Below are 57,355 nucleotides of genomic sequence, written 5' to 3' on the forward strand. Positions count from 1 at the left end.
ACTCAGCGCACGACGAGACGGTCACGCACCCAACGCAAGACGACCCCGGCACCCGCCGGGGACTCGGGACAGGACAGGACAGTCACGCGTCGGGCGCGGAACGGTCACGCCGGACACCGGCACCCGCCGAAGGGCGCGGCGGGCGGCAGACACCCGCCGTGGAACGGCCCCGGCAGACACCCGGTGCTGGGACACCCCCGCCGGACACCGGCACCCACCGAACGGCCCGGTACGTGGCGGGCGCCCGGCGCGCTGGAGTCAGCGTGCGTGCCCGCGCTCGGCGCTCAGCGTGCTCCCCGGCGTGTCTCCCGCAGCGCGTAGTGGACCGCCCAGGCGTCCGCCACCGGGCCCAGGTGGCCGAGCTTGTCGGGGTTGACCACGATGCGGATGGCCTGGATCCGCCCGTCGAGGACATCGAGCGCCACGGCGTTGAGGACCCTGCCCTCCGGGTCCCGGAAGACCGCGCCGGGCTGCCCGTTGACCTGGTGCGGCTCGCAGGTGACACCGAGCCCGGTGAGCTGGGGGAAGACGGTGGTGAGCAGCCGGGCCACGTTCTCGGCGCCCAGGACGCTCCGGGCCAGCTGGGGCGCCTTGCCGCCGCCGTCGCCGGCCAGCGACACATCGGCGGCGAGCAGGTCCCGCAACCCGATGACATCGCCTTCGCGCAGCGCGTCGAAGAAGCGGGAGGCCAGTTCCTCGCGTTCGGTGCGGTCCGCCTCGAAGCGGGGCCGTCCCTCGGTCATGTGGCGCCGGGCCCGCACCAGGAGCTGGCGGCAGGCCGCCTCCGAGCGGTCGACCGCCTGGGCGATCTCGGGGAAGCCGAAGTCGAACACCTCCCGGAGCACGAACACCGCGCGCTCCAGCGGGCTGAGCCGCTCCAGGAGCAGCAGGGCGGCCATCGACACCGAGTCGGCCAGCTCCGCCGACCGCTGCGGGTCCTGGTAGGGGTCGGCGAGCAGCGGCTCGGGGAACCAGGGGCCGACGTAGGCCTCCCGGCGGACCCGGGCCGAGCGCAGGACGTCGATGGAGAGCCGGGTCACCGTGGCCGACAGGAACGCCTTGGCCGACCGGGGCCGGACCGGGGAGGCGGTGAAGCGCAGCCAGGTCTCCTGGACGGCGTCCTCGGCCTCGCTGACGCTGCCCAGGATCCGGTAGGCGATGGAGAACAGCAGCGGCCGCAGCTCCTCGAACTCCTCGGTTCCGTTCACGTTCACGCTCATGCCGGACGCCCCCCGTCGTAGCCGATCACCGCACCACATCATCCACTCCTGGGCGCCGGAAAGCACCCGCCCCCACCCGTGGCCCTCAGAGCAGCGGGATCCGGCGGAACTCCAGGGCCTCGTACGGGCCGGTGATGCCGGTCTCGTAGAGGACGCCGATGTCGTGGCGGCCGAGCTGGACGAGGTCGGAGTACGCGGACGGGCGGTCGGTGAGGGTGAGCAGCGGGATGAAGACGCGGCCGGCGTCCGCACTGGCCCACAGGGCGAGGGCGCGGCGGGCGGTGGGCACGGAGGGCGCGGAGAACAGCAGGGGCGCGTCCGGGGTGTCGGGCTGCAGGACGCTGCCCTGGACCACGGGGACGGTGTTCAGGGTGGGCTGGGCGGCGTAGGGGCGGTCCAGGGACCGGCCGCCGTCGCTGGAGTGGGCGTCGAGCCGGTTGCCGGGGGCGGTGCCGTTCTGGTCGCGGGCGGAGAGGTAGACGCGGCCGTCGGGGAGCTGGGCGGCGCTGGTCTCGTTGACGTTGGTCACGCCGTCGTGGACCGCGTCCACGAAGCCCAGGTGCCAGGTGTGGCCGCCGTCGTCGCTGTAGAGGGCGTGGCCGCCGTAGTACTTGGCTTCCTGGCCGGTGTCGGGGGAGCCGGCGGGCGGGGCCGCGGAGTGGTTGGCGGGGATCAGCAGACGTCCGGTGTGGGGGCCGTGGGTGAGGGCGAGGGCATGGCCGGGGCCGGTGGCGTACCAGCGCCAGCCGGGCCGCTTCACCGTGCCGGTGATGTCCCGGGGGGCGGTGAAGTGCAGGCCGTCGTCCGCGCTGCGCTGGACGTAGACCCGGCGGCCCTGCTCGGGGGTGACCTCGCCGCGCATGATCCGCGCCTCGGTGGCGCTGCCGCTGTTGCCGCAGGTCACCAGGACGATGGCGCCGGTGCGCGGGTCGACGACGGGTGCCGGGTTGCCCCGGGTGTCCCCGTGGCCGGCGGCGACCACGGCCGGCGGGCCCCAGGTGCAGCCGTCGTCGGCGGAGCGGCGCAGCACGACGTCGATGTCCCCGCTGTCGCCGGCGCCGCCGCGGCGGCCCTCGGCGAAGGCGAGGAGGGTGCCGGACCGGGTCCTGACCACGGCGGGGATGCGGTAGACGGCGTAGCCGCCCTGTCCGGAGACGTACGGGAGGGAGGAGGCGCAGGCGCCGGGTGCGGCGTGCGCCGGCTGCCGGGCGGTGAGCGCGGAGAGGGTGCCGAGTGCGGTGAGGAGGGCGAGGACGGTCGCGAGGGTGCGGCGGCGCGGGGTCACGCCTTGATGCTGCCCGCGCCGGCGGCGCCGTCCTTACTCCGCCGGGGTGATCAGGAGGGGGTGCGGGCGGCGGCCAGCAGCCGGCCCACGTCGTCGGCGCGGAGGGTGAGGGCCGCGCCGACGGTGGCCAGGGCGTCGCGTTCGGCGGGGGTGTAGGGGCCGTCGGCGAGGGCGATGCGGGCGCCCTGGAGGAGCAGCGCCTCGCGGCCGGCCGGGGCGAGGTGCGGGGCGAGCGGGTCCAGGGCCTCGTGCAGCTCTATGGTCAGCCCAGCCCCGGACGGCTGTTCGAAGTACCGGCCGGTGTCGGCGGCGAGGGCGTCGACCAGGGCGGCGAGCTGCTCCTCGGTGCAATCGGCGAAGCCGGCCGCGCGGACGGTGGCGGCGGCCGTCTCCAGGGCCGTGCGGGAGGCGGTGCCGCCCGCGGCGAGGACCGCGAGGGCGACGGTGTGCACGGCGTCGCGGAGCATCGCGGAGAAGCGGCGGGTGGTCGGGTGGCCCAGGACGTCGGTGCCGAAGTGGTGCCGGCACGCGGCGCACTCCACCACCGGCCCGGTCTCGCCGCGCGGCAGCAGGGGCACGCCGAACAGGGTGAGCCTGCGGCGGCCGGTGAGCCGCTGGTAGTTGCGGTCGCCGCCGCAGCCGGGACAGAAGAACTCTCCGTCGCCGACGGGCGTCCACGCGGTGCGGGTGCCCAGGATGCGCAGGGCCCCGGTGGCACGGCCGTCTCGTCCCCGTACTGGCAGCACGTCGCACCTCCGTAACGGCGCGGCAACATCGCCGCGCTGGCGTGATGTTAGCCACATCCGGGAGGCGCAGTCAGTACCCCGGAGGAGACCTTTCCGTGACCTGGGGGGCGCGATGGCCGAAAACCGGGTCCCGCGCGCCGGTGCGCGGCGGGCGGGAACCCGGTGCGCGGGTCGTCAGCGGGTGGCGCGGTTGACCGCGGAGACGACGGCCTTCAGCGAGGCGCGGGTCGTGTTCGCGTCGATGCCGATCCCCCACAGGACCTTGCCGTCGATGGCGCATTCGATGTAGGAGGCGGCCTGCGCGGAGGCGCCCTCGCTCATCGTGTGCTCCTGGTAGTCCAGCAGGCGTACGTCGACGCCGAGGGCGTGCAGGGCGTCGAAGAAGGCCGAGATCGGACCGTTGCCGGAACCGGTCAGGACGGTGTCGCGGCCGTCGACGGTGGCCTCGACGGTGAGGGTGTCCACGCCGTCGGTGTCCGTGGTGGACTGGCCGGTCCTGACCTGGATGCGGCCCCAGGGGTTGTCCGGGTTGGGCAGGTACTCGTCCTGGAAGACGGCCCAGATGTCCTTCGGCGTGATCTCGCCGCCCTCGGCGTCGGTCTTCGCCTGGATGATCCTGGAGAACTCGATCTGCATCCGGCGCGGCAGGTCCAGCTTGTGGTCGTTCTTCAGGACGTAGGCGATGCCGCCCTTGCCGGACTGGGAGTTGACGCGGATAACGGCCTCGTAGGAGCGGCCGACGTCCTTGGGGTCGATGGGCAGGTACGGCACCGCCCACTCGATGTCGTCGACCGTGACGCCCTTGGCCCTCGCCTCGGCCTCCATGGCGTCGAAGCCCTTCTTGATGGCGTCCTGGTGGGAGCCGGAGAAGGACGTGTAGACCAGGTCGCCCACGTACGGGTGGCGCGGGTGGACCTCCATCTGGTTGCAGTACTCCCACGTACGGCGGATCTCGTCGATGTCGGAGAAGTCGATCTGCGGGTCGACGCCCTGGGAGAACAGGTTCATGCCCAGGGTGACCAGGTCGACGTTGCCGGTGCGCTCGCCCTGCCCGAACAGGCAGCCCTCGACGCGGTCGGCGCCGGCCATCAGGGCCAGCTCGGCGGCGGCCACGGCGGTGCCGCGGTCGTTGTGCGGGTGCACGGACAGGCAGACGTACTCGCGGCGGGTCAGGTTGCGGTGCATCCACTCGAAGCGGTCCGCGTGCGTGGAGGGGGTCGAACGCTCCACGGTGGCGGGCAGGTTGAGGATGATCTCGCGGTCCGGGCCGGGCTGCCAGACGTCCATGACCGCCTCGCAGACCTCCAGGGCGAAGTCCAGCTCAGTGTCGGTGAAGATCTCCGGCGAGTACTGGTAGCCGAACTCGGTCTCCGGGCCCAGCAGCTTCTCGGCGTACTCCATGACCAGGCGGGTGCCGTCGACGGCGATCTGCTTGATGTCGTCCTTGGAGCCGCGGAAGACGACCCGGCGGAAGACCGGCGCGGTGGCGTTGTACAGGTGGACGGTGGCGCGCCTGGCGCCCTTGAGGGACTCCACCGTGCGCTCGATCAGGTCCTCGCGGGCCTGGGTCAGCACCGAGATGGTGACGTCGTCCGGGATCGCGCCCTCTTCCTCGATGATCGAGCGCACGAAGTCGAAGTCGGTCTGGCCGGAGGCGGGGAAGCCGACCTCGATCTCCTTGTAGCCCATCTTCACCAGCTGGTCGAACATCCGGCGCTTGCGCTCGGGCGACATCGGGTCGATCAGGGACTGGTTGCCGTCGCGCAGGTCGGTGGAGAGCCAGCGGGGCGCGGCGGTGATCCGCCGGTCCGGCCAGGTGCGGTCCGGGATGTCGACCTGCTCGTAGCGGCCGTACTTGTGGATCGGCATGGGGCTGGGCTGCTGGCGGTTGGCCATGATGCGTGGGCTCCTCAGGGTGTCCCGGATATCCGAGTGGACGGCCGACGACGCAACGCCAGAGCTCCGCGGGGAGGGAGTCGGCCTCGGCTACAGACCCTCGCCGCGGCAGCTAAGAAGAAGCAGCCAGGAACGCATGATGCTCCGCAGCCTAGCCGAGCCGTCCCGGGCGCGCGGGCCTGTCCCAGTATGCGGGACCCCACGGCAAAGTCGGACAAAAAGTGCGCGGCACCACATCGCCCTACCACAACGTCACGCAGCGTGGCCACAGTTGTCCGAGTATTTCACCAATCATGGTGGCAGGTAGTGACAGTGGAGTCACACAATGCGATGGTTCCCATATGACCTGCAACGGGGGCTTCGAGCCCGTCTTCTGCACGATCGTGCCGCCGCACGTCCTCGACAAGCTCGCCCGGAACGACGACCCCGCCCTGTCCGGCCCGGCCCGCCGCTCCCTGGAGCACGACGCCTACCAGCGCACCAAGCGCCGCCTGACCACGGTCATCGGCGCGAGCGCCGTCGCCGCGCCCGAGGGCGCCGCCGCCGACCAGCCGCACCGCACGATCTACGACGCCGAGCACACCCAGGACCTGCCCGGCACCAAGGTCCGCGAGGAGGGCTCCGAGCCGGGCTCCGACGCCTCCGTCAACCGGGCCTACGCGGGCCTGGGCGCCACCTTCGACCTGTATCTGAAGGTGTACGGCCGGCACTCCATCGACGGCAACGGCATGCCGTTGGACGCCACCGTGCACTTCGGCGAGGGCTACGACAACGCCTTCTGGAACGGCGAGCAGATGGTCTTCGGCGACGGGGACAACGAGGTCTTCCTCGACTTCACCATCCCGGTCGACGTCATCGGCCACGAGCTGACCCACGGCGTCACCCAGCACACCGCCAACCTGGACTACCACGGCCAGTCCGGCGCGCTGAACGAATCGCTCTCCGACGTCTTCGGCTCGCTGATCAAGCAGCGCACCCTCGGCCAGACCGCCGCCGAGGCCGACTGGCTGATCGGCGCCGGGCTGCTCGCCCCGCGCGTCACCGGGGTGGCCCTGCGCTCGATGAAGGCCCCGGGCACGGCGTACGACGACGACGTCCTCGGCAAGGACCCGCAGCCGGCGCGGATGGAGGACTACGTCCGCACCGGCCGCGACAACGGCGGCGTGCACATCAACTCCGGCATCCCCAACCACGCCTTCTACCTGGCCGCCACCGCCCTCGGCGGCTACGCCTGGGAGAAGGCCGGGCAGATCTGGTACGACGTGCTGACCGGCGGGGACCTCAAGGAGAACGCCCAGTTCACCGACTTCGCCACGCTGACGGTGAAGGCGACCCGCGAGCGGTACGGCGCCGGGGACGAGCTGCGGGCCGTGCAGAAGGCATGGGAACAGGTGGGGGTGCGCACGCTCTGATTCCGTACTAGACACGGACCCATGCGAATTCGAGTACTGCGTACGGGCGGTTTCGCGGGCATCGAGCGCCGGGCCGAGGTGGACACCTCCGACCGGCCCGACGCCGAGGAGTGGCAGGCCCTGGCCGGGCGGGTCCTCGCATCCGGCCAGGCCGCCCCCCCGGCGGGCGTCCCGGACGGCTTCAGCTACGAGATCACGGTCGACGGCCGCACGGTGTGCACGGCCGATCCCCGGCTCACGGACGACGAGAGGGAGTTGGTGACACGGGTACTGAAGGAAGGCGCGTGACGGGGCGTTGACTTCCGTCGCCGGGGCTGCGGATGATCCCGCCCATGGCGACTGACGCAGGCACCGAGATCCCCCGGTTCCCGGCCGGCTTCCTGTGGGGCGTGTCGACCTCGGCCCACCAGATCGAGGGCGCGGCCGCGCTGCGGGAGCCGTCCGTGTGGGACGTGTTCACGGCCGGACCCGGGCGGGTGCGGGACGGCTCCACGGCGGCGGTGGCCTGCGACCACTACCACCGCTACCCCGAGGACGTGTCCCTGCTCGCCGGCCTCGGCGTGGACGCGTACCGCTTCTCCGTGTCCTGGCCCCGGGTGAACTCCCCCGGCGGCCCGGACTTCTACGACCGCCTGGTGGACGAGCTGTGCGCGGCGGGCGTACGGCCCGTGCCCACCCTCTTCCACTGGGACCTGCCCGCCTCCCTGGACTGGCTGGACCGGGACACGGCGTACCGGTTCGCCGACTACGTCTCGGTGGTCGCGGACCGGCTCGGCGACCGGGTGGACACCTGGATCACCCTCAACGAACCGGCGGAACACACCCTGCTGGGCCATGCCATCGGTGCCCACGCACCCGGCCGGCGGCTCCTCTTCGACGCCCTGCCGGCCGCCCACCACCAGCTCCTCGCCCACGGCCTCGCGGTAGCGGCACTGCGCGCGGCCGGCGCCACGGACATCGGCATCGCCAACTCCCACGGCCCGGTCTGGCCCGCGTCCGGGGACCCGGCGGACAGGGCGGCGGCGGACCTCTACGACACCCTGCTGAACCGGCTGTTCGCCGAGCCGCTGATCCTCGGCGCGTACCCCGAGGGCTGGGCCGAGCTGATGCCCGGGGACGTCGCGGCGGACCTGGAGATCATCGCCCGGCCCGTCGACTGGTACGGGATCAACTACTACGCGCCCTCCCGGGTCGGGGCGCCCGGGGACGGGAACGGCACGTACGGAGGCCTGGACCTCCCCGCCGAACTGCCCTTCTCGGTACGGGAGATCGAGGGCCGCCCGGTGACCGACTTCGGCTGGCCGGTGGTCCCCGAGGGGCTGACCGAACTCCTCACCGGCTTCCGCGACCGCTACGGCGACCGGCTCCCGCCCGTCGTCATCACGGAGAACGGCTGCTCCTACGAGGGCGTCGACGACCAGGACCGCATCGCCTACCTGGACGCCCACATCCGCGCCGTGCACACCGCCCTCACGGCCGGCGTGGACGTCCGCGGCTACTTCGTCTGGTCCCTGCTGGACAACTTCGAGTGGGCCGAGGGCTACACCCGCCGCTTCGGCCTGGTCCACGTGGACCACCCGACGCTCACCCGCACCCCGAAGGCGTCGTACCACTGGTACCGGGAGGTGCTGCGGGCCCAGCGGGGATGAGGCTCAGAAGCCCAGCTTGCGCAGCTGCCTGGGGTCGCGCTGCCAGTCCTTGGCCACCTTGACGTGCAGGTCCAGGAAGACCGGCGTGCCCAGCAGCGCCTCGATGTGCTTGCGGGACTTGATGCCGACCTCCTTCAGGCGCTTGCCCTTGGGGCCGATGATGATGCCCTTCTGGCTGGGGCGCTCGATGTAGACGTTCGCGTGGATGTCGAGGAGCGGCCGGTCGGCGGGGCGGTCCTCGCGCGGGAGCATCTCCTCCACGACCACCGCGATGGAGTGCGGCAGCTCGTCCCGCACCCCCTCCAGCGCGGCCTCGCGGATCAGCTCGGCCACCATCACCTGCTCGGGCTCGTCCGTCAGGTCGCCCTCGGGGTAGAGCGCCGGGCCCTCGGGAAGCAGCGGGATCAGCAGATCGGCCAGCAGATCGACCTGCTTGGCGCCGACCGCCGACACCGGCACGATCTCCGCCCACTCGATGCCCAGTTCCCTGCCCAGCTGGTCGACGGCGATCAGCTGCTCGGCGAGGGCCTTGGGGTCGACCAGGTCGGTCTTGGTGACGATCGCGACCTTCGGGGTCTTCTTGATCCCGGCCAGTTCCTTCGCGATGAACCGGTCGCCGGGGCCGAGCTTCTGGTCCGCCGGCAGACAGAAGCCGATCACGTCGACCTCGGCCCAGGTCGTGCGGACCACGTCGTTCAGCCGCTCGCCGAGCAGCGTGCGCGGCTTGTGCAGCCCGGGGGTGTCGACCAGGATCAGCTGCGCGTCCGGCCGGTGCACGATGCCCCGCACCGTGTGACGGGTGGTCTGGGGGCGGTTGGAGGTGATCGCCACCTTCTGCCCGACCAGAGCGTTCGTCAGGGTGGACTTGCCCGCGTTGGGGCGGCCCACGAAGCAGGCGAAGCCGGCGCGGTGGACGGACTCGGCCGGCTGCTCGGAAGTCTGGGTACGAACGCTCATGCCGCCCATTCTCCCTGATCCACGGAGCCGCGCCGTACCACCGTCGGCAACCGCCCCCGCCGGTGAGCTCCCGGAAACCCACCGGCAACGAAACGTCACGGAAACACACCCGTACACGACCGGAAACGCGCACCGGTGACCCTCTGACGCAGCCCCCACCCGTTGGAGACGCCCGTGACCCTCGCCGCACCCCACGTCGACACCGGCGACACCGCCTGGCTGCTCGCCGCCACCGCCCTCGTCCTGCTGATGACCCCGGGCCTGGCCCTGTTCTACGGCGGCATGGTCCGCACGAAGAGCGTCCTCAACATGCTGATGATGAGCTTCGTGTCGATCGCCCTGGTCACGGTGGTCTGGCTGGCGGCCGGCTACTCCCTCGCCTTCGGCGACGACCTCGGCGGCGGGCTGCTCGGCGGCCTGGAACACGCGGGGATGCGCGGCCTCGGCCCGGACAGCGTCCACGGCACGGTCCCCACCGTGCTGTTCGCCACCTTCCAGCTGACCTTCGCGGTCATCACGGCCGCGCTGATCAGCGGCGCGGTGGCGGACCGCACGAAGTTCTCGGCGTGGCTGGTCTTCGTACCGGTGTGGACCCTGCTGGTATACGTTCCGGTCACCCACTGGGTGTGGGGCCCCGGCGGCTGGATCACCGACCGGCTCGGCGCCCTCGACTTCGCCGGGGGGCTGCCCGTCGAGATCACCTCCGGCGCCTCCGGTCTCGCCCTGTGCCTGGTCCTCGGACCCCGGCTGGGCTTCAAGAAGGACGCCATGCGCCCGCACAACCTGCCCATGGTGATCCTGGGCGCCGGTCTGCTGTGGTTCGGCTGGTTCGGCTTCAACGCCGGTTCCGCGCTCGGCGCGAACGGCCTCGCCGCCGCCGCGTTCCTCAACACCCTCGCCGCCGGCTGCACCGGGCTGCTCGGCTGGCTCTTCGTCGAGCAGCGGCGCGACGGCCACCCGACCACCCTGGGCGCCGCCTCCGGCGCGGTGGCCGGCCTGGTCGCGATCACCCCGTCCTGCGGCACGGTCTCCCTGCCCGGCGCGCTGGTCGTGGGCCTGGCCGCCGGTGTCGTCTGCTCGTACGCGGTGAGCTGGAAGTTCAAGCTGGGCTACGACGACTCCCTGGACGTCGTCGGCGTCCACCTGGTCGGCGGAATCATCGGCACCCTGCTGATCGGCCTGTTCGCCCAGAAGGCGATGACCGGCGGCGCGGAGGGCCTGTTCCACGGCGGCGGACTCGCCCCGCTGGGCCGGCAGTCGCTGGCGGTGGCGGCCGTCGGGGCGTACGCGTTCTCGGTGACGTACGGGCTGGGCAGACTGCTCGACAGGGTGCTGGGCTTCCGGGCGAGCGAGGAGCAGGAGTACACCGGGCTGGACCTTACGGTGCACGCCGAGACCGCATACGATCACGGCGTCCTGGGCCACGGCGCCCCGGTCTCCCACTCCGCTCCGCTCACCGCCCAGAAGGTCAAGACCCAGGCATGAAGCTCATCACCGCGATCGTCAAGCCGTACCGTCTGGACGAGGTCAAGAACGCCCTGCGGGAGCTGGGCGTGCACGGGCTGACCGTGACCGAGGCCAGCGGCTACGGCCGGCAGCGCGGGCACACCGAGGTGTACCGGGGGGCCGAGTACCGGGTCGACCTGGTGCCGAAGGCGCGGATCGAGGTGGTCGTGGAGGACGCGGTCGCCGAGGACGTGATCGACGCGGTGGTCCGGGCGGCCCGGACCGGGAAGATCGGCGACGGAAAGGTCTGGGCCGTACCCGTCGAGACGGTCGTGCGGGTACGCACCGGCGAGCGCGGCCCCGACGCACTCTGACACGCCGCCACAGCCACCCCGCGTCAGGCCCGGGAGCCCCACCCGGCGCACCGGCCCCCTGGGGGACGGAGCCCGGAGGGCGGCCGGCGTGCGTCAGGTGGCCGGGACGGTGCTGCGGACCGTACCGCGGGGCGGCGACTCTGACGCGCCGCCACAGCCACCCCACCACAGGTCCCGGAAACCGCGCCCGGCAAACCGTGCGTCAGGTGGCCGGGACGGTGGTGCGGACCGTGCCGTCGGGGGCGGCGAGGAGGACCGGGGTCCCGGTGCCGCCGAGGTCGGCGACGGCGGACAGGTCCTCGGCCGGCACCGTGTCCGCGTCGCTCACCACGGCCGCCGCCTCCAGGGACCGCGCGCCCGAGGCCGCGGCCATCGCGACGGCGGTCCGCAGCGCGCTCAGCCTCAGCGAGGGCAGCTCCACCGTCCCGGCGACATAGGTGCGCCCGGTCTCGTCCCGTACGGCCGCGCCCTCGGGCACGACGTTGCGGGCCCGCGCGGAACGGGCCAGGGTCACGATCTTGCGGTCCTCGGGGTCAAGCCCGGTGCTCTCGGTCATGTCCCGAGCATACGAAGCCGCGCCGCGCCCGCCCCGCGACGGGTGCGTCACGGCCGGTCGAGCCGCAGCCGCTCCGCCCTCGGCAGTCCCGCCACCACCAGGTCGTAGGAGTCCTCGATCAGCTCCCTGACCAACCGGTCCGGCAGTCCCCCGTCGACGGTCACCGTGTTCCAGTGCCGCTTGTTCATGTGCCAGCCGGGGACGATCAGCCCCTCGTGCTCGCCGCGCAGCCGGACCGCGTCCTCCGGGTCGCACTTGAGGTTGACCGTCAGGGGCCGCGCGTCCAGGTTCGTCAGGGCGAACATCTTGCCCAGCACCTTGAAGACCGAGAACTCCGGGCCGAACGGGAAGTCCTCCACCGCCGCGTTGCAGGAGAGGCAGAAGGCGCGCAGCTCCTGGGGCGTCACTCGGCCTTCTCCTCCTCGGCGGCCGGCACCGGGACCGGCTCCACCAGCACCGTGACGATCTTGTTCCGGCGGCCCGCGGCGGCCTCCGCGGTCAGCCGCAGCACCCGTCCGTCCGGCAGCGCGACCTCCGCGGACGCACCGGCGATGGGCACCCGGCCGAGCGCCTTGGCGAGCAGCCCGCCGACGGTCTCCACGTCCTCGTCGTCGTACTCCTCCAGGCCGTACAGCTCGCCGAGGTCGGTGATGTCCAGGCGGGCGGTGACCCGGAACCGGTCGTCGCCGAGGTCCTCCACGGGCGGCAGTTCCCGGTCGTACTCGTCGGTGATCTCGCCGACGATCTCCTCCAGGATGTCCTCGATGGTGACGATGCCGGCGGTGCCGCCGTACTCATCGATGACGACGGCGACGTGGTTGCGTTCCTTCTGCATCTCGCGCAGCAGGTCGCCGGCGTTCTTGGTGTCGGGCACGAACACGGCCGGGCGCATCGCCGTGGACACCAGGTCGCCCTCCGCCTCCCGGCTGATGTGCGTCTTGCGGACCAGGTCCTTCAGGTACACGATCCCGATGATGTCGTCCTCGCTCTCACCGGTGACCGGTATCCGCGAGAAGCCCGACCTCAGGGCCAGGGTGAGGGCCTGACGGATGGTCTTGAAGCGCTCGATGGTGACCAGGTCGGTGCGCGGGACCATGACCTCGCGCACCAGGGTGTCGCCCAGTTCGAACACCGAGTGCACCATCCGGCGCTCCTCGTCCTCGATCAGCGACTCCTTCTCGGCGAGGTCGACCAGCGCGCGCAGCTCCGCCTCGGAGGCGAAGGGACCGTGCCGGAAGCCCTTGCCGGGTGTGAGGGCGTTGCCGATGAGGATCAGCAGGGAGGGCACCGGGCCCATGATCCGGGCCAGCGGCAGCAGCACATAGGCCGCCGCGGTCGCGGTGTGGATCGGGTGCTGGCGGCCGATGGTGCGCGGCGAGACGCCGACGGCGACGTAGGACACCAGGACCATCACGCCGAGCGCGACCAGCAGGGCCTGCCAGGTGGCCGGGAACTCCTGGAGGCAGGCGTAGGTGACCAGGGACGCGGCGGCCATCTCGCAGGCCACGCGGACCAGCAGGGCCACGTTCAGATAGCGGGTGGGGTCGGCGGCGACCTGGGCGAGCCGGGCGCTGCCCCGCCGGCCGGACTTCACGGCCTCCTCGGCGCGGAAGCTGGAGACGCGGGCGAGGCCCGCCTCCGCGCAGGCGGCGAGCCAGGCCACGACGACGAGCGCGATCGCGCCGAGCACGAGCTGAGCGGACATGCGGCCCGCTTACGAGACGGTCGGCGCCGGGGACGGGCCGGTCAGGCCGCGCTCGGCCCGCCAGCCGTCCACGATGGCCGCCTGGAGGCCGAACATCTCGGCCTTCTCGTCGGGTTCCTCGTGGTCGTACCCGAGCAGGTGCAGCACGCCGTGGACGGTGAGCAGCTGGAGCTCCTCGTCCATGGAGTGCCGGGTGGGCGCCTCGGCGCCCTGCCGGGCGGCGACCTCCGGGCACAGCACGATGTCCCCGAGCAGCCCCTGCGGCGGCTCGTCGTCGTCCTTGGACGGCGGCCGGAGCTCGTCCATCGGGAACGACATGACATCGGTGGGGCCCGGCAGGTCCATCCACTGGATGTGCAGTTGCTCCATGGCGTCGGCGTCCACGACGATCACCGAGAGCTCGGAGAGCGGGTGGATGCGCATCCGCGCGAGCGCGTAGCGGGCGATGTCCAGGATCGCCTGCTCGTCTACCTCGGTGCCGGACTCGTTGTTGACGTCGATCGACATGGTCGTGCTGGTCTACTTCCCCTTGGAGCCCTTGGCGCCGGTCGTGCCGCGGCCGCCCTTGGACGAGCCGCCGTTCTCGGTGCCGTGCTTGCTGTCGTACTGCTCGTACGCGTCGACGATACGGCCCACCAGCTTGTGCCGTACGACATCGTGGGACGACAGCCGGGAGAAGTGGACATCCTCGACGCCTTCGAGGATCTCCTGCACCTGCCGCAGGCCGGACTTCTGCCCGCCGGGCAGGTCGACCTGGGTCACGTCACCCGTGATCACGATCTTCGAGTCGAAGCCGAGGCGGGTGAGGAACATCTTCATCTGCTCGGGGCTCGTGTTCTGGGCCTCGTCCAGGATGATGAAGGCGTCGTTGAGGGTGCGGCCGCGCATGTAGGCGAGCGGCGCGACCTCGATCGTCCCGGCGGCCATCAGCCGGGGGATGGAGTCCGGGTCGATCATGTCGTGCAGCGCGTCGTACAGCGGGCGCAGATACGGGTCGATCTTCTCGTACAGCGTGCCGGGCAGGAAGCCGAGGCGTTCGCCCGCCTCCACCGCCGGGCGGGTCAGGATGATCCGGTTGACCTGCTTGGACTGGAGGGCCTGCACGGCCTTGGCCATGGCCAGGTAGGTCTTGCCGGTGCCGGCGGGGCCGATGCCGAAGACGATCGTGTGCTTGTCGATCGCGTCGACGTACCGCTTCTGGTTGAGGGTCTTGGGGCGGATGGTGCGGCCACGCGAGGACAGGATGTTCTGCGTGAGCACCTGCGCCGGGGTCTCGGGCCCGTCGCTCGTGCCGTTGTCGCTCGCCTTGAGCATGGCGATCGAGCGTTCCACTGCGTCCTCCGTCATCGGCTGCCCGGTGCGGAGCACCAGCATCATCTCGTCGAACACGCGCGAGATCAGGGCGACGTCGACCGGGTCACCGACCGCGCTGATCTCATTGCCCCGGACGTGGATGTCGGCCGCCGGGAAGGCCCTCTCGATCACGCGCAGGAGGGAGTCGCCGGAACCCAGTACGGTCACCATGGGGTGCTGGGCGGGGACGGTGAGCTGTGCTCTCGCCTGCTCCTGCGCGGGGGTGTGAGCTGTGGGTGTCTCTGTCATGGGCCGGCGCTGAAGGCCTGCGCTTCCTCCTCGTCACGGCCGCACGGCTGACGGCGGCCTCGCACTGTCCAGGGTACGACGGGGGGCTGACAACGCCGTAGGGCTTTTCCTACGACCGTTTTTCCGGCCTGCCGTGCCGCCGCCGTACCCGTGGCTCAGGCCGAGCGGCCGAACCCGATGGTGGGCACGGCCCGGCGCAGCGGCCAGGGCCGGTCCAGCCGCCGGGGGACGAGGTCCTCCAGGAAGGCGTACCGGGCGAGGGCCATCGGGTCCTGTCCGGGCAGGGACTGCACTTTGCGCCACCAGGCCCCGATCTCCGACCAGCCGGGCGCGGACAGCGAGCCGCCGAACTCCTGCACCGACAGCGCGGCCGTGAGCCCGGCGAAGGCCAGCCGGTCGGCCAGCGGCCAGCCGGCCAGGGAGCCGGTCACGAACCCGGCGACGAACACGTCCCCGGCCCCGGTCGGGTCCAGCGCCTCCACGGCGATCGCGGGGACCTCGGCGGCCTCCCCGGTGCGCCGGTCCACCGCGTAGGCGCCCTCCTCGCCGAGGGTCACCACGGCCACCGGCACGCACTCGGTGAGCGCGTGCGCGGCGGCCCGGGGACAGTCGGCGCCGGTGTAGCGCCGGGCCTCCTCCGCGTTGGGCAGGAACGCCTCGCAGTGCTCCAGGTCGGGCAGGCCGGACAGGTCCCACGCGCCCGTGTCGTCCCAGCCGACGTCGGCGAAGATGCGAGTGCCCGCGCGGGCGGCCTCGGCGATCCACGGGGCGCTGCGGCCGGGGGTGAGGGAGGCCACGGCGGCCCGCGCGCGGGGCGGCCGGGCGGGGGCCCCGTCCTGGCCGAAAACGGCCTCGGGCGGCGGCTCGTGCCCGTGCGAGACCATGGTCCGCTCGCCCTCGTAGGCCATGGAGACGGTCACCGGGGAGTGCCAGCCGGGGACGGTCCGGGAGGCCGAGAGGTCGATGCCCTCACCCCGTTCCAGGGCGTCCCAGCAGTACTCGCCGTAGTGGTCGTCGCCGAACGCGGCGGCCAGCGCGGTGCGCAGGCCGAGCCGGGCCAGGGCGGCGGCCATGTTGGCGACCCCGCCGGGGCTGGAGCCCATGCCCCGGGCCCAGGACTCGGTGCCGCGTACCGGCGCGGAGTCCAGTCCGGTGAAGATGATGTCGAGGAAGACCGTGCCGGTGAGGTAGACGTCCCAGGGCGGATCGCCGGGGGCGCGCAGCGCGGCCAGCGGGTCGACCTGGACCTGGCGGCGCGCTGCCTGGGTGAGGTGTTCCGGTTCCTCTCCGGTGAGGGTCTGCGACGGCGTCACGGTGCGCTCCCTGGCGTGGTGCGGTTCTGGCCAGTGTGCACCAGGTCACGCACCGGAACGCCAGGCGCCGGTCCCCGGTGGGCCGGCGCCGGTCACCAGCGGGGCAGCGCCGGGGTGTGCCAGGCGGGGTCGGCGACGCGCATCGCCGCCGCGTCGTCGCGGTCGCGGAGCGTGCCGTCGTCCTCGGCCCAGCGCCGGTGCAGCCGGGCCAGTTCGTCCCGGTCCAGTTCGACGCCGAGGCCGGGCGCGTCGGACACCGCGACCCGGCCGCCCTCGAAGGCGAGCCGCTCGGTGAGGACGTCCTCGGACTGCCAGGGGTAGTGGGAGTCGCAGGCGTGGTGGAGGTCCGGGACGGTGGCCGCCACCTGGGTCATCGCGGCGAGGCTGATGCCGAGGTGGGTGTTGGAGTGCATGGAGATCCCGACCCCGAAGGCGGCGCAGACCGCGGCGAGCCGCTGGGTGTTGCGCAGCCCGCCCCAGTAGTGGTGGTCGGACAGCACGACCTGGACGGCGTTCTTGGTGAACGCCTCCTTGATCTCGCCGAAGCCGGTCACGCACATGTTGGTGGCCAGCGGCACGTCGGTGCCGGCGGCCACCTCGGCCATGGCGGGGGTGCCCAGGGCCGGGTCCTCCAGGTACTCCAGGACGTCCCCCAGCTCTCTCGCGACCTTCAGGGAGGTGGCGACCGACCAGGCGCCGTTGGGGTCGAGCCGCAGCGGGTGGCCGGGGAAGGCCTCGGCGAGGGCGCGGACGGCGGCGATCTCCTGCTCGGGCGGGAACACCCCGCCCTTGAGCTTGAACGAGCCGAAGCCGTGCAGCTCCTGGAAGCGCCGGGCCTGTCCGACCACGCCGGCCGGGTCGAGCGCCGGGCCCCACTCGTCGGGTTCGGCGGGGACGCCCGCCGGGTGCCCGTCCCACTTGTAGAAGAGGTAGGCGCTGTACTCGACGGCGTCGCGGACCTTCCCGCCGAGCAGCGCGTGCACGGGCAGGCCGAGCGCCCTGCCCTGGGCGTCGAGGCAGGCGACCTCGAAGGCGGACAGCACCGACAGCCGCAGTTTGCCGGCGGTCTGCGCCCCGCGCAGCCCGCCCGCGTCGGTCCCGGCCTCGACCCGCGAGGCGTCCACGGCGAGGTCGATCCCGAACAGTCCGTTCACGTCCGTGACCGACCGGCCGACGATCCGTTCGGCGAGCTCCCGGGCCGGCTCCAGGTACTTCGTGTCGCCGTAGGTCTCGCCGAGCCCGGTGACCCCGTCCGCGGTGACGACCTCCACGATCAGCCGGGGGGTGTACGGCTGGTGGACACCCTGGGTGTTGAGCAGCGGCGGGTCGGCGACCAGGATCGGCGTCAGGCGCACCTCGGCGATGGTCAGGTCACGGGTCACAGGGAGCCTCCCACCATCTCACCTCATGAATAACGTCCACGTATGAGAACGCAGGCTAGACGGTTCCATCCCCGGCCACCACCCCCGGACGACACCGTGGCCGGGATCACACCCCGGCCACGGCAGCGCGGCACCGCGCTCCTACGCCACGTCGTCCCCGAACTCGTAGGCCTCCACCTCGGCGAGGTAGCGGGCCCGGCGCTCCTCGTCGTCCTCCAGGAAGGAGGCGAGGAAGGAGTTGCGGGCCAGCTCGCGCAGCCGGTCCCGGGACAGGCCCAGGCTCTCGTGCACGGCCGCGAAGTTGTCGCCCGCGTACCCGCCGAAGTACGCCGGATCGTCGGAGTTGACCGTGCACAGCAGCCCGGCGTCGAGCATGGCGGGCAGCGGATGGGCGGCGAGGGTGTCGACGGCCCGCAGGCGCACGTTGGACAGCGGACACAGGGTGAGCGGAATCCGCTCCCGGACCAGCCGCTCCACCAGCGCCGGGTCCTCCACGCAGCGCAGACCGTGGTCGACGCGCTCCACGCCCAGCACGTCCAGCGCCTCGGTGATGTACTCCGGCGGCCCCTCCTCACCGGCGTGCGCGACCCGGCGCAGCCCGAGGGCGGCGGCGGCCTCGTACACCTCGCGGAACTTCGCCGGCGGGTGCCCGACCTCGGCGGAGTCCAGGCCGATGCCGGTGATCCGGTCCAGGTACGGCCGCGCGGCCTCCAGCGTGATCAGGGCCGACTCGGCGGACTCGTCCCGCAGGAAGCACATGATCAGCCTGGTGGAGACGCCGTGGTTCGCCTCGCTCTCCCCCAGCGCCCGCCACAGCCCCTCCACCACCGTGCCCATCGGCACGCCCCGCGCCACATGGGCCTGCGGGTCGAAGAAGATCTCCGCGTGCCGCACGCCCTGCGCGGCGGCCCGGGCGAGGTAGGCGTTCGCCAGGTCCGCGAAGTCGTCCTCGGTGCGCAGGACGGCCATCAGCTCGTAGTACAGGTTGAGGAACGACTGGAGGTCCTGGAAGCGGTAGGCCTCGCGGAGGGCGTCGGTGTCCGCGTACGGCAGGTTCACGCCGTTGCGGGCGGCCAGCTCGAACGCCAGCTCCGGCTCCAGGGTGCCTTCGATGTGGAGGTGCAGTTCAGCTTTCGGGAGGGGCATCAAAGCATCGTACGGGTGTTTTACCGCCGTTTCGGAACCGGTACCCGCAGCAGATCGTGGGCCACGGTCAGCTCCCCGGTGAACCCGGCCGCCCGCGCCTGCCGCTCGAACTCCTCCGGCTCGGTGTAGCGCTGGCTGAAGTGGGTGAGCACGAGGTGCCGCACCCCGGCGTCCCGGGCCACGGCGGCGGCCTGCCCGGCCGTCAGATGGCCGTGCTCGACGGCGAGGTCCGTGTCCTCGTCCAGGAACGTGGACTCGATGACGAGCAGGTCGCAGCCCTCGGCGAGCGCGTGCACGCCGTCGCAGAGCCGGGTGTCCATGACGAACGCGAACCGCTGTCCGCGCCGCACCTCGCTGACGTCCTCCAGGGCCACGTCCCCGAGCCGTCCCTCCCGCTGGAGGCGGCCCACGTCCGGGCCCCGGATGCCGAGCGCGGCGAGCCGGCCGGGCAGCATGCGGCGGCCGTCGGGTTCCACGAGACGGTAGCCGTAGGACTCCACCGGGTGCGAGAGCCGGCGGGCCTCCAGGGTGTAGGAGCGGGTGACCGCGAGCAGGCCGTCGGCGTCGACCGGGGCCTCGGTGAGGGCGACGGTCTCGCGGTAGGCGGTGGCGTGGCGCAGCCGGTCGAAGAAGCGCCGGCCCGAACGCGGATAGTGCGCGGTGATCTCGTGCGGCACCTGGTCCAGGTTGATCCGCTGGATGACCCCGGCCAGGCCCAGGGAGTGGTCGCCGTGGAAATGCGTGACGCAGATCCGGTTCAGGTCGTGGGCGGCGACCCCGGCGCGCAGCATCTGCCGCTGCGTGCCCTCGCCGGGGTCGAAGAGGATGCCCTCGCCGTCCCACCTCAGCAGATAGCCGTTGTGGTTGCGGTGCCGGGTCGGGACCTGGCTGGCGGTGCCGAGGACCACCAGTTCACGTACGGACACGGGCGCTCATCCGGGGGGCCACTGGAGGCCGCGGCCGCCGAGGACGTGCGCGTGGGCGTGCCAGACGGTCTGGCCGGCGCCGCTGCCCGTGTTGAAGACGAGGCGGTAGCTGTCGAGCCCCTCCGCGTCGGCCACGGCCTTGGTCTCGGCGAGGACGTCGGCCGCGATCTGCGGGGCGCCCGCGGCCAGCTCGGCGGCGTTCTCGTAGTGGGCCTTGGGGATGACCAGGACGTGGGTGGGGGCCTGGGGGTTTATGTCCCGGAAGGCCACGGTCGTTTCTGTCTCTCGGACGATCGTCGCCGGGATCTCGCCCGCGACGATTCGGCAGAACAGGCAGTCGTTCTGCGGTTCGCCGGCCATGCGCTGCGCTCGCTTTCAGGGGTGATCAACAGGGTTGGCATGGTAGCCCGTCGGGGGCGGGTCGGCACCGCTCAGGCCGGAAGCCCCGGAGGCGTCTTCGCGGGGTTCGTCTCCAGCGCCTCCAGCGCGAGCGCGATCGCCGCGTCCAGCTGTGCGTCCGTGCCGGACGCCCAGTCCTGGGGCCGCTGGACGACCTCCACGTCCGGGTCCACCCCGTGGTTCTCCACGTCCCAGCCCACGCCCTCCAGCCAGATCGCGTACTTCGGCTGGGTGACCAGGGTGCCGTCGACCAGGCGGTAGCGGCTGTCGATGCCGATGACCCCGCCCCAGGTGCGGGTGCCGACGACCGGGCCGATGCCCAGGGCCTTGATCGCCGCGTTGACGATGTCGCCGTCCGAGCCGGAGAACTCGTTGGCGACGGCGACGACCGGGCCGCGCGGCGCGTCGAGCGGGTAGCTGGCGGGGCGCATGCCGCGCGCCAGGTCCCAGCCGATGATCCGGCGGGCCAGCTTCTCGACCACCAGCTGGGAGGTGTGGCCGCCGCGGTTCTCCCGCACGTCGACCACGAGTCCCTCACGGGCCACCTCCACCCGCAGGTCGCGGTGGATCTGGGCCCAGCCGGGGGCCTGCATGTCGGGGACGTGGAGGTAGCCGAGGCGGCCGGCGGACGCCGCGTGGACGTGGGCGCGGCGGTCGGCGACCCAGGCGTGGTAGCGCAGGGGCTCCTCGTCGGCGAGGGGGACGACGACCGTGTGCCGGGGTTCGCCGCCGCCGGCCGGGGAGACGGTCAGCTCCACCGGGTGACCCGCCGTGCCGGCCAGCAGCGGACCCGGGCCGGTCACCGGGTCGACCGGGTGCCCGGCCACCGCGATGATCGCGTCCCCGGGGCGGACCGCGACACCGGGCGCGGCGAGCGGGGAGCGGGCGTCCGGGTCCGAGGTCTCCGCCGGCAGGATCCGGTCGATGCGCCAGCTGCCGTCCTCGTGCCGGGAGAGGTCGGCGCCGAGCAGACCGAGCCGGGCGCGTCCCGGGCCGCCGCGCGGGGTGACGTAGGCGTGCGAGGTGCCGAGTTCGCCCTGCACCTCCCACAGCAGGTCGACCAGGTCGCTGTGGGTGGCGAGCCGGGCCAGCAGCGGGCGGTAGCGGTCGAGGATCCCGGGCCAGTCGGCGCCGCCGAGGTCGGGGCGCCAGAAGTGGTCGCGCATCAGGCGGCCGGTCTCGTCGTACATCTGCCGCCACTCGGCGGCCGGGTCGACGGTCCCCCGGACCCGGCCGAGGTCGACGGTGACGCTGGTGTCGCCGTCGTCGTCGCCGCCGGTACGGCGGTCGCTGGGCACGACCCGCAGCCGGCCGTCGCTCCACAGCAGCAGGCGTTTGCCGTCGCCGCTGACCTCGAAGTGGTCGGCGTCGGCGGCCAGATGCTCCAGGCGGCGCTGGGCGAGGTCGTAGCGCTCCAGCTCGGTGTGCGGGTCGGGGTCCTCGGGGTGGGCGCGGGAGGAACCGAGGACGCCCCGCACCGGGTGGCGCAGCCACAGGACGCCGTCCTTGGCGGCGCGCAGCGTGGAGTAGCGGCCGGCCTCCACCGGGAAGGGCACTATGCGGTCGGCGAGTCCCTCGAGGTCGATGCGGGTGGCGGGGGCGCCCTCGCCGTCGGGGGTCTCGTCCTTGTCGGGCGTCTCGAAGGGGCGGCCGTGGCGCTGCGGGCCGAACGGCGAGGGGGTGGTGGCGGCCAGCGTGATCAGGTACGGCCGGGCGCCGACCACGAAGGCGAGGTCGAAGACGTGTTCGTCGTAGACCGGGTCGAAGGCGCGGTTGGAGAGGAACGCGAGGTGTTTGCCGTCGAGGGTGAAGGCGGGCGCGTAGTCCTGGAAGCGCAGCGGGGTCGCCTCGGTGACCGACAGGTCGGTGGTGTGGGCGACGCGCAGCTGGGACAGCGGGCGCGGGCCGGGGTGGGACCAGGCCAGCCAGGCGGAGTCCGGGGAGAAGGCGAGCCCGGAGACCTCGCCGTCGTCGCTGCGGTCGACCTCGCGGACCTCGCCGGTCTCCCGTTCGACCAGCAGCAGCCGGCCGTCGTGCGCGGCGACGGCGGCGCGGCCGCCGTCGGGCGCCATGGCCAGTTCCAGGACCCGGCCGAGCTGTCCGGCGGCGAGCCGGCGCGGCGGGGCACCGGGCACGGTGCCGGTCGCCGGGGCGAACTCCAGGGCGTCCTCGCCCTCGGCGTCCGTCACCCACACCACCCACTCCTCGCCCTCGGCGCGGAAGGCGCGCGGCAGCCGGGCGCGCACCCCGGGGGTGGCGGCCAGGGCGCGGGCGGGGCCGGAGCGGTGGGTGACCCAGTGGACGCCGCCGCGCACGCAGACGGCGCTGCCGCGCGCGGTGTGGTCGGGGGACGCCTCGCCGAACGCGCGCGAGGCGTTGACCTGGTACGGCCGCAGGTCCACGCGGGGCCCGCCGAGCCGTACCTCCAGCCGGCGCGGCTCGGCGCCCTCCAGGTCGTCCAGCAGCCACAGTTCACCGGCCGAGCTGTAGACGATCCGGGTGCCGTCACCGGCCGCGTGCCGGGCGTAGAAACCTCCCCCGTGCTCGGCTTCGCTCGCGCGGGAGGTGCCCCCAAGAGGGGTGTGCCGGCGCAGGTCGGAGCCGTCGGCGAGGGAGGAGTAGAGCGCGCCGGTGCCCTCGTGGTCGGAAAGGAACGCGATGCGGTCCCCCGCCCACACCGGGCACTCGATGTTCCCGTCGAGATCCTCGTGCAGCCGGACGAACTCCCCGGCGCCTTCCCCGCCTTCGGCGGCCCGGTCGATCCACAGCTTGCCCGCCGTGCCGCCCCGGTAGCGCTTCCAGTAGGCGGCCTCGCGGCCCATCGGCGCGGACAGCAGCACGGTGGCCGGGCCGAGGGCGACGGCGCCGACCGGGCCGTACGGCAGGGTCTCGGCCGGTCCGCCGTCCAGCGGGACGGCGTGCGCCCAGGTGTGCCGGAAACTGTGCCGGCCGTGCGCGCCGAGCGCGAGGACCCGTCCGTCCGGGGTCCAGCCGCGCACCTCCGTACGGTGGTTGCCCCAGTACGTCAGCCGTTTCGCGGGCCCGCCGTCGACCGGGGCGACATGCACCTCGGGGGCGCCGTCCCGGGTGGAGGTCCAGGCGAGGTGCCGTCCGTCGGGTGACAGCCGGGGCTGGGTCACCGGCATGTTGTCGGCACTGACCCGCCAGGCCCGGCCGCCGTCCAGCGGGGCGAGCCATACGTCGTCCTCGGCGACGAACGTCACCAAGTCGCCGTGCAGGTGGGGGAATCGGAGGTATCCGGAGCTGTGCGTGCTGCCCGTCGAAGCGCCCTGAGTCACCCCGTCACTCTACGCAGCTACCGCCGCGCCCCGCCTCCGCTTTCCGGTCACTCCCGGTCAGCCGCGCAGCAGCAGCCACTCCTGGAGTTCCACCAAGTTGCCCTCGGGGTCCTTCAGATGGGCCACCCGCATACGGTCGGTCATGGGCGCCGGGCCGTGCAGCAAGGTCGCTCCCCGGGCGGTGATCCCGGCGCAGTAGGCGTCGAGGTCGTCGACGCGCAGCACGACCAGGGAGCGGTGCCCGGTGGCGGTGCCGCCCAGCTCGGCCAGGACCTCGGCCATCATCGACCGGTCCTGGAGCGCGATCCCGGCGGAGCCGGTGTGCGGGCTGAACTTCTCGTACGGTCCGCCGGTCGCGCCCGACTGCGGCTTGAGGCCGAGGACGTCGGCGTAGAAGTGGTAGCAGGCGGCGAAGTCGCTGACCAGGAGCCGGACTTGGGCGAGTTCCACGGTGTCTCCGAGCGGGTGTTCAGGACCGGGCGGGTGTTCGCGACCGGGCGGGTGTTCAGGACCAGCGGCCGGTGCGACCCAGCAGCAGGGCCGCGGCGGCGGTGCCGGCGGTGGAGGTGCGCAGGACGGTCGGCCCGAGGACGTACGGCGCGGCGCCGGCCTCGGCGAAGAGTGCCAGCTCCTCCGGGGAGACACCGCCCTCGGGGCCGACGACCAGCACGATCTCGCCCTCGGCGGGCAGGGGGGCCGTGGCCAGACGGTCCGTGCCGCTCTCGTGGAGCACGGCGGCGAAGTCGGCGCGGGCGAGCAGCGCGGCGACCTGCTTGGTCGTCGCCGCGTCCGCGACCTCGGGGAAGCGGACCCGGCGGGACTGCTTGCCGGCCTCGCGGGCGGTGGCCCGCCACTTGCCGAGGGCCTTCAGGCCCCGGTCGCCCTTCCACTGGGTGATGCAGCGGGACGCCTGCCAGGGCACGATCGCGTCGACGCCCACCTCGGTCATGGTCTCGACGGCGACCTCGCCGCGGTCGCCCTTGGGCAGGGCCTGGACGACGGTGATCCGCGGGCTGGGCTCCGGCTCCCCGGCCACCGGGGTCATGCGGACGATCAGCCGGTCCTTGCCCTCGGTGCCGGTGACCTCGCAGACCGCGTAGCGCCCGGCGCCGTCGGTGAGGACGACCTCCTCACCGGGCCGCAGCCGCTTGACGGAGACCGCGTGGCGGCCCTCGGCGCCCTCCAGGACGTACCGGTCGCCGTCCGCCTCGAAGTGCTCCACGACGAAGACAGGGGCGGTCACGCGCCCTCACCCCCCTGACGGGACTCGTTCCCGCGGGACTCGCCCCCGGTGGACGCGTCCGACAACACGGACCGGGCCTCGGCGAGTTCGGCCGCCAGCAGCTCCACCAGCCGGCCGGCCGGCAGCTCCCGGGCCATCCGGTGGCCCTGGCCCGCCCACAGCGCCATGCCCTGCGCGTCACCGGCCCTGGCGGCGGCCTTGCGCAGCGGCGAGGTGAGGTGGTGCACCTCCGGGTAGGCGGCGGGGGCGTACGGCCCGTGCTCGCGCAGGAAGCGGTTGACCAGGGAGCGGGCCGGGCGGCCGGTGAAGGCACGGGTCAGCTGGGTGCGCGTGAAGAGGGGGTCGGTCAGCGCCCGTTTGTGCGGGTCGGGCGCGCCGGACTCGTCGGTGGCGAGGAAGGCGGTGCCGAGCTGGGCCGCGTCGGCGCCGGCCGCGAGGACGGCGGCGATCTGGCCGCCGCGCATGACGCCGCCGGCGGCGACGACCGGGATGCCCACGGCCTCGCGGATCTGCGCGACCAGTGACAGCAGCCCGATCCCGGCGCCGTCCTGCTCGGGCGAGTCGCGGTGCGTGCCCTGGTGACCGCCGGCCTCCACGCCCTGCGCGATCACCGCGTCCGCGCCGGCCGCCTCGACCGCGCGGGCCTCCTCCGCGGTGGTGGCGGTGACCAGGGTGAGGGTGCCGGCCCGGCGCAGCCGCGCGAGGACCTCGCGGTCCGGCACGCCGAAGTGGAAGGAGACCACCGGGACCGGGTCGTCGAGCAGGACGGCGAGCTTGGCGTCGTAGCCGTCGTCCCGGCCGCAGTCCGTGGCGCCCAGCTCGGTCTCGTACCAGGCGGCCTCGCCGGCCAGCTGGTGGGCGTAGACCTCGACCACGCCGGACTCCGCGTGCTCGGGCTGCGGCACGAACACGTTGACGCCGAAGGGGCGGTTCGTGAGCCCGCGCAGCTGCTTGATCTCCTGGTACATCCCGTCGGCGGTCTTGTAACCGGCGGCGAGGAACCCGAGACCGCCGGCCTCGGAGACGGCGGCGGCGAGCTGCGGGACGGAGACTCCGCCCGCCATGGGGGCCTGCACGATCGGGAGGGGGAAGAGATCGGTCAGCGCGGAGGACATGACCGCATGGTGTCACGTCCTCCGGACCGGTCCGAATCGGGGCATCCCCTGGGATATCCCTGAGGCGCCCCCGACTCACCTCGGGGGCGCCTATGGGGTTCAGCGGCCGTTGAACGCGTCCTTCAGCCGGGAGAACAGGCCCTGCTGACCTGGCTGGAACTGGCCCTGGGGGCGTTCCTCGCCGCGGAGTTTGGCCAGTTCGCGCAGCAGGCGTTCCTGCTCGGGGTCCAGCTTGGTCGGGGTCTGCACCTCGACGTGCACGATCAGGTCGCCCCGGCCGCCGCCGCGCAGATGCGTGACGCCGCGGTCGTGCAGCGGGATCGACTGGCCGGACTGGGTGCCCGGCCGGATGTCGACCTCCTCCATGCCGTCCAAAGTCTCCAGCGGGACCTTGGTGCCGAGCGCCGCCGCCGTCATCGGGATGGTGACCGTGCAGTGCAGGTCGTCGCCGCGCCGCTGGAAGGTCGGGTGCGGCAGCTCGTGGATCTCGACGTACAGGTCGCCGGCCGGGCCGCCGCCGGGGCCGACCTCGCCCTCGCCCGCGAGCTGGATCCGGGTGCCGTTGTCGACACCGGCCGGGATCTTCACCGTGAGCGTGCGACGGGAGCGCACACGGCCGTCGCCGGCGCACTCCGGGCACGGGGTCGGTACGACCGTGCCGAAGCCCTGGCACTGCGGGCACGGCCGCGAGGTCATGACCTGGCCCAGGAAGGACCGGGTGACCTGCGAGACCTCGCCCCGGCCGCGGCACATGTCACACGTCTGGGCGGACGTGCCCGGAGCCGCGCCCTCGCCGTTGCAGGTGTTGCAAACGATGGCGGTGTCGACCTGGATGTCCTTGGTCGTCCCGAAGGCCGCCTCGTCCAGCTCCACCTCGATCCGGATCATCGCGTCCTGGCCGCGCCGGGTGCGCGAGCGCGGCCCGCGCTGCGACGCCGTACCGAAAAACGCGTCCATGATGTCGGAGAAGTTGCCGAAGCCGCCGGCCCCAAAGCCGCCCGCGCCGGCACCGCCGGACTGCGAGAGCGGGTCGCCGCCGAGGTCGTAGACCTGCTTCTTCTGCGGGTCCGACAGCACCTCGTAAGCGGCGTTGATCTCCTTGAACCGCTCCTGGGTCTTCGGATCCGGGTTGACGTCCGGGTGCAGCTCGCGCGCGAGCCGGCGGAACGCCTTCTTGATCTCATCCTGCGACGCGTCGCGGCGCACGCCGAGAACGGCGTAATAGTCCGTGGCCACTTACGACTCCGCCAGGATCTGTCCGACGTACCGTGCCACTGCGCGTACCGCTCCCATCGTTCCCGGGTAGTCCATGCGGGTCGGTCCGACCACGCCGAGCTTGGCAACCGCCTCGCCGCCCGAACCGTAACCGACCGACACGACGGAGGTGGAGTTGAGTCCTTCGTGGGCGTTCTCGTGGCCGATGCGCACGGTCACGCCCGGGTCCTTGGCCTCGCCGAGGAGCTTGAGGAGCACGACCTGCTCCTCCAGCGCCTCCAGGACGGGCCGGATCGTGAGGGGGAAGTCGTGTCCGAAGCGGGTGAGATTGGCGGTACCGCCGATCATCAGCCGCTCCTCGTTCTCCTCCACGAGCGTCTCCAGCAGGGTGGAGAGCACCGTGGAGACCGTACCGCGGTCCTCCGGCTCGAAGGCATCCGGGAGGTCCTCGACCAGCATCGGCACATCGGTGAACCGGCGGCCCGCGACCCTGCTGTTCAGCCGGGCCCGCAGATCCGCCAGCGAGGCCTCGCCGAACGGCGCCGGACAGTCGACCATACGCTGCTCGACCCGGCCGGTGTCGGTGATCAGCACGAGCATCACGCGCGCCGGGGCGAGCGAGAGCAGCTCCACGTGCCGGACCGTGGACCGGGTCAGCGACGGGTACTGGACGACGGCGACCTGCCGGGTCAGCTGCGCAAGCAGCCGCACCGTGCGGGCCACGACGTCGTCCAGGTCGACGGCGCCCTCCAGGAAGTTCTGGATGGCCCGCCGCTCGGGCGCGGTCATCGGCTTCACGCCCGCGAGCTTGTCCACGAACAGGCGGTACCCCTTGTCGGTGGGGATGCGCCCCGCGCTGGTGTGCGGCTGCGCGATGTACCCCTCCTCCTCCAGGGCCGCCATGTCGTTGCGGACGGTGGCCGGGGAGACGCCCAGGTTGTGCCGTTCGGTGAGCGCCTTGGAACCGACCGGCTCCTCGGTGCCCACATAGTCCTGGACGATGGCGCGCAGTACCTGAAGCCTGCGTTCACTCAGCATCCGCGCGCACCTCCAGCACGTCGTCCCTCGTCCCATCGGGTCGTCCCCCTGGCACTCCTCCCGCGCGAGTGCCAGCATTCCCCGGCCCAGTGTACGGCCGTCGGGCGCACACCGGGCAAGGTCGGGCCGCCGTACCGGGTCGTACCGCTAGCGTCGCGGGTATGACCGTGACTTGGGAAGAGCTGGGCTGGGAACGGCTGGCGGCCGGGGTGGGGCGGTGCCGGCTGCCCGGCTGGGACTGCACGGCGGGGCTGGTCATGGGCGCGGGGACGGCACTGCTCGTGGACGCCGGGTCGAGCCTGGCGGAGGGGGCCCGGCTGCGCGCGGAAGCCGGGGAACTGGCGGGCGGCCGTGTGACCCATCTCGCGCTCACCCACCCCCACTTCGACCATGTGTTCGGCGCGGCCGTGTTCGCCGGGGCGGAGGTGTACGGGGCGGTCGGCCTGGACGCGGTGTTCGCCTCCGAACGGGCGGAGCTGCGGCTGGACGCGGTGCGCAACGGGCTGCCGGTCGCCGACGCCGACGAGGCGGTGGACACGCTGGTCCCGCCCCGGCACCTGGTGTCCGGGGAGTGGACGCTGGACCTCGGCGACGGCCGCCAGGCGCTGCTGGCCAACGTGGGCCCGGGCCACACGGCCCACGACCTCGCGGTGCTGGTCCCGGGCTCCCCGGAGGTCGTCTTCTGCGGCGACCTGGTCGAGGAGTCCGGCGAGCCCCAGGCCGGCCCCGACGCGGTCCCCGCCCGCTGGCCCGACGCCCTGGACCGGCTGCTGGCGCTGGGCGGCGAGGACGCGGTGTACGTGCCGGGTCACGGGGCGGTGGTGGACGCGGCGTTCGTACGACGTCAACGGGACGAACTGGCGGCCCGGTTCGGCGTGATCTGAACGGCGTTCCGGGTCCGAGCCCGGCGTGTCGCGCTTGTCACGGCACGGCTTCTCCTATCGTCATCCGAATGCGCCAGTACTCCGCCGATCTCACCCCACCGTGGAAGAAGAAGCCGCGGCCGGCGCCGGAGGTGCCCGCCGAGCCGGGCCTGGTGGTGGAGGAGGCCGGTACCGGGTTCTGCGGGGCGGTGATCCGCTGCGAGGCGGGCACGGTCACCCTGGAGGACCGCTTCGGCAAGCACCGCGTCTTCCCCCTGGAACCCCGCGGCTTCCTGCTGGAGGGCAGGGTGGTGACGCTGGTCCGGCCGTCCTCGGCGCCGGCCCGCCCCACCCGTACGGCGTCCGGCTCGATCGCCGTCCCCCAGGCCCGCGCGCGGGTGGCCCGCGCCGGCCGCATCTACGTGGAGGGCCGGCACGACGCCGAGCTGGTCGAGAAGGTCTGGGGCGACGACCTGCGCGTCGAGGGCGTGGTCGTGGAGTACCTGGAGGGCGTGGACGACCTCCCGGCCCTCGTGGACTCCTTCGCCCCGGGCCCCGACGCCCGCCTGGGCGTCCTGGTGGACCACCTGCTGCCGGGCACCAAGGAGTGGCGGATCGCCCAGTCGGTCACCAGCGAGCACGCCCTGGTCGTCGGCCACCCGTTCATCGACATCTGGCAGGCCGTGAAGCCGTCCTCGCTGGGCATCGAGGCGTGGCCGGCGGTCCCGAAGGGCCAGGACTGGAAGACGGGCGTGTGCCGGGTGCTGGGCTGGCCGGCGGAGAACACCGGCGCGGTGTGGCAGGCCGTCCTGAAGCGGGTGGGCTCCTACAAGGACCTGGAGCCGGAGCTGCTGGGCAGAGTGGAGGAACTGATCGACTTCGTCACGGGTAGCGGTGGGGCCTGACGTCGGGGAGGGTTCCGAACTCGCTGGTGTCGAGTTCAAGCCCGAGATCCTCCAACGGAACCGGGGCGCCGAACTTGATGATCCGCTGACTGAAGTAATCAGCGTCTTCCCCTTGACCCGCGGGCTTCGTCAGCAGGACGCACTGCCCCATGATCGGGTCGAGGATGAGGTAGACGGGGATCCCGCCTGCCGCGTAGATCGAGCGCTTGACCACATAGTCCTGGTAGACGCTGGTTTCCGAGACAACCTCCGTCACGGCCGTGACCAGCCGTGACGGCAGCAGACGGCCTGCGGCAGGCAGCACGTCCGGCGCCGCGACCACCAGATCCGGGACAGGCACGCTCTCCTCGCCGACGATGCCCACGTCCTGGGTCTGAAGGGGATACGCTCCGGGGGGATCCACTCACCCGAGTGATCAGTCCACCAGGTCCCGTACCACCGCGTCCGCCAGGAGGCGTCCGCGCAGGGTGAGGACCGCGTGGCCCTGTCCGTACGGCTCCTCCTGGAGCAGCCCGTCCGCCAGCGCGCGCCGGGACGCCGCGAGTCCCTCCTCCTTGAGCAGCGACAGGGGGACCCCCTCGCGCAGGCGGAGTTCCAGCAGGATCCGCTCCACGCGGCGGTCCTCCGCCGTCAGGACCTCGCGCCCGGCGCCCGGGGAGCGGCCGTCCGCGAGCGCCGCCGCGTACGCGCCGGGGTGCTTCACGTTCCACCAGCGCACGCCGCCCACGTGCGAGTGCGCCCCCGGTCCGGCCCCCCACCAGTCGGCGCCGCGCCAGTACAGCTCGTTGTGCAGGCAGCGGCCCGCCTCGGAGGTGGCCCAGTTCGAGACCTCGTACCACTCGAAGCCCGCCCGCCCCAGTGTCTCCTCGGCGATCAGATAGCGGTCGGCGTGCACGTCGTCGTCGGTCATCGGGACCTCGCCCCGGCGGATCCGGCGGGCCAGCTGGGTGCCCTCCTCCACGATGAGCGCGTAGGCGCTGACGTGGTCGGGGCCGGCGCCCAGGGCGGCCTCCAGGGAGGCACGCCAGTCGTCGTCGCTCTCCCCCGGCGTGCCGTAGATCAGGTCCAGGTTCACGTGCTCGAAGCCCGCCGCCCTGGCCTCCGCCACACACGCCTCGGGACGGCCGGGGGTGTGCGTGCGGTCCAGGATCCGCAGCACGTGCTGCCGGGCGCTCTGCATGCCGAAGGAGATCCGGTTGAAGCCGCCCTCGCGGAGGGTGGCCAGGTAGGCGGGGTCGACGGACTCCGGGTTCGCCTCCGTGGTGATCTCCGCGTCCGGCGCGAGACCGAACTCCTCGCGGATCGCCCCCAGCATCCGTACGAGGTCCCCGGCGGCCAGCAGGGTCGGCGTACCGCCGCCGACGAAGACCGTACGGACCTGGCGGGGGTCGTCGCCCAGCACCTTGCGCGCCAGCCGGACCTCCTCGGTGAGGGTGTCCGCGTAGTTGTCCCGGGAGGCGAGCACTCCGCCGGTGCCGCGCAGCTCGGTCGCGGTGTAGGTGTTGAAGTCGCAGTAGCCGCAGCGGGTCGCGCAGTACGGGACGTGCAGGTAGAAGCCGAGCGGGCGGGCGGCGGCCCCGGCGAGCGCGGACGCGGGCAGCGCGCCGTCGGCGGGGACGGGCTCACCGTCGGGGAGTGCGGAAGGCATGCCTTCCATTGTCCAGCACCGCGGGCGTTGCCCGGCTGCCCGGACACCGGGGACGTCACTCGGCCTGGAGCACCAGCAGGGCCAGGTCGTCCGTGGGCAGGTCGGCGCCGAAGTCGTGGACCAGCCGGCGGATGCGCTCCGCGATCAGCTCGGCACCGAGCCCGGCGCAGCCGGACAGGGCGTGGGCCAGACCGTCGCCGTCGTCGAACTGGCGGGTGCCGGAGCGCCGCTCGGTCACCCCGTCGGTGACGCACAGCAGGCTGTCGCCGGACCGCAGCTCGACGGTCTCGCTGGTGTACGTCTCGTCCTCCACCACACCGAGCAGCGTCTGCGGGCCGGCGACGGTGCGCACGGTGCCGTCCGGGGCGAGGACCAGCGGCAGCGGGTGGCCGGCCGAGGCGAGGGTGCAGCGGACCCCGTCGGCGTGCGGGGTCAGCTCGCCGTAGAGGAGGGAGAGGAAGCGCGTCTGCGGGCCGTCCCCGAGGGCGGGCGGCCCGCCCCCGGCGGCGACCAGGGCGCGGGCCGCGGCGTCGGCGGCCTCCGTGGCGTCGTCCAGCAGCAGTTGGTTGAGGCGGTCCAGGACGTCGGCGACGCCGTACCCCTCGCGGGCGAGCAGGCGCAGCCAGGGACGGGCGAGGCCGATCACCACGGCCGCCTCGGGGCCCTTGCCCTGAACGTCGCCGACGGCGAAGCACCAGCGTCCGTCGCCCGCCGGGAACAGGTCGTAGAAGTCGCCGCTGGGGCCGCCCTGGTCGCAGGGTTCGTAGACGAGCGCGCTGCGCACGCCGGGGATCTCGGCGACCGCGCCGGGCAGCAGACCGCGCTGGAGGACGGCGCTGATGGTGGCCTGGCGGGCGTACTGGCGGGCCGCGCCGATGGCCAGGGCGACCCGCCGGCTCAGGTCCTCCACCAGGCCGGTGATCTCGTCGGGGAAGCCGGCCGGCCCGCACCGGCCGAGGACCAGCGTGCCGAGCGGCCGGCCGCCCGCGATCAGCCGGTAGGCCAGCGCGGTGCCGTCGGTGCCGTGGGGGCCGAGGGCGTGGCCGGGCCAGGGGTAGGGCTCGGGGCCGCAGCGCACCCCGTCGGGCGGGCGCGGCGGCTCCTTCTCCAGCGCGGCGCGCAGTTCCTCGATGCGCGCCTCGCTGGCGTGCCAGACCCGGGCGGGGCCGTCGCAGACGCCGCCGCGGACCGTCGCCTCGTCCGCCAGCCAGACCGCGCACCAGTCGGCGAGCCGGGGCACGATCAGCTGGCCGGTGAGCGCGGCGACCAGGCTCTCGTCGAGCTGCCCGGCGAGCAGGTCGGACGCCTCGGCGAGGAAGGACAGGGCGCCCCGGCCGAGCCAGTCCCGGTCGCCGTCGGCGCGGTGCGGCTGCGGGGCGAGGTCCTCGGCGACCTCCAGGGCGGGGCCGGGCACGGGTCCGTCCAGGGCGTCGCTGCCGCCCGGGGGCAGCCGGGCCCAGACGGTCTTGGCGCCGGTGCGGTAGGTGACGCCCCAGGACTCGGCGAGTGTGGCGACCAGGCGCAGCCCGCGGCCGTACTCGGGTGTGTCGTACGGCGCCTCGCCGCTCGCGGCGTCCCGGGGGGCGCGGGAGGGGTGCAGGTCGCGCACCTCGATCACGAACGCGCCGGTCTCCTCCAGCCGCCACTCCACGTGCACCTCGGTGCCGGCGTGCACGACGGCGTTGGTGACCAGTTCGCTGACGACCGCCATGGCGTCGTCGGCGAGCCGCGCCGGGATCCCGGGCACCCCGGCCAGCGCGGCCCGTACCAGCGCGCGGGCCGACCCCGGGGCGAGGGGGCTCCCGGGCAGCGTGGCCCGCCCGCGCGCCGCGTCTGGCTGAGACTCGCTGTCCCGCTGTGCGGGTATGGCCGCCATGTCCATGCGGCCAGGGTGACAGACCGGACCCGCCTATAAGCGCCGAGTCACGGAACTGACCGGAAGACGGAACCTTTCGAGCGCCGCTGAGCGTTAAAGCGGGCGAGGCCGTGCCGATACGCGGTCCCGGCACCGGATGTGGCGTGAAACCGCGGCCGGCCCGGTCGCCGCCGGGGCCTACGCCTCCCTGGTACCGGCGTACATCTCGTCGATCAGGTCCTTGTACGTCCGCTCCACCACCGGCCGCTTCAGCTTCAGGCTCGGCGTGATCTCGCCGTGCTCCACGTCGAGGTCGCGCGGCAGCAGCCGGAACTTCTTGATGGTCTGCCAGCGCTGGAGCCCGGCGTTGAGCTGCCGTACGTACCCGTCGACCATCTCCACCGTCTGCGGCGCGGCCACGACCTCGGCGTACGGCCTGCCCTCCAGGCCGTTCTCCGCGGCCCACTGGAGGATCGCGGGCTCGTCCAGGGCGATCAGGGCGGTGCAGTAGTTCCGGTCGGCGCCATGCACGAGGATGTTGGACACGTACGGGCACACCGCCTTGAACTGGCCCTCGATCTCGGCCGGGGCGACGTACTTGCCGCCGGAGGTCTTGATCAGGTCCTTCTTGCGGTCGGTGATGCGCAGATAGCCGTCGGGCGACAGCTCGCCGATGTCGCCGGTGTGGAACCAGCCGTCGGACTCCAGCACCTCGGCGGTCTTCTCGGGCTGCTGGTGGTAGCCCTGCATGATGCCGGGGCCGCGCAGCAGGATCTCGCCGTCGTCGGCGATGCGGACCTCGGTGCCGGGCAGCGGCTTGCCGACCGTGCCGGTGCGGTAGGCCTCGCCGGGGTTGACGAAGGAGGCGGCGGAGGTCTCGGTGAGGCCGTAGCCCTCCAGGATGTGGATGCCGGCGCCGGCGAAGAAGTAGCCGATCTCGGGCGCGAGCGCGGAGGCGCCGGAGACACAGGCGCGCAGCCGGCCGCCGAAGGCCTCGCGGAGCTTGGCGAAGACGAGGGTGTCGGCCACCTTGTGCCGGGCGGCGAGCCCGAAGGGCGCCGAGGCGACGCCGGTGCGGCGGAAGTTGTCCTGCGTGACCTTGGCGTACTCGCGGGCGACCTCGGCGGCCCACTGGAAGATCTTGTACTTGGCCGCGCCGCCCTCGCGGGCCTTGGCCGCCACGCCGTTGTAGACCTTCTCGAAGATGCGCGGCACAGCCGCCATGTAGGTCGGCCGCACCACCGGAAGGTTCTCGATGATCTTGTCGACGCGGCCGTCCACGGCGGTGACGTGCCCGACCTCGATCTGGCCCGAGGTGAGCACCTTGCCGAAGACGTGCGCGAGCGGCAGCCACAGGTACTGCACGTCGTCGATGGTCACCAGGCCGGTCGCGGCGATCGCCTTGGCCATGTACGCCCAGTTGTCGTGCGGCAGGCGCACGCCCTTGGGGCGGCCGGTGGTACCGGAGGTGTAGATGAGGGTGGCGAGCTGGTCCTTGGTGATCGCGCCGACCCGCTCCTTGATCAGCTGCGGGTGCCGCTCCAGGTAGTCGGCGCCGCGCTCCTCCAGCTCGGCGAGGGTGATCACCCAGTCGCCGGGCTCCACACCGGCCGGGTCGATCACCACGACCTTGGTGAGGGCGGGCAGCTCGGGGCGCTTCGCGACGGCCTTGGCGAGCTGCGCCGCGTCCTCGGCGACCAGCACCCGGCTCTCGGAGTCGGAGAGGATGAACGCGGACTCGTCGGCGTTGGTCTGCGGGTAGACGGTGGTGGTCGCGCCGCCGGCGCACATGATGCCGAGGTCGGCGAGGATCCACTCGACGCGGGTGGAGGAGGCGAGGGCCACTCTCTGCTCGGGCTCGATGCCCAGCTCGATGAGCCCGGCCGCGATCGCGTAGACCCGGTCCGCCGCCTCCGCCCAGCTGAGCGACTTCCAGTCGTCGGGGCCCTCACCCGCGGCCGGCGGAACGGGGTAGCGGTAGGCCTCGGCGTCCGGTGTGGCCGCCACGCGCTCCAGGAAGAGGGCCGCCACGGACGGCGGACGGTTCTCGATCAGGGTCTGTGTGTCGCTCACGACATCCTCCGGGGCCCGCGACGGTGCGGCTGACTCGATACGGCTGGGTTGACTCACGGTGGGGTGGCGGACTGTTGTTTAACTCGCGAGTAACTAACGAGCAGGGATCAGGGTAAGGCGCGACCGCCCGGCGCGTAAGGGGCATCGGCCCGACACTTTCCGACACGGAGCCGCGCTCCCTACGCACGGGGGCCCGCCGCGCTTTCGCACGACGAGCCCCCACATGCCCGCTTTGCGGCCGTGACCGGCCGTGACCAGCGGTTACTTCTTGCCCTTGGCCGACCCCGCGCTGTCATCGCTGGACAGGACCGCGATGAAGGCCTCCTGCGGAACCTCCACGGAACCCACCATCTTCATCCGCTTCTTGCCTTCCTTCTGCTTCTCCAGCAGCTTCCGCTTACGGGAGATGTCACCGCCGTAACACTTGGCGAGGACGTCCTTGCGGATGGCGCGGATGGTCTCGCGGGCGATGACCCGGGAGCCGATGGCGGCCTGCACCGGCACCTCGAAGTTCTGCCGCGGGATCAGCTCCTTGAGCTTGGCGACGAGCCGCACGCCGTACGCGTACGCCTGGTCCTTGTGGGTGATCGCCGAGAAGGCGTCCACCTTGTCGCCGTGCAGCAGGATGTCGACCTTGACCAGGGAGCTGCTCTGCTCGCCCGTGGGCTCGTAGTCCAGCGAGGCGTAGCCGCGCGTCTTGGACTTCAGCTGGTCGAAGAAGTCGAAGACGATCTCCGCGAGCGGCAGGGTGTAGCGGATCTCGACCCGGTCCTCGGAGAGGTAGTCCATGCCCAGCAACGTGCCCCGCCGGGTCTGGCACAGCTCCATGATGGCGCCGATGAACTCGGTGGGCGCGAGGATCGTCGCCCGCACGACCGGCTCGTACACCTCGGCGATCTTGCCCTCGGGGAACTCGCTCGGGTTGGTGACGGTGACCTCGCTGCCGTCCTCCAGGATCACGCGGTAGACCACGTTGGGGGCGGTGGCGATCAGGTCGAGACCGAACTCGCGCTCCAGCCGCTCCCGGATCACGTCCAGGTGCAGCAGGCCGAGGAAGCCGACGCGGAAGCCGAAACCGAGCGCGGCGGAGGTCTCCGGCTCGTAGACCAGCGCGGCGTCGTTGAGCTGGAGCTTGTCCAGGGCCTCGCGCAGCTCCGGGTAGTCGGAGCCGTCCAGCGGATACAGACCGGAGAAGACCATCGGCTTCGGGTCCTTGTAACCGCCGAGCGCCTCGGTGGCGCCCTTGTGCTGGCTGGTGACCGTGTCACCGACCTTTGACTGCCGGACGTCCTTGACGCCGGTGATGAGGTACCCCACCTCACCGACGCCGAGGCCGTCGGCCGGCAGCATCTCCGGCGAGCTGACCCCGATCTCCAGCAGCTCGTGCGTGGCGCCGGTCGACATCATCTTGATGCGCTCGCGCTTGTTGAGCTGGCCGTCGATGACACGGACGTACGTCACGACACCGCGGTACGAGTCGTACACCGAGTCGAAGATCATCGCGCGGGCGGGGGCGTCGGCGACACCGACCGGCGCGGGGATCTCCTTGACGACCTTGTTCAGCAGCGCGTCCACGCCGAGACCGGTCTTCGCCGAGACCTTGAGCACGTCGTCCGGTTCGCAGCCGACCAGGTTCGCCAGCTCCTCGGCGAACTTCTCAGGCTGCGCCGCCGGCAGGTCGATCTTGTTCAGCACCGGGATGATCGTGAGGTCGTTCTCCATCGCCAGGTAGAGGTTGGCGAGGGTCTGCGCCTCGATGCCCTGGGCGGCGTCGACCAGGAGGATGGTCCCCTCGCAGGCGGCCAGCGACCGCGAGACCTCGTAGGTGAAGTCGACGTGCCCGGGGGTGTCGATCATGTTGAGGATGTGGGTCGTGCCCTGGTCGGGGCCCTCGGTGGGGGCCCAGGGCAGACGCACCGCCTGGGACTTGATCGTGATGCCGCGCTCGCGCTCGATGTCCATCCGGTCGAGGTACTGAGCACGCATCTGCCGCTGCTCGACCACACCGGTGAGCTGGAGCATCCGGTCGGCGAGCGTGGACTTGCCGTGGTCGATGTGCGCGATGATGCAGAAGTTGCGGATCAGAGCCGGGTCGGTACGGCTCGGCTCGGGCACATGGTTAGGGGTCGCGGGCACGCAGGGTCCTGTCTCTTGAGGCGCCTTATGCCTCGGGTCGGATCGTTACGTAGTCTCCATGGTCCCACGGGGAGGAACCTGGAGCCGTTTTGGGCTGCCCGGAGGGCCACTGGTACTGTAGATGGCTGTGCCTCATGCCCTCTCAGCGCGAGGCACGACCGAATAGTTTGGATCACTGGCACGGGACCCTCGCGGCCCCGCGCCTGAACCTGAAAAGGCTCCTTCGTGGCGAACATCAAGTCTCAGATCAAGCGGAACAAGACCAACGAGAAGGCCCGGCTGCGCAACAAGGCCGTCAAGTCCTCTCTGAAGACCGCGATCCGCAAGGCCCGCGAGGCCGCTGCCGCGGGTGACACCGAGAAGGCCACCGAGCTGCAGCGCGCTGCCGCGCGTGCGCTCGACAAGGCCGTCTCCAAGGGCGTCATCCACAAGAACCAGGCCGCCAACAAGAAGTCGGCGCTTGCTTCCAAGGTCGCTTCGCTCAAGGGCTGAACCTCCTTTCTGATCTGATCGCCGGAAGGACCCAGAGCGGGCCCTCTCTCATCCGCTCCCGACCGGCACCCCCGGAGCCACGCGCGGCCTGCGTTCGCCACGCGGGCGTGGATCCACAAGCTTGATCCAACGGCCCCGGCGCCTTCGCCTTTCCCCAAGGCGGGTGCCGGGGTCTTTGGCATGCGCGGGGAGGGGGCGTCGTTCAGGGGAGCGCGTCATGGACCGGGCGCGAGTCACCGGTGGGGCGGGTCACTGCTGGGGGCGGGGCGGTCGGGTCACAGGGGCGCTGGGGTGGCATTCACGGCTGGGGGCGGGGGTGGGGCGTCCGTTCCGCAGGCGGGACCGGGCACCCCGTGGTGGCTCATCGGTGAGCGGAGCCGGGCCGTCCCTGGCCGTGTCCCGGTGGTGGGGTTCCGGTGACCGTGTTCCCGTGGCTTGTGTCCCGGTGGGTGCGGCGAGCCACCCCGGCCGGTGCCTCGGGGCCGGCCGGGCGGGCCGACCCGCCGGCCTTCTTTGTGCCGGCTCGTCGCCGGGCGGCAAACCGGGCGGTCAGGCCCGGCCTCTGGAGCGGGCGGCCCGGGCGATCACCACGACCGCCTTCTCCAGGGCGTACTCGGGGTCGTCGCCGCCGCCCTTCACGCCCGCGTCCGCCTCCGCGACCGCTCTGAGCGCCACCGCGACCCCGTCCGGCGTCCAGCCCCGCATCTGCTGGCGCACCCGGTCGATCTTCCACGGCGGCATGCCCAGCTCACGCGCCAGATCGGCCGGCCGGCCGCCCCGGGCCGAGGACAGCTTGCCGATCGCCCGCACACCCTGCGCCAGCGCGCTGGTGATCATCACCGGCGCGACGCCCGTCGCCAGGGACCATCTGAGGGCCTCCAGCGCCTCCGCCGTCCGCCCCTCCACGGCCCGGTCGGCGACCGTGAAGCTGGAGGCCTCGGCGCGACCGGTGTAGTACCGCCCGACGATCGCCTCGTCGATCGTCCCTTCCACGTCGGCGACCAACTGCGAGACCGCCGAGGCCAGCTCCCGCAGATCGCTCCCGATGGCATCGCAGAGCGCCTGGCACGCCTCGGGGGTGGCCGACCTGCCGAGGGAACGGAACTCCCCCCGCACGAAGGCCAGCCGGTCCGCCGGCTTGGTCATCTTCGGGCAGGCGACCTCCCGCGCGCCCGCCTTGCGCGCGGCGTCCAGCAGCCCCTTGCCCTTGGCGCCGCCGGCGTGCAGCAGCACCAGGGTGATCTCCTCGGCGGGCGAACCGAGGTACGCCTTCACATCCTTGACCGTGTCGGTGGACAGGTCCTGCGCGTTGCGTACGACCACGACCTTGCGCTCCGCGAAGAGCGACGGGCTGGTCAGCTCGGCGAGCGTGCCGGGCTGCAGCTGGTCCGGGGTCAGGTCACGTACGTCCGTGTCGGCGTCGGCGGCCTTGGCAGCGGCCACCACCTCCCGCACGGCACGGTCGAGCAGGAGGTCCTCCTGGCCCACGGCAACGGTCACCGGGGCGAGAGGGTCGTCATTCGCAGTCTTCCTGGCCATCGCTTACAGCATCCCACGCGCCACTGACAGCCAACCGGCCCCGCCACCCTGACCGGTCCCGGAGCGGACCCTGAGGGCGGCTCGGGGTCACGGCATCGCGGGGTCACGACGGCACCGTGGCTCGGGGGCACGAGGGCCGGGGGCACGGTGGCCCGAGATCACGGGGCTGGGGCCCGAGGCCACGGGGCTGGGGCCGGAGGCCACGGGGCTGGGGCCGGAGGCCACGGGGCTGGGGGCCCAAGGTCACGGCGCCGCGACGGCCCGAGGCCACAGGGCTGAGGGCCCAAGGTCACGGCGCCGCGACGGCCCGAGGCCACAGGGCTGAGGGCCCAAGGTCACGGCGCCGCGACGGCCCGAGGCCACGGGGCTGGGGGCCCAAGGTCACGGCGCCGCGGTGACCCGAGGTCACAGGGCTGAGGGGATCGTGGCTCAGGGGCAGGGCGACGCCGGGTCACGGTTCCTCGCGCCAGCCGTCCCACTCCCCCGCGAACGCGTCCAGCTCGGCGGGGTCGAGCCGCTCGCGCTCGTCCCGCAGGACCACCAGCCACTGGGCGTCCTCGGCATCGTCCTCACCGGCCAGCGCGTCGCGGACGAGCCGGGGCTCCTCGTCGATCCCGAACCGCTCCCCGAGCGCCTCGGCCGCCTCCTCGGCGGCATCGCGGTCGGGCAGCACCAGCACGTGTCTCACATCGCTCACGGACCCATTCTCCGGCACCTGGCGGAGGCCTTGACCTGCCCGGATCGGGCGCACCCCGGCCGAGGGGCCTGGTCTCTGGCAGCGGTGTCCGGGGGCCGGTGGAGGTGCCGGGTACGGGGCGGCGGCATCCGGAAGCCAGGGGAGGTGCTCGGTACGGGCGCCGGGAACTCCGCCTCCCCGGGCCACCCGGTCGGCTTCACGGCCGTGTCCTCCGCGCGGTCAGTTCTTCGGCAGGATCTGCACGTCGAGGTCGACGCGGATGCTCGGTCCGACCGCCGCGATGCCCCGGGCCAGCATCGACTGCCAGCTGACCGTGAAGTCGTCCCGGTGCAGTTCGGTGGTGGCTCGGCAGGCCGCCCGGGTCTCGCCCTCCATGCCGTTGCCGAGCCCGAGGTACTCGGTGTCGAGCGTCACCGTGCGGGTCACGCCGTGCAGTGACAGCGCCCCGGTGACCGCCCAGCGGCTGCCGCCCTTGTGCACGAACCGGTCGCTGTAGAACTCCAGCCTCGGGAACCGCTGCACGTCCAGGAAGTCCGCCGACCGGAGGTGGTCGTCGCGCATCCGGATCCCCGTGTCGATGGAGGACGCGTCGATCACCACGTGCATCGCCGACTGTTCCATCTGCTCGGCGATCCGCACCACTCCGGCGAAGGAGTTGAACCGCCCGTGGATCCGGGCCAGTCCGATGTGCCGTGCGGTGAAGCCGATCGAGGAGTGCGCGGGATCTATGTCCCAGTCGCCCGGCGCCGGCGGTTCCGGCGGCTGGGCCACCTGAAGCGTCACATCGCCCAGCGAGGCGAGGGAGTTCTCGCCGACCAGCGCGGTCGCCCGGTACGGAGCGTAGCCCTCGGCCGCCACCGCGAGCCGGTACTCCCCCGCCGGCACCATGGCCAGGAACAGGCCGTAGGGGTCCGTGCCCCCGGTCACCACCCGGCGGCCCATGGCGTCACTGACCGTCAACTCCGCGCCCGGGACCGGCTCGTTAACCGGGTCGACCACCCGGCAGCTGAGCACTCCGGCGTGCGGTGGTGTCCGGACCCCCGCCAGGGGATTCGACCGTTGCACGCGGTGCCTCCGGTTACCCAACAATCGGCCGAACATCCACGACACCCCTGTACCCCTCGACATGATCCATTGCCGAAGGTTCATTCGATCACTGATGCGGCTTTCGAGGCAACACGGGCCCACATCACGGGAATCCCCTGCTTGTGCCGGGACTGATCCGAATTAGTCGCTCAGGTCAGGATTTCACACGGCCCCCACACGCCTCGTCACGCGGGCGGCGGGCTCAGCGCTCGCTCGTCACCCGCATCTCCCCGTCCCTCCCGCCGGTGCCGGTCAGCGCGAGCGTCCCGTCCCGGTCGGTGCGCAGGACCGTCGCCCCACCGGTCCGCAGCGCGCTCACGGTCGACGGTGCCGGATGGCCGTAGGAGTTGCCGGCTCCGGCGGAGACCAGTGCCACCCGGGGTGCGGCGAGGCGCAGCAAACGGGGGTCCTGGTAGGCCGAACCGTGGTGAGCCACCTTCAGGGCGTCCACCCCGGCCAGCTCGGCCGCCGCCGGGGACCGCAGCAGGGCCTGCTGGGCCGGGGGTTCGAGGTCCCCGAGCAGCAGGAGTCGCAGCCCGCCCGTGCGTACCAGCAGTGCCACGCTGGCGTCGTTCGGGCCCTCGGGCTCGAAGAGGGCGGCCGGACCGGCGGTGGGGACTCGTGCCGCCGAGCGTGTCCGTGGCCCCGAGCCCTGGGGCGGGGGCCACAGGACCCGCCAGGTGAGCGGTCCGACGCGCCGTTCCTCCCCCGCGGCGGCCGTCACGACCGGGATGTGCCGCTCGGCCGCCTCCCTCCTGACGAACTCCGCCTGGTCGGCGGGTTCGGCGAGCCCGGTGGTCTCGATCGCCGCGACCGAGCGGCCCCGTAGGACGCCGGTCAGGCCGGCCACATGGTCGGCGTGGAAGTGGGTCAGGATCACGAGGGGGACGCGGGTGATGCCCAGCCGCCGCAGACAGTCGTCGACCAGCGCGGGATCCGGTCCGGCGTCCACGACCACCCCGGTCCCCTCGCCCGCCGCCAGCACCGTCGCGTCGCCCTGCCCGACATCGCACATCGTGAATCTCCAGCCGGGCGGAGGCCAGCCCGTGATCACACGGGTCAGCGGCGCCGGCCGGGTCACGACCAGCACGAGCAGCATCCCGAGCAGGCCGCACCACACGGGGTGCCGCAGCAGTCTCCGGCCGGCCGACACCACGGCCACGGTGATCACCGCGAGCGCCAGTGCTCCGGGCCAGCTCCCCGGCCAGTCCACGCCCGCGCCGGGCAGCGCCGCCCCGGTCCGGGCGACTTGGGCGATCCACCCGGCGGGCCAACTCGCGCACCAGCTCAGTGCCTTGGCAACCGGCATCGCCGCCGGCGCGGTAGCGAGTGCCGCGAACCCCAGCACGGTGGCCGGTGCGACCGCCGCCTCGGCCAGCAGATTGCACGGTACGGCCACCAGGCTCACCCGGGCCGACAGCACCGCCACGACCGGCGCGCAGACGGCCTGGGCCGCGGCGGCCGCCGCCAGCGCCTCGGCGAGCCTCGGGGGCACCCGGCGCCGCCGCAACGCCTCGCTCCAGCCCGGCGCCAGCACCAGCAGCGCGCCGGTGGCCAGCACCGACAGCAGGAAGCCGTAACTGCGGGCCAGCCACGGGTCGTAGAGCACCAGCAGCAGAACGGCCGTGGCCAGCGCCGGGATCAGCGATCTGCGGCGCCCGGTGGCCAGCGCGAGCAGGGCGACGGCGCCGCAGGCCGCGGCGCGCAGGACGCTGGGGTCGGGTCGGCAGACGACCACGAAGCCCAGCGTCAGCGCTCCCGCGAGCAGGGCCGTGGCCCGCAGTGGGAGGCCCAGGCGTGGGGCCAGACCGCGACGCTCGGCCCGTTGGGCCAGGCCCGGCGGACCGATGAGCAGCGCGAGCAGGACGGTGAGGTTGCTGCCGGAGACGGCGAGGGTGTGCGCGAGGTCCGTCTCGTCGAAGGCACGGTCGAGTTCGGGTGTGATCCGCGAGGTGTCCCCGACGACCAGTCCGGGAAGCAGCGCCCGCGCGTCGCCCGGCAGGCCATCGGTTGCCCCTCGCAGGCCCGCCCGGAGCCGGCCCGCGAGCCGTTGCGGCCCGCTCGGCCCCGCCACGATCCGGGGTACCGGCCGACCGCGCACCCGTAATACGGCCGCTGTGCGGTCGCCGCCCGCGAGCGCGGGGGCCAGCCGCCCGCCGACCCGGAGCCGGGTGGACGGCAGCAGCCGGAGCCAGCCGGCTCGCCCGCCCGGCCGGTGCCGTTCGGCTCCGGACGACGGCCCGGGGCTTCGGTTTCTCCCGGCGCTCTCTTCCGGTGCGGGGACATCCGCGTCGACGATCAGCAGCACGGGCGTCCGGGTCCGCGTCCGCCGTCCGTCGGCCGCCTCCACGCTGCGTACCTCGGCCCGCGCCAGCACCGCCACCGGCGCCATGCGCTCGCCGCTCACGCGCGGCGTGCTCAGCCAGGGATCGCCGCTCATCTCGACCTCGGCGGTGACGGTCGCGAACCGCCGGGCCAGCTCGGGCACCGGCCCGCGCCGCACATCGGCACCGTGCAGTCCGGCGGAGACGGCCGCCGCGGCGGAACAGAGCAGCACGGCGGCGACGGAGGCCCGCGCCCAGCGGAACCGGTCCCGGACCCGCCCGGTCGTCCCGGCCCGTCCGGGGCTTCCGGTGTCTGCGATCCACCCAGGCTGCCATGACCATCTCGCCCGCCCTGCCCGATCTGTCCTCCCGGCCCGCTCGGCCGTTCGCGATCGGCGCGCGGACAGCAGCAGGACTCCGCCGAGCAGGCAGACGACGGCGGTCGTGGCGGTCCAGGCCGCCGGTGTGTCCAGGGTCAGGGCCGCCGTGCCCCAGGCCGCGAGCGCGGGCGGCACCAGGCGCAGGTCCAGGGGGCCTGCCCGGCTGGCCCCCGGGGCTCCGCTCGCCTCGTGCCCGGTGCCCGGGCCGGCCGTGTCGGGCGCCCGGTTCACGGCCGTACCAGGTCACGCAGATCGGTGAACCGGCTGTCGCCGATGCCGTTGACCTCGCGCAGTTCGTCGACCGAGCGGAAACCGCCGTGCTGGGTGCGGTAGGCGATGATGTGCTGGGCCAGTACCGGGCCGACTCCGGGCAGGGTGTCGAGCTGGTCCGCGGTGGCGGTGTTGAGCGAGACCGGCGCGGCCGGACCCGGGCCGGCGGCACCGGACAGCTGCCCCGCTGCCGGGCCGGCCGGAGCGGCAGCTCCTGCGGGGGCGCCGACGACGACCTGCTCACCGTCCACCAGGAAACGGGCCCGGTTGAGGCCCTCCGTACGCACGCCCGGCCGGACTCCGCCCGCGGCTCGCAGCGCGTCGGCCACCCGGGCGCCGGGCGGCAACCGCAGGATTCCCGGTTTACGGACCTTTCCACTGACGTCCACGACGATCTCCGCCCCGGGTGTCGCCGAGGCGGCCCCGGCCACCGCGGGCGCCGTCTCCTCGCCCTTCTTCGGGAAGGGCGCCTGTGCGCGGACGACTTGCGGGGCACTCACGGACTGGGTCCGGCCCGACCAGAAGTGCTGCGCGGCGAAGACGGCCGCGACCGCGAGCACCAGCGTCAGTGCCACGACCGCTCGCCGCTCCACCCCGTACCGCGCCTGGAGCCACACCGGCATCCGCTCCCGCAGCGCCAGTGCGGCGCGTTCCGGCCAGCCCGGAGCCGCAGGTGTCTCCGCCTCCCCCGTCCCCCGCGACACCGGTGGCTGTGCGCCACCAGCCTGTTCGGTCCCCGGCACAACGGCAGGGAACGGGGGCGGTGGGGCGGGTTCGGCCGATGAGCACACCGGGTCCGTGACCGGCTCCGGCGCGGCCGTGGTGGTTGTCCTCATCGTCGTCGGTGCCGACCGCACCACCCGCGGCACACGCCCCAACGATCCCGGCTCAGGTACGGAACCGTCCCGGTCAGGCGGCGCGTTGCCGGACTCCCGCCACTGGACGGCTCGCTCGCCGAAGAGGAGTTCCGCTCGGCGGCGCAGTTCCTCCGCCGGCGCGGGCGGACGGCCGCGGGTGCGGCGATGTTCCGTGGTGCGGGGCCCGGCGGTCCGGTGTGCGGTGGCGCGGCGGTGCCGGACGCGGCCGTCGGAAGCCGGGCCACGGCCGGGGCCGCTGGTCGGGGTCGCGATGCGTGAGCGGGATCGAAGTGCCATGCGACGAGGATGGAGCATTCCGCCCCACCGGGGTGATCTTGGTCGAAACCCGTGGATGACCGCCCGGTTGTGGAAAACTCTGCCACCCACACGAGTGAAACCGACGGGCCCGCGAGCCCCCACGCCCCGAACCGTCCGCCAACGCCCCCGTCCCCGTCCCCGTGCCCGGCTCAGCGAGGCGAGACGACCGCCCCCAGCAGCCCGGGCCCGGTGTGTGCCCCGATCACCGCGCCGACCTCGCTGACGTGGAGGTCTGCCAGGCCCGGGACGCGCGCCCGGAGCCGGTCGGCGAGGGCGGCGGCACGGTCGGCGGCGGCGAGATGGTGGACGGCGATGTCGACCTCCGCGTTGCCCGCCCGTTCCGCGGTGAGTTCCTCCAGACGCGCGATCGCCCTGGATGCCGTACGCACCTTCTCGAGCAGCTCGATACGGCCGTCGTCCAGCTGGAGCAGCGGCTTGACGGCGAGCGCGGAGCCCAGCAGCTTCTGGGCGGCGCCGATGCGGCCACCGCGGCGCAGATAGTCGAGCGTGTCGACGTAGAAGACGGCGGAGGTGCCGGCGGCCCGCTTCTCGGCGGCCGTGACGGCCTCGTCCACCGTGCCGCCCGCCTCGGCGGCCTGGGCCGCGGTGAGCGCGCAGAAGCCGAGCGCCATCGCGACCATTCCGGTGTCCACCACCCGCACGGGCACCGTTGCCTCGCGCGCAGCGAGGACCGCCGCGTCGTAGGTCCCGGACAGTTCGGCGGACAGGTGCAGGGAGACGATGCCCTCGGCGCCGGCCTCGGCAAGTCTGCGGTAGGTCTCGGCGAACACCTGGGGGCCGGGGCGGGAGGTGGTCACGGAGCGCCGCTTCTGCAGCGCCTGGGCGAGGGAGCGGGTGGAGATCTCGGTGCCCTCTTCGAGCGCCTGGTCGCCGAGGACCACGGTCAGCGGGACCGTGGTGATGCCGTGACGCTCCATCGCCCGCGGCGGCAGATAGGCCGTTGAATCGGTGACGATCGCGACATGGCGGGACATGAGCTGGAGGTTACCTGGCGTAGCGCTCGCTCGGCAGCCCGGCCCCTGTCGTGTGCCCCGGGAGCGGCACCCTCATGTGGTGCTCTCGGGACGGGGTTTCTTCTGCCATGGGACGGTGGGACGCCACGAGGGCGCGGCGATCGCGTCGGGGGCGGGCGGCGCGGTGGCACGGGCCTCGGCCGCCCCGGCCCGGGCCTGTCGGGTGGCCGGACCGTCGGCGGAGGCCGCGGGCGCGTCGGACCAGTCCGGATACGCCTGGCCGGGCTCGGTTCTCGTCCAGTGGCGCAGCGCGTCCGCCTCGATGTCGATCTGGGCACTGAGGTGGTCCAGGTCGTCGTCGGAGAAGCGGCGGGCCCGGTCGCGGACGGCCCAGCGCAGGGAGTCCGCGGACTGGGTGATGCGCTCGGTGCGCGCGCGGAGGTCGGGCAGGCGTGCGGCGAGCGTGGCCCGGTCCGGCTCGGTCTCCAGGCGCTTGAGGTCGGCGTCCAGTTCGTGCCCGTGGACGCTGAGCCGTTCGAAGAGGCCGAGGGATTCCTTCAGCGACTCGTCCTCGGCCACGCCCGCGTGGAGGGCGTCCTGGGTGGCGCGCATGGAGGTGCGCAGCGTGAGCCGCAGCCGGGCGATCTCGCCGGCCGGCCCTGGCTGGGCGACGGACTTGGCGCGCAGGGTGTGGTCCTCGACCGTGCGACGGGCCTGCGCGATGGTCCGGTCCACGCCGCGCTTGGTGGCGCGGACGGCTCTGACCGTGGCGTAGGCGCCCAGGCCGACGAAGATCAGGAAGAGCAGGGCGAACACGGTGAGCACTACGTCCATGGCGCTCCTTCTCCGGTCGGTGCGGTACGGGCCACTGCGCTTCTCCACGGTAAACGCAGCGGGCAGGCCCGGAGTTCCGTTTGAACCCCGAACCTGCCCGTAGAGGACTACCCCGAGCCGGCCCGAACGCCCGTTCTCACGCCCCGGTGAGCACCGGCGTTCAGGCGGGAACGATGTTGACCAGCTTCGGCGCCCGCACGATCACCTTGCGGATGTCCGCGCCGCCCAGTGCCGCGATCACCTTCTCGTCGGCCAGCGCGACCTTCTCCAGTTCCTCCTCGGAGATGGCGGGCGGCACCTCCAGCCGGGCCTTGACCTTGCCCTTGACCTGCACGACGCAGGTCACGGTCTCGTCGACGACGTAGGCCGGGTCGGCGACGGGGAAGTCCCGGTGGACGACGGAGTCGGTGTGGCCCAGCTTGCGCCACAGCTCCTCGGCGATGTGCGGGGCCAGCGGGGCGACCATCAGCACCAGCGGCTCGGCCACGGACCGCGGCACCGCGCCACCGGTCTTGGTCAGGTGGTTGTTCAGTTCGGTGACCTTGGCGATGGCGGTGTTGAAGCGCAGGCCCTCCAGGTCCTGGCGCACGCCGTCGATGGCCTTGTGCAGGGCGCGCAGGGTCTCCTCGTCGGGCTCGGCATCGGTGACGGTGACCTCGCCGGTGGTCTCGTCGACGATGTTGCGCCACAGCCGCTGCAGCAGCCGGAACTGGCCGACCACCGCACGAGTGTCCCACGGGCGGGAGACGTCCAGCGGGCCCATGGCCATCTCGTACAGGCGCAGCGTGTCGGCACCGTACTCGGCGGCGATCTCGTCCGGGGTCACCGCGTTCTTCAGGGACTTGCCCATCTTGCCCAGCAGGCGGGTGACCTTCTCGCCCTGGTAGTAGTACGCGCCGTCGCGCTCCTCGACCTCGGCGGCCGGCACCGCGATGCCCCGGCTGTCGCGGTAGACGTAGGCCTGGATCATGCCCTGGTTGAACAGCTTGTGGAACGGCTCCGCGGAGGAGACGTGCCCCAGGTCGTACAGGACCTTGGACCAGAAGCGGGCGTACAGCAGGTGCAGTACGGCGTGCTCGGCGCCGCCGACGTACAGGTCGACACCGCCGTGCGGCAGGCCCTCGCGGGGGCCCATCCAGTACCGCTCGATCTCCGGGTCGACCAGCTTGCGGTCGTTGTGCGGGTCCAGGTACCGGAACTCGTACCAGCAGGAGCCGGCCCAGTTGGGCATGGTGTTGGTCTCGCGGCGGTACTTCTTGGGGCCGTCGCCCAGGTCGAGGGTGACGTTGACCCATTCCTCGTTGCGCGACAGCGGGGTCTCGGGCTGGGTGTCGGAGTCGTCCGGGTCGAAGGTGCGCGGGCTGTAGTCCTCGACCTCGGGCAGCTCCAGCGGCAGCATCGACTCGGGCAGCGCGTGGGCGACGCCGTCCTCGTCGTACACGATCGGGAAGGGCTCGCCCCAGTAGCGCTGGCGGCTGAACAGCCAGTCGCGCAGCCGGAAGTTGACGGTGCCCTCGCCGATGCCCCTGCTCGCCAGCCACTCGGTGATGCGCGCCTTGGCGTCGGCCACGCCCAGGCCGTTCAGCTTCAGGTCGTCGCTGTCGGAGTTGACGATCGTCGCGTCGTAGGAGACGAAGGCGTCGTCCCAATCGGACGGGTCGGTGCCGCGGCCGTCGGTCGGCTCGACCACGCAGCGGATGGGCAGCTCGAAGGCGCGCGCGAAGGCGAAGTCGCGGCTGTCGTGGCCCGGGACGGCCATGATCGCGCCGGTGCCGTAGCCCATCAGGACGTAGTCGGCGATGAAGACCGGGATCCGCTCGCCGCTGACCGGGTTGGTCGCGAACGCGCCGGTGAAGACGCCGGTCTTGTCCTTGGCCTCGGCCTGCCGCTCGACGTCGGACTTCGAGGCGGCCTGCGCGCGGTAGGCGGCGACGGCCTCGGCCGGGGTGGCGTGGCCGCCGGTCCAGACCTCGTGCGTGCCCTCGGGCCACGCCTCGGGGGTGAACTTCTCCACCAGCGGGTGCTCGGGAGCCAGCACCATGTAGGTCGCGCCGAACAGGGTGTCCGGGCGGGTCGTGAAGACCGTGATGCGCTCGCCGTCGATCGGGAAGTCGATGCGGGCGCCCTCGCTGCGGCCGATCCAGTTGCGCTGCTGGAGCTTGATGGCCTCGGGCCAGTCCAGCTCCTCCAGGTCTTCCAGCAGCCGGTCGGCGTAGGCGGTGATGCGCATGTTCCACTGGCGCAGCTTGGCCTTGAAGACGGGGTAGTTGCCGCGCTCGGACCGGCCGTCGGCGGTGACCTCCTCGTTGGCCAGTACGGTGCCCAGGCCGGGACACCAGTTGACGGGCGCCTCGGAGGCGTAGGCCAGGCGGTACTCGCCCAGGATGTCGGCGCGTTCGCGGGCGCTCAGTTCGCTCCACGCGCGCGTGGTGCCCGGAACGGCGCGTTCACCGGACTCGAACTGGGCGATCAGCTCGGAGATCGGGCGGGCCTTGCGCGCCTCGTCGTCGTACCAGGAGTTGAAGATCTGCAGGAAGATCCACTGGGTCCACTTGTAGTACTCCGGGTCGATCGTGGCGAACGACCGGCGCTTGTCGTGGCCCAGACCCAGCCGGCGCAGCTGGGCCTTCATGTTCTCGATGTTGGCCTCGGTGGACACGCGCGGGTGCGTACCGGTCTGCACGGCGTACTGCTCGGCGGGCAGGCCGAAGGCGTCGAAGCCGAGGGTGTGCAGGACGTTGTGGCCGGTCATGCGCTGGAACCGGGCGTAGACGTCGGTGGCGATGTAGCCCAGCGGGTGACCGACGTGCAGGCCGGCGCCCGAGGGGTACGGGAACATGTCCATGATGAACTTCTTGGGCCTGGCGGCCAGCTGCGGATCGCCCGCCAGCTCGCCCGTGGGGTTCGGCGCCGCGTAGGTGCCGTCGGCGTCCCAGAAGTCCTGCCAGCGTGCCTCGATCTCGGCTGCCATGGCGGCCGTGTAGCGGTGCGGCGCGGCCTCCGCCGACGCGGCGGTGGCAGCGGGGTTCGTCTCGCTCATGATCCTCAAAGCTCCATCGATCGTCTCTGCCTGCGGAAATGAAAAAACCCCTCGCACAGGAGGGGACGCCGCGCCGATGCCGACCTCACGGCTGGACCGGGGTCGGTACTGATCAGCGCGGCCCGCTAAGCAGAAGGCGTACGGCACGCATGGCGCTAGGGTACCGCAGCGCTCGAGCAAGCCGCGACGCGCTTCCGTGCCCCTGAGGGCGATGTCCACGAAGCCTGCCGGCACCGAACAAAGGTCGGCGATTACTTCGCGTACCTCCCCTATGGGGCGCCACTCCGACCAGATTCTCCGTTGATAACAACGTAATACCTCGAACCCCGTACTGATCGGTATGGCCCCACTTGGAGGGCGGCAGCGGGCGCTTTCCCGAAACCGCCCGGAGTCGCCCCCATGAACCCTCGCCTTGGGACCGGCTCGCTCCACCAACCGGGTCGCTCGGCCCATGGCCCGGCGTCCGCCGTCATCCTGCTGGCCCCCGTGTCCGTGCTGGTCAGAGGCGTTCGGTTCCGTGCCCCTCGTCCCACTGAGCCGCTCGGCGATCCATCACCACGAAGATCGCGCCCGGCCCCGTGGAGGTGACCGCCGCGTCGTTCCGTTCTCGCTCGACGTCTTTGGGACCGCCGGCCTGATCGGCCGGGCTCGCCCGCGGGCCTGCTGACGGTCTTCGCGGGGGTCACGGGCGCCCGGCACGGCGCCTTCGCCGGCCCGGTCCCGGTCGCCGCGCGCCGACGGCCACTGCACAGCCTTTACGGCCTGTCCCTGCTCGGCGCGATGGGCGCCCACGCGCAGCGTGCCGTGCCGCGCCCGGTCGAGCGCAGGATCTCCGACCGGCCGACAGCCCTGTTCGGCCGTTCCGGGCGGTCCGGGCCCGACGAGCCGGAGGCGAGCCAGTGCCGGACGGCCGAGCCGGTCCCGCCCGGCCGCCGGGAGCCGCCGCCGGCACCCGCCCCTGGCCCCGCGCGGACGCCTTCACGGCCGCTCCTTACGGCCGCCTCACCGACGGCCGGAGATCGGCGCGTGCCACCGGAAGATCCACTCGGCTGGGCGCCGTGCCGGCCACGGCTGCGCGCGGGGCCGCTGGACGACACGGGGGCGGGCCCTCCGGGCCGGTGGGCCGCTCCTCCGCTCCTCGGCCTCTCCGTTCCGCCGCGCCATGTGCCGCAACACGCCGAAGGCGGACCATCCTCGGGATGATCCGCCTTCGACTTCTGTGGAGCTAAGGAGAATTGAACTCCTGACCTCCTGCATGCCATGCAGGCGCTCTACCAACTGAGCTATAGCCCCTTGTTCTGTTGTTTCGCCCGGTTCCCCCGGCGACGACGTAAACATTACAGGCGTGTGGGCGCAGCACCAAATCGGTTTCACTTTGACCCCTGTATGACCGCTAATGTCGGCTTTCGTGACCGAGATCGCGCCGTCCGCAGCACACCGCCGGGTCCCGCTCGCCCTGGGTGCCTGCCTGGTGTCCTTCGCGGTGTTCTGGGCCGCACAGCGGGCCGCGCACGTCTCCATGGTCGACCTGATGGTCTACCGGGCCGAGGGCGCCGTCGTGCGCGCCGGCGGCGACCTCTACGCGCTGCGCGCGACCGCCGCGCGGCTGCCCACCACCTACCCGCCGTTCGCGGCTCTGCTGTTCACCCCGCTGTCCCTGCCGGACACCGCGCTGCTGCGCACGCTGGCGACGGCCGGCAATCTCGCGCTGCTGGTGGTCTTCGTACGGCTGTCGCTCCAACTCGTCGGCCACGCGCGCGCGGAGGCCGTCTGGTGGGTCGCGGGAGCGGCCGTGTGGTGCGAACCGGTGTGGACGACCCTGCGCTACGGCCAGATCAATCTGCTGCTGGCCGTTCTCGTGCTGTGGGACCTGACCCGCCGTCCCCCCGGCGGTCACGACCGCTGGAGCGGGGTGGGCCTCGGGCTGGCCGCGGCGGTCAAGCTGACACCCGCGCTGTTCCCGGTGTTCCTGCTCGCCACCGGCCTGGTGGTCCGGTTGCGGGGCGGACGGGGCGGGCCGTGGCTGCCGCACGCGCGCGGGGCGGCCGTCACGTTCGCCGGGGCGACACTGCTGGCGGCGGCCGTCCTGCCGTACGACTCCTGGCGGTTCTGGACGCACATGGTGTTCCGCGCGAGCCGGGTCGGAGCGGCCGGGGACACCGCCAACCAGGCCCTGCGCGGGGTTCTCGCCCGCCTGCTGCACACGGCGGACCCGGCGGCCGCCTGGACGGCCGGGGCGGCCGTACTGACCGTCCTGGGCCTCGCGGCGGCCGTGCGGGCGGAGGTGCGGGGGCGGCGGGCCTGGGCGGTGTGCGCCTGCGCGGTCACCGCCCTGCTGGTCAGCCCGGTGTCGTGGACCCACCACTGGGTGTGGTGCGTGCCGCTGGTGCTGCTGCTGTGGACGCGTGGGCACCGGGCGGCGGCCCTGGCCACCGCGCTGGTCTTCTGGTCGTACCTCCCGTGGTGGGTGCCGCACGGGGCCGGCCGGCCGGAACTCCACCTGGGCAGCGCGGAATTGCTGCTGTCGGCCGGCTACGGAGTGGCCGGCGCGCTCTTCCTCGCGCTGACCGGGACATCGTCGCCGAGGTCCGGAGCCGGAGAGGTCCGCGTCAAGCCGTGACGAACTGGTAGAACCTCTTGAGCGTGCAGTGCTCCTCCAGGAGCCGGCCGTAGATCGGCTCGCCTTCCAGTTCCCGGTAGGTCTCGATGGGGTCGCCTTTTATGATCAGCGCCCGCGCGCATTCCTCGCACCAGTACTGGTAATCGGGATTGATCGGCTCCATGTCGCGGACGATGGGCGTACCACTCCCGCACCAGTCGCACTTCCGCCGGTGTGCCCCCATCGATCAGCTCCAGGTGTGGCCGCAGGCCGTGCACACGTACGAGATTCCGCCATTGTCGCCGAGTACTTGCGCCACATGTGCGGAACCGCAGGAAGGGCAGCTCAGCCGGGTGGTCGAATCCCGTATCAACGCCGCACCGAGGAGATGGCCGACCTCCTCGAGGATGCTCGCAGGCATCGCTACTCCCTCCCGTCGGGCCGCGTCCCCTTCCGGCCGTTTGATTCTGCCACGGCCGGAGCAATACGGTCAGCGACGCCTCAGCACCAGTCCGGACACGGCGCCCGCCGCGGCCGTCCCGGCCAGCGCCCAGGCACACACCGAGAACGCCTCCGCGGAGGGGTGCGGGCCGAGGGGCCCGAACGACTCGATCCGGTTCAGGAACAGTGTGCCGAAAGCCGCCACACCGATCAGCTGTCCGAGCTGCGCGACCGTCGACAGCAGGCCGCTGGCGTCCGCCGCGTCCTCGGGCCGCACGGTGGCCAGCGCCCCGGTGAGCGTCGGACTGAACGCGAGCGCCAGCCCGGCGCCCGTGCCCGCGTACCCCGCGTACAGCAGCGCTCCCCCCGACCCGCCGCCGTGGAAGGCGAGGCCCACGACGGCGACGGACACCGCGGTGAGCGTGAACCCGGCCGGCGCGAGCGCCCGCTGCCCGGCGGCCGGCCACTTCCGCCAGGTCAGGCTGACGGCTCCGAAGAGGACCGCGGTCGGTACGAAGCTCAGCCCGGCCCGCAGGGCTCCGTAGCCGAGGCCGCCCTGGACGTGCAGGGTCAGCGCGAAGAGGAAGCCGGCGTTGACCGACATCACCGCGAGGATCTGGAAGACGGCCCGCCCGATGCCGGGGTGCCGCAGCACCCGGGGCCTGATGAGCGGGGCGCCGCCGCGCCGGGCCAGCCGGGACTCATAGCCGCAGAACGCGGCGAACAGCACCGCGGCCCCGGCCAGCGACAGCCACGACCACAGCGGCCAGTCCTTCTCCTGTCCGAGCACCAGCGGCACGGTCAGCAGTGACACGGCGGCACCGAGCAGCACCAGTCCGGGCAGGTCGAGCGCCCGCGCTCGCTCCCGACCGGCCGTGCGCCCCAGCGGCAGCACCTTGCGGCCCAGCAGGAGCAGCACGGCGCCCACCGGCACGTTGACCAGGAACACCGGCCGCCAGCCGGTGCCGAACAGGTCTGCGCTGACCAGCAGCCCGCCGGCGACCTGCCCGGCCGCCGCGCCGACGGCCAGGACCGCCGAGTAGGCACCGAGCGCCCGGGCCCGGGCCTCCCCGGTGAAGGTGCGCTGGATGAGGCTGAGCACCTGCGGGATCATCAGCGCCGAGCCCGCGCCCTGCGCCAGCCGGAACACGATCAGCTCGGTCGCGCCCCACGCCAGTCCGCAGGCGAGGGAGGCCGCGGTGAACAGGGCCAGTCCGGCGAGGTGCACCCGGCCGTGGCCGAGCCGGTCCCCGAGCCGGGCGCCGGTGATCAGCAGCACGGAGTAGGTGATGGTGTAGCCGGCGATGACGAGTTGCAGGTCGGCACCCGAGGCGTGCAGGCCGGAGCCGATCGAGGGGGCGGCGACGTTCACGATGAACACGTCGAGCGCCGCCATGAACAGGGCGGCGAGCAGCACACCGAGCAGCAGGCGGGGCCGATTGTCAGTGGCGGGTGCTTCACTGTCCGTGACGGTTGGATCCGCCCGGACGGCGACCGCGAGGTCACTGTCAGTGGCGGGTGATTGACTGTTCGCAAGGTTCGGAACGGGCTCGGTGCCCGGCCCGGTCCGGGATGTCGTCGTCATGGCGTCGAGCGTGACGACGGGCCGGTACGGGTGCCGAGTGCCCGCTGATGCTGGTACTGCCAGCACCTGGCAGGGACGGGCCCGGGCACGGACGATGAGACGGCGAGAACGGGGGCTGGACGATGGGGACGAGGACACAGCGACGCAGGCCGGAACTGGCGGTCTTCCTGCGCAGCAGGCGGGCCCGGGTCACGCCGGCCGATGTGGGGATGCCGCCGGGGCTGCGGCGGCGCACCCCCGGACTGCGCCGGGAGGAGGTCGCTCAGCTCTCGGGGGTCGGCGTGACCTGGTACACGTGGCTGGAGCAGGGCCGGCCGATCAACGCCTCGCCGCAGGTGCTGGACGCGGTGGCGCGCACGCTGCGGCTGGACCCACCGGAGCGGGAGCACCTGTACCGGCTGGCGGAGGTGCCCTTCGAGCCGGACTCCGAGGGGCTGAGCCGGCGGGTGAGCGCGGAGGTCCAGGACATCATCGACGCCCTGGACCCGATGCTGGCGGTGGTCTACAACGCCCGGTACGACGTCCTGGCCACCAACGCCGCCTACCGCGACCTGTTCCTGGTCCCGCTGAGCGGGGCCGCCGACACGGGCCTGCCGAACGTGCTGTGGACGCTGTTCACGCTGCCGGAGGAGGTCTGCCCGCTGGTGCACCGGGAGGTGGAGCTGCCTCTGATGGTGGCGACTCTGCGGTCCTCCTACGGCAGACACGTGGGCGAGCCGGCCTGGGCGGACTACATACGCGGGCTGGCGGCGGCGAGTCCCTGGTTCGCGGAGCTGTGGGCGAGCTGCGAGGTGGTGCCTCCGGGGCCCCGGGTGAAGACCTTCCGGCACCCGGCGGTCGGCGAGATGCGGATGACCTCGCAGTCACTGTCCGTCGACGGGATGCCCGAGTGCCGGATCGTGGTCTACACCCCGGTGGACGAGGACGCGCGGGCGAAGATCACGCTGCTGCGGGAGCAGAGGGAGCGCCTCCTCCCGCCGGCGGACAAGGAGGTCGTCCACGGCTGAACACAGAAAATCCCGCCCCCAGGTGGGGACGGGATCCTCATCACCGATCTTTGACAACTCAACAGAGTGTCGATCAGTGGAGCTAAGGAGAATTGAACTCCTGACCTCCTGCATGCCATGCAGGCGCTCTACCAACTGAGCTATAGCCCCTGGTGTTCTTCCCGCTCGGCGGGGCGAACAAGAAGAACTTTAGCCTGTGACCTGCCGGAAAGTGAAATCCGGGGTCCCGGGGTCCCGGGACGGTCACCGGGGGCCCCGGGACGGTCAGTCGTCGTCGCCGAGGACGGGCTCCGGGAGGGTGCCCGCGTTGTGCTCCAGCAGGCGCCAGCCGCGGGCGCCCTCGCCGAGCACGGACCAGCAGCAGTTGGAGAGGCCGCCGAGGCTCTCCCAGTGCCGGGCCTCCAGACCGAGCAGCCGGCCGATGGTGGTGCGGATGGTGCCGCCGTGGCTGACGACGACGAGGGTGCCGTCCTCGGGCAGCTTCTCGGCGTGCCGCAGCACGACGGGGGCGGCGCGGTCGGCGACCTCGGTCTCCAGCTCGCCGCCGCCGCGGCGGACCGCTTCACCGCGCTTCCAGGCGGCGTACTCCTCGCCGTGGCGGGCGATGATCTCCTCGTGCGTCAGCCCCTGCCAGACGCCCGCGTAGGTCTCGCGCAGGCCCTCCTCGCGGGTGACGTCGAGGCCGGTGAGAGCGGCCAGCTCGGCGGCCGTCCGCGCGGCCCGCCGCAGGTCCGAGGAGACGATCGCGTCGGGCCGCAGGGAGGCCAGCAGCCGTGCGGCGCGGCGGGCCTGGCCCAGGCCCGTCTCGGTCAGCTCCACGTCCGTGGTGCCCTGGAAGCGGCGCTCGACGTTCCACGAGGTCTGGCCGTGCCGCCACAGGATGATGCGGCGGCCCCGGCCCTTGCGGTCGGTCACCTCACCTGTGGCGCTCATCACCACTCCCCGTCCGGCTCCTGGTCGGCCTCGGCGGCCTGCAGCCGGGCGTGCTCCTCGGCCTTGCCCCGGGTCGCCTTGGCGTCGGCGGGCAGTTCGATCTCGGGGCAGTCCTTCCACAGCCGCTCCAGGGCGTAGAAGACCCGCTCCTCGCTGTGCTGGACGTGCACGACGATGTCGACGTAGTCGAGCAGGACCCAGCGGGCCTCGCGGTCGCCCTCGCGGCGGACCGGCTTGGCGCCGAGTTCCTTCAGCAGGCGCTCCTCGATCTCGTCGACGATGGCCTTGACCTGGCGGTCGTTCGGCGCGGACGCGAGCAGGAAGGCGTCCGTGATCGACAGTACGTCGCTCACGTCGTAGGCGATGACGTCGTGGGCGAGCTTGTCGGCCGCAGCCTGGGCGGCGGTGTTGATGAGCTCAAGGGAACGGTCTGTGGCGGTCACTACATGGCTTTCCGTCGGCGGTCTTTTGCCATCAAGGGTCTCACGGACCGCCCGGCACACCCCACGGGATTACGGCGGCCCCGGGGGCTCCCGGCCGGGAGCCCCCGCACCGGGGTCAGGACGAGGACGGCT

The 57,355-nt window shown here is 72.7% G+C and carries 48 protein-coding genes, 2 tRNA genes and 1 pseudogene (1 of these 51 only partly in view); 10 read left to right on the top strand and 41 right to left on the bottom strand.

Annotated elements, in window-relative coordinates; all coding sequences use genetic code 11:
* Positions 1-284: 284 nt before the first annotated feature.
* From AB0E62_RS15360 to leuA, 4 genes are all read right to left on the bottom strand, one after another.
* Entirely contained in the window at positions 285-1,208 is a 924-nt protein-coding gene (locus AB0E62_RS15360; protein ID WP_362192836.1) for an RNA polymerase sigma-70 factor, read from the bottom strand.
* Positions 1,209-1,305: 97 nt separating this feature from the next.
* A complete protein-coding gene (locus AB0E62_RS15365; protein ID WP_362192659.1) occupies positions 1,306-2,505 on the bottom strand; it encodes a sialidase family protein in 1,200 nt (399 codons plus the stop codon).
* A gap of 50 nt (positions 2,506-2,555) precedes the next feature.
* Positions 2,556-3,251, bottom strand: a complete 696-nt coding sequence (locus tag AB0E62_RS15370) for a TerB family tellurite resistance protein (RefSeq protein ID WP_362192662.1) — start codon at positions 3,249-3,251, stop codon at positions 2,556-2,558.
* A 174-nt stretch (positions 3,252-3,425) separates the two neighbouring features.
* Positions 3,426-5,147, bottom strand: a complete 1,722-nt coding sequence (gene leuA / locus AB0E62_RS15375; protein ID WP_362192665.1) for a 2-isopropylmalate synthase — start codon at positions 5,145-5,147, stop codon at positions 3,426-3,428.
* A 341-nt stretch (positions 5,148-5,488) separates the two neighbouring features.
* On the opposite strand from leuA, the gene AB0E62_RS15380 reads away from it, so the two are divergent.
* The 3 genes from AB0E62_RS15380 to AB0E62_RS15390 are packed head-to-tail and all read left to right on the top strand — an operon-like array spanning position 5,489 to position 8,208.
* Positions 5,489-6,559 (top strand): M4 family metallopeptidase, encoded by a 1,071-nt coding sequence (locus AB0E62_RS15380; protein WP_362192668.1) that lies wholly within the window; start codon positions 5,489-5,491, stop codon positions 6,557-6,559.
* Positions 6,560-6,580: 21 nt separating this feature from the next.
* A complete protein-coding gene (locus AB0E62_RS15385) occupies positions 6,581-6,847 on the top strand; it encodes a protealysin inhibitor emfourin (protein WP_362192671.1) in 267 nt (88 codons plus the stop codon).
* 44 nt (positions 6,848-6,891) lie between these two features.
* Positions 6,892-8,208 carry a GH1 family beta-glucosidase gene (locus AB0E62_RS15390; protein ID WP_362192674.1) on the top strand — a complete coding sequence of 439 codons (1,317 nt, stop codon included), beginning with the start codon at positions 6,892-6,894 and terminating at the stop codon, positions 8,206-8,208.
* A gap of 3 nt (positions 8,209-8,211) precedes the next feature.
* Here the strand turns inward: AB0E62_RS15390 and era are convergent, their stop codons facing one another.
* The gene (gene era, locus AB0E62_RS15395) at positions 8,212-9,165 is read right to left on the bottom strand and encodes a GTPase Era (protein ID WP_362192677.1); all 954 of its coding nucleotides are present in this window, start codon (positions 9,163-9,165) and stop codon (positions 8,212-8,214) included.
* A gap of 174 nt (positions 9,166-9,339) precedes the next feature.
* Here era and AB0E62_RS15400 point away from each other — a divergent pair, with 174 nt between their 5' ends.
* Positions 9,340-10,650: an ammonium transporter gene (locus tag AB0E62_RS15400; protein WP_362192680.1), complete on the top strand. Its 1,311-nt coding sequence runs from the start codon at positions 9,340-9,342 to the stop codon at positions 10,648-10,650.
* Positions 10,647-10,985 (top strand): P-II family nitrogen regulator, encoded by a 339-nt coding sequence (locus AB0E62_RS15405; protein ID WP_362192683.1) that lies wholly within the window; start codon positions 10,647-10,649, stop codon positions 10,983-10,985. The genes AB0E62_RS15400 and AB0E62_RS15405 overlap by 4 nt, the downstream gene beginning before the upstream one ends.
* Before the next feature lie 202 nt (positions 10,986-11,187).
* Here the strand turns inward: AB0E62_RS15405 and AB0E62_RS15410 are convergent, their stop codons facing one another.
* From AB0E62_RS15410 to hrcA, 16 genes are all read right to left on the bottom strand, one after another.
* Positions 11,188-11,541: a cytidine deaminase gene (locus tag AB0E62_RS15410; protein ID WP_362192685.1), complete on the bottom strand. Its 354-nt coding sequence runs from the start codon at positions 11,539-11,541 to the stop codon at positions 11,188-11,190.
* Positions 11,542-11,588: 47 nt separating this feature from the next.
* On the bottom strand, positions 11,589-11,948 hold the full coding sequence (locus AB0E62_RS15415; RefSeq protein ID WP_362192688.1) for an MmcQ/YjbR family DNA-binding protein: 360 nt from the start codon (positions 11,946-11,948) through the stop codon (positions 11,589-11,591).
* The gene (locus AB0E62_RS15420) at positions 11,945-13,246 is read right to left on the bottom strand and encodes a hemolysin family protein (RefSeq protein WP_362192691.1); all 1,302 of its coding nucleotides are present in this window, start codon (positions 13,244-13,246) and stop codon (positions 11,945-11,947) included. Before AB0E62_RS15420 ends, AB0E62_RS15415 begins: the two co-directional genes overlap by 4 nt.
* Positions 13,247-13,255: 9 nt before the next feature.
* Entirely contained in the window at positions 13,256-13,753 is a 498-nt protein-coding gene (gene ybeY, locus AB0E62_RS15425) for an rRNA maturation RNase YbeY (RefSeq protein WP_030777220.1), read from the bottom strand.
* Positions 13,754-13,765: 12 nt separating this feature from the next.
* Positions 13,766-14,848, bottom strand: coding sequence for a PhoH family protein (locus tag AB0E62_RS15430; protein WP_362192694.1), 1,083 nt, complete (start codon positions 14,846-14,848; stop codon positions 13,766-13,768).
* A 155-nt stretch (positions 14,849-15,003) separates the two neighbouring features.
* Positions 15,004-16,161: a PfkB family carbohydrate kinase gene (locus tag AB0E62_RS15435; protein ID WP_362192697.1), complete on the bottom strand. Its 1,158-nt coding sequence runs from the start codon at positions 16,159-16,161 to the stop codon at positions 15,004-15,006.
* A gap of 92 nt (positions 16,162-16,253) precedes the next feature.
* Positions 16,254-17,543: a glucarate dehydratase family protein gene (locus AB0E62_RS15440; RefSeq protein ID WP_362192700.1), complete on the bottom strand. Its 1,290-nt coding sequence runs from the start codon at positions 17,541-17,543 to the stop codon at positions 16,254-16,256.
* Between the two features lie 141 nt (positions 17,544-17,684).
* On the bottom strand, positions 17,685-18,689 hold the full coding sequence (locus tag AB0E62_RS15445) for an adenosine deaminase (RefSeq protein ID WP_362192703.1): 1,005 nt from the start codon (positions 18,687-18,689) through the stop codon (positions 17,685-17,687).
* Positions 18,690-18,709: 20 nt separating this feature from the next.
* Complete coding sequence (locus tag AB0E62_RS15450; RefSeq protein WP_362192706.1) at positions 18,710-19,615, bottom strand: ribonuclease Z; 906 nt, start codon at positions 19,613-19,615, stop codon at positions 18,710-18,712.
* Between the two features lie 6 nt (positions 19,616-19,621).
* Positions 19,622-19,975, bottom strand: a complete 354-nt coding sequence (locus tag AB0E62_RS15455; RefSeq protein ID WP_362192709.1) for a histidine triad nucleotide-binding protein — start codon at positions 19,973-19,975, stop codon at positions 19,622-19,624.
* Positions 19,976-20,046: 71 nt separating this feature from the next.
* Entirely contained in the window at positions 20,047-23,313 is a 3,267-nt protein-coding gene (locus AB0E62_RS15460) for a PDZ domain-containing protein (protein WP_362192712.1), read from the bottom strand.
* Positions 23,314-23,370: 57 nt separating this feature from the next.
* Complete coding sequence (locus AB0E62_RS15465) at positions 23,371-23,763, bottom strand: VOC family protein (RefSeq protein ID WP_362192715.1); 393 nt, start codon at positions 23,761-23,763, stop codon at positions 23,371-23,373.
* Positions 23,764-23,818: 55 nt separating this feature from the next.
* Positions 23,819-24,556 carry a 16S rRNA (uracil(1498)-N(3))-methyltransferase gene (locus AB0E62_RS15470; RefSeq protein ID WP_362192718.1) on the bottom strand — a complete coding sequence of 246 codons (738 nt, stop codon included), beginning with the start codon at positions 24,554-24,556 and terminating at the stop codon, positions 23,819-23,821.
* Positions 24,553-25,671, bottom strand: a complete 1,119-nt coding sequence (locus AB0E62_RS15475) for a nitronate monooxygenase (RefSeq protein WP_362192721.1) — start codon at positions 25,669-25,671, stop codon at positions 24,553-24,555. The genes AB0E62_RS15470 and AB0E62_RS15475 overlap by 4 nt, the downstream gene beginning before the upstream one ends.
* A gap of 99 nt (positions 25,672-25,770) precedes the next feature.
* Positions 25,771-26,907 carry a molecular chaperone DnaJ gene (gene dnaJ, locus AB0E62_RS15480; RefSeq protein ID WP_030604949.1) on the bottom strand — a complete coding sequence of 379 codons (1,137 nt, stop codon included), beginning with the start codon at positions 26,905-26,907 and terminating at the stop codon, positions 25,771-25,773.
* On the bottom strand, positions 26,908-27,924 hold the full coding sequence (gene hrcA / locus AB0E62_RS15485; RefSeq protein ID WP_189996920.1) for a heat-inducible transcriptional repressor HrcA: 1,017 nt from the start codon (positions 27,922-27,924) through the stop codon (positions 26,908-26,910).
* Between the two features lie 161 nt (positions 27,925-28,085).
* Between hrcA and AB0E62_RS15490 the strand changes: the two genes are divergently transcribed.
* Entirely contained in the window at positions 28,086-28,808 is a 723-nt protein-coding gene (locus tag AB0E62_RS15490) for an MBL fold metallo-hydrolase (protein WP_362192725.1), read from the top strand.
* Between the two features lie 68 nt (positions 28,809-28,876).
* A complete protein-coding gene (locus AB0E62_RS15495; protein WP_362192728.1) occupies positions 28,877-29,692 on the top strand; it encodes a DUF3097 domain-containing protein in 816 nt (271 codons plus the stop codon).
* Here the strand turns inward: AB0E62_RS15495 and AB0E62_RS15500 are convergent.
* The 5 genes and pseudogenes from AB0E62_RS15500 to lepA form a co-directional block, all read right to left on the bottom strand.
* Positions 29,670-30,071 (bottom strand): annotated as a pseudogene (locus tag AB0E62_RS15500) (Uma2 family endonuclease); the annotation flags it as partial. The gene AB0E62_RS15495 and the pseudogene AB0E62_RS15500 overlap by 23 nt on opposite strands.
* Before the next feature lie 36 nt (positions 30,072-30,107).
* Entirely contained in the window at positions 30,108-31,340 is a 1,233-nt protein-coding gene (gene hemW, locus AB0E62_RS15505; RefSeq protein ID WP_362192731.1) for a radical SAM family heme chaperone HemW, read from the bottom strand.
* Between the two features lie 55 nt (positions 31,341-31,395).
* Positions 31,396-33,216 carry a SpoIIE family protein phosphatase gene (locus tag AB0E62_RS15510; protein ID WP_362192839.1) on the bottom strand — a complete coding sequence of 607 codons (1,821 nt, stop codon included), beginning with the start codon at positions 33,214-33,216 and terminating at the stop codon, positions 31,396-31,398.
* Between the two features lie 177 nt (positions 33,217-33,393).
* The gene (locus tag AB0E62_RS15515) at positions 33,394-35,268 is read right to left on the bottom strand and encodes a long-chain fatty acid--CoA ligase (RefSeq protein WP_362192733.1); all 1,875 of its coding nucleotides are present in this window, start codon (positions 35,266-35,268) and stop codon (positions 33,394-33,396) included.
* A gap of 261 nt (positions 35,269-35,529) precedes the next feature.
* Complete coding sequence (gene lepA, locus AB0E62_RS15520; protein WP_362192736.1) at positions 35,530-37,404, bottom strand: translation elongation factor 4; 1,875 nt, start codon at positions 37,402-37,404, stop codon at positions 35,530-35,532.
* A gap of 225 nt (positions 37,405-37,629) precedes the next feature.
* On the opposite strand from lepA, the gene rpsT reads away from it, so the two are divergent.
* Complete coding sequence (gene rpsT, locus AB0E62_RS15525) at positions 37,630-37,896, top strand: 30S ribosomal protein S20 (RefSeq protein ID WP_362192739.1); 267 nt, start codon at positions 37,630-37,632, stop codon at positions 37,894-37,896.
* A 549-nt stretch (positions 37,897-38,445) separates the two neighbouring features.
* On the opposite strand, the gene holA is transcribed toward rpsT, so the two are convergent.
* The 9 genes from holA to AB0E62_RS15570 all read right to left on the bottom strand — a co-directional run bounded on the left by holA (position 38,446) and on the right by AB0E62_RS15570 (position 51,508).
* Positions 38,446-39,435, bottom strand: a complete 990-nt coding sequence (holA, locus tag AB0E62_RS15530; protein WP_362192742.1) for a DNA polymerase III subunit delta — start codon at positions 39,433-39,435, stop codon at positions 38,446-38,448.
* 451 nt (positions 39,436-39,886) lie between these two features.
* Entirely contained in the window at positions 39,887-40,132 is a 246-nt protein-coding gene (locus AB0E62_RS15535) for a hypothetical protein (protein ID WP_344347113.1), read from the bottom strand.
* 219 nt (positions 40,133-40,351) lie between these two features.
* Positions 40,352-41,233, bottom strand: a complete 882-nt coding sequence (locus tag AB0E62_RS15540; RefSeq protein WP_362192745.1) for a YceI family protein — start codon at positions 41,231-41,233, stop codon at positions 40,352-40,354.
* Positions 41,234-41,420: 187 nt separating this feature from the next.
* Positions 41,421-43,658: a ComEC/Rec2 family competence protein gene (locus AB0E62_RS15545; RefSeq protein WP_362192842.1), complete on the bottom strand. Its 2,238-nt coding sequence runs from the start codon at positions 43,656-43,658 to the stop codon at positions 41,421-41,423.
* Between the two features lie 491 nt (positions 43,659-44,149).
* Positions 44,150-45,346: a ComEA family DNA-binding protein gene (locus AB0E62_RS15550; RefSeq protein WP_362192748.1), complete on the bottom strand. Its 1,197-nt coding sequence runs from the start codon at positions 45,344-45,346 to the stop codon at positions 44,150-44,152.
* 170 nt (positions 45,347-45,516) lie between these two features.
* On the bottom strand, positions 45,517-46,362 hold the full coding sequence (locus AB0E62_RS15555) for a DegV family protein (protein WP_362192751.1): 846 nt from the start codon (positions 46,360-46,362) through the stop codon (positions 45,517-45,519).
* A 72-nt stretch (positions 46,363-46,434) separates the two neighbouring features.
* A complete protein-coding gene (locus AB0E62_RS15560; protein ID WP_362192754.1) occupies positions 46,435-47,175 on the bottom strand; it encodes a hypothetical protein in 741 nt (246 codons plus the stop codon).
* 160 nt (positions 47,176-47,335) lie between these two features.
* Entirely contained in the window at positions 47,336-50,215 is a 2,880-nt protein-coding gene (gene leuS / locus AB0E62_RS15565) for a leucine--tRNA ligase (RefSeq protein WP_362192757.1), read from the bottom strand.
* A 1,220-nt stretch (positions 50,216-51,435) separates the two neighbouring features.
* Positions 51,436-51,508: transfer RNA gene (locus AB0E62_RS15570), tRNA-Ala, on the bottom strand.
* A 103-nt stretch (positions 51,509-51,611) separates the two neighbouring features.
* Between AB0E62_RS15570 and AB0E62_RS15575 the strand changes: the two genes are divergently transcribed.
* The gene (locus AB0E62_RS15575) at positions 51,612-52,835 is read left to right on the top strand and encodes a glycosyltransferase 87 family protein (protein ID WP_362192760.1); all 1,224 of its coding nucleotides are present in this window, start codon (positions 51,612-51,614) and stop codon (positions 52,833-52,835) included.
* On the opposite strand, the gene AB0E62_RS15580 is transcribed toward AB0E62_RS15575, so the two are convergent.
* Positions 52,825-53,058 (bottom strand): hypothetical protein, encoded by a 234-nt coding sequence (locus AB0E62_RS15580; RefSeq protein WP_030653820.1) that lies wholly within the window; start codon positions 53,056-53,058, stop codon positions 52,825-52,827. The genes AB0E62_RS15575 and AB0E62_RS15580 overlap by 11 nt on opposite strands.
* Positions 53,059-53,304: 246 nt before the next feature.
* A complete protein-coding gene (locus AB0E62_RS15585) occupies positions 53,305-54,669 on the bottom strand; it encodes an MFS transporter (protein WP_362192845.1) in 1,365 nt (454 codons plus the stop codon).
* 293 nt (positions 54,670-54,962) lie between these two features.
* On the opposite strand from AB0E62_RS15585, the gene AB0E62_RS15590 reads away from it, so the two are divergent.
* Positions 54,963-55,847 (top strand): helix-turn-helix transcriptional regulator, encoded by an 885-nt coding sequence (locus tag AB0E62_RS15590; RefSeq protein ID WP_362192763.1) that lies wholly within the window; start codon positions 54,963-54,965, stop codon positions 55,845-55,847.
* A gap of 77 nt (positions 55,848-55,924) precedes the next feature.
* Here AB0E62_RS15590 and AB0E62_RS15595 read toward each other — a convergent pair.
* The 4 genes from AB0E62_RS15595 to AB0E62_RS15610 all read right to left on the bottom strand — a co-directional run.
* Positions 55,925-55,997: transfer RNA gene (locus AB0E62_RS15595), tRNA-Ala, on the bottom strand.
* A 114-nt stretch (positions 55,998-56,111) separates the two neighbouring features.
* Positions 56,112-56,780: a histidine phosphatase family protein gene (locus tag AB0E62_RS15600; protein WP_362192766.1), complete on the bottom strand. Its 669-nt coding sequence runs from the start codon at positions 56,778-56,780 to the stop codon at positions 56,112-56,114.
* Positions 56,780-57,223, bottom strand: a complete 444-nt coding sequence (gene rsfS / locus AB0E62_RS15605) for a ribosome silencing factor (protein WP_362192769.1) — start codon at positions 57,221-57,223, stop codon at positions 56,780-56,782. Before rsfS ends, AB0E62_RS15600 begins: the two co-directional genes overlap by 1 nt.
* A gap of 115 nt (positions 57,224-57,338) precedes the next feature.
* Positions 57,339-57,355, bottom strand: partial view of an LCP family protein gene (locus tag AB0E62_RS15610; RefSeq protein ID WP_362192772.1) — the 3' portion only. It continues 1,798 nt past the right edge of the window; the window shows 17 of its 1,815 coding nt (coding positions 1,799-1,815); the start codon falls outside the window, past its right edge — the gene reads right to left on this strand; its stop codon occupies positions 57,339-57,341.

The organism is Streptomyces sp. NPDC038707, from assembly GCF_040636485.1.
Classification (GTDB): Bacteria; Actinomycetota; Actinomycetes; order Streptomycetales; family Streptomycetaceae; genus Streptomyces.

Coding starts and splice junctions, on each gene's coding strand:
- AB0E62_RS15390 (WP_362192674.1), top strand. CDS start 6,892: ATGGCGACTGACGCAGGCACCGAGATCCCCCGGTTCCCGGCCGGCTTC.
- AB0E62_RS15410 (WP_362192685.1), bottom strand. CDS start 11,541: ATGACCGAGAGCACCGGGCTTGACCCCGAGGACCGCAAGATCGTGACC.
- AB0E62_RS15560 (WP_362192754.1), bottom strand. CDS start 47,175: ATGGACGTAGTGCTCACCGTGTTCGCCCTGCTCTTCCTGATCTTCGTC.
- holA (WP_362192742.1), bottom strand. CDS start 39,435: ATGGCCAGGAAGACTGCGAATGACGACCCTCTCGCCCCGGTGACCGTT.
- AB0E62_RS15445 (WP_362192703.1), bottom strand. CDS start 18,689: ATGCCCCTCCCGAAAGCTGAACTGCACCTCCACATCGAAGGCACCCTG.
- AB0E62_RS15495 (WP_362192728.1), top strand. CDS start 28,877: ATGCGCCAGTACTCCGCCGATCTCACCCCACCGTGGAAGAAGAAGCCG.
- AB0E62_RS15555 (WP_362192751.1), bottom strand. CDS start 46,362: ATGTCCCGCCATGTCGCGATCGTCACCGATTCAACGGCCTATCTGCCG.
- AB0E62_RS15490 (WP_362192725.1), top strand. CDS start 28,086: ATGACCGTGACTTGGGAAGAGCTGGGCTGGGAACGGCTGGCGGCCGGG.
- AB0E62_RS15510 (WP_362192839.1), bottom strand. CDS start 33,216: ATGGCGGCCATACCCGCACAGCGGGACAGCGAGTCTCAGCCAGACGCG.
- AB0E62_RS15540 (WP_362192745.1), bottom strand. CDS start 41,233: ATGTTCGGCCGATTGTTGGGTAACCGGAGGCACCGCGTGCAACGGTCG.
- AB0E62_RS15545 (WP_362192842.1), bottom strand. CDS start 43,658: ATGAGCGGCGATCCCTGGCTGAGCACGCCGCGCGTGAGCGGCGAGCGC.
- AB0E62_RS15455 (WP_362192709.1), bottom strand. CDS start 19,975: ATGGCCGGCGAACCGCAGAACGACTGCCTGTTCTGCCGAATCGTCGCG.
- AB0E62_RS15590 (WP_362192763.1), top strand. CDS start 54,963: ATGGGGACGAGGACACAGCGACGCAGGCCGGAACTGGCGGTCTTCCTG.
- hemW (WP_362192731.1), bottom strand. CDS start 31,340: ATGCCTTCCGCACTCCCCGACGGTGAGCCCGTCCCCGCCGACGGCGCG.
- AB0E62_RS15550 (WP_362192748.1), bottom strand. CDS start 45,346: ATGGCACTTCGATCCCGCTCACGCATCGCGACCCCGACCAGCGGCCCC.
- leuA (WP_362192665.1), bottom strand. CDS start 5,147: ATGGCCAACCGCCAGCAGCCCAGCCCCATGCCGATCCACAAGTACGGC.
- AB0E62_RS15385 (WP_362192671.1), top strand. CDS start 6,581: ATGCGAATTCGAGTACTGCGTACGGGCGGTTTCGCGGGCATCGAGCGC.
- era (WP_362192677.1), bottom strand. CDS start 9,165: ATGAGCGTTCGTACCCAGACTTCCGAGCAGCCGGCCGAGTCCGTCCAC.
- AB0E62_RS15380 (WP_362192668.1), top strand. CDS start 5,489: ATGACCTGCAACGGGGGCTTCGAGCCCGTCTTCTGCACGATCGTGCCG.
- AB0E62_RS15575 (WP_362192760.1), top strand. CDS start 51,612: ATGTCGGCTTTCGTGACCGAGATCGCGCCGTCCGCAGCACACCGCCGG.
- AB0E62_RS15580 (WP_030653820.1), bottom strand. CDS start 53,058: ATGGGGGCACACCGGCGGAAGTGCGACTGGTGCGGGAGTGGTACGCCC.
- AB0E62_RS15430 (WP_362192694.1), bottom strand. CDS start 14,848: ATGACAGAGACACCCACAGCTCACACCCCCGCGCAGGAGCAGGCGAGA.
- AB0E62_RS15600 (WP_362192766.1), bottom strand. CDS start 56,780: ATGAGCGCCACAGGTGAGGTGACCGACCGCAAGGGCCGGGGCCGCCGC.
- ybeY (WP_030777220.1), bottom strand. CDS start 13,753: ATGTCGATCGACGTCAACAACGAGTCCGGCACCGAGGTAGACGAGCAG.
- AB0E62_RS15405 (WP_362192683.1), top strand. CDS start 10,647: ATGAAGCTCATCACCGCGATCGTCAAGCCGTACCGTCTGGACGAGGTC.
- leuS (WP_362192757.1), bottom strand. CDS start 50,215: ATGAGCGAGACGAACCCCGCTGCCACCGCCGCGTCGGCGGAGGCCGCG.
- hrcA (WP_189996920.1), bottom strand. CDS start 27,924: ATGCTGAGTGAACGCAGGCTTCAGGTACTGCGCGCCATCGTCCAGGAC.
- AB0E62_RS15420 (WP_362192691.1), bottom strand. CDS start 13,246: ATGTCCGCTCAGCTCGTGCTCGGCGCGATCGCGCTCGTCGTCGTGGCC.
- AB0E62_RS15475 (WP_362192721.1), bottom strand. CDS start 25,671: ATGTCCTCCGCGCTGACCGATCTCTTCCCCCTCCCGATCGTGCAGGCC.